General features: G+C 73.6%; 49 protein-coding genes and 1 tRNA gene. 37 read left to right on the top strand and 13 right to left on the bottom strand.

What is annotated here, in order from left to right:
* The first annotated feature begins 250 nt into the window (after nt 1–250).
* The 3 genes from mqnE (at nt 251) to ACFXPX_RS23020 (ending at nt 3,877) form a co-directional block, all read left to right on the top strand.
* A complete protein-coding gene (gene mqnE, locus ACFXPX_RS23030; RefSeq protein WP_375881866.1) occupies nt 251–1,414 on the top strand; it encodes an aminofutalosine synthase MqnE in 1,164 nt (387 codons plus the stop codon).
* 115 nt (nt 1,415–1,529) lie between these two features.
* Nucleotides 1,530–2,810, top strand: a complete 1,281-nt coding sequence (locus ACFXPX_RS23025; RefSeq protein ID WP_375881867.1) for a L,D-transpeptidase family protein — start codon at nt 1,530–1,532, stop codon at nt 2,808–2,810.
* Nucleotides 2,811–2,932: 122 nt separating this feature from the next.
* Nucleotides 2,933–3,877, top strand: a complete 945-nt coding sequence (locus ACFXPX_RS23020) for a beta-ketoacyl-ACP synthase III (protein WP_380522867.1) — start codon at nt 2,933–2,935, stop codon at nt 3,875–3,877.
* Nucleotides 3,878–4,183: 306 nt separating this feature from the next.
* Here the strand turns inward: ACFXPX_RS23020 and ACFXPX_RS23015 are convergent, their stop codons facing one another.
* Nucleotides 4,184–4,831: a TetR family transcriptional regulator gene (locus ACFXPX_RS23015; protein ID WP_188307623.1), complete on the bottom strand. Its 648-nt coding sequence runs from the start codon at nt 4,829–4,831 to the stop codon at nt 4,184–4,186.
* A gap of 424 nt (nt 4,832–5,255) precedes the next feature.
* Here ACFXPX_RS23015 and ACFXPX_RS23010 point away from each other — a divergent pair, with 424 nt between their 5' ends.
* Nucleotides 5,256–7,655 (top strand): PQQ-binding-like beta-propeller repeat protein, encoded by a 2,400-nt coding sequence (locus tag ACFXPX_RS23010; RefSeq protein WP_375881873.1) that lies wholly within the window; start codon nt 5,256–5,258, stop codon nt 7,653–7,655.
* Between the two features lie 42 nt (nt 7,656–7,697).
* Here ACFXPX_RS23010 and galE read toward each other — a convergent pair whose 3' ends face one another.
* A complete protein-coding gene (galE, locus tag ACFXPX_RS23005) occupies nt 7,698–8,684 on the bottom strand; it encodes a UDP-glucose 4-epimerase GalE (RefSeq protein ID WP_380642984.1) in 987 nt (328 codons plus the stop codon).
* Between the two features lie 219 nt (nt 8,685–8,903).
* Here galE and ACFXPX_RS23000 point away from each other — a divergent pair, with 219 nt between their 5' ends.
* Nucleotides 8,904–10,001: a S1C family serine protease gene (locus tag ACFXPX_RS23000; RefSeq protein ID WP_380642986.1), complete on the top strand. Its 1,098-nt coding sequence runs from the start codon at nt 8,904–8,906 to the stop codon at nt 9,999–10,001.
* Between the two features lie 153 nt (nt 10,002–10,154).
* Here ACFXPX_RS23000 and ACFXPX_RS22995 read toward each other — a convergent pair whose 3' ends face one another.
* Nucleotides 10,155–11,324, bottom strand: a complete 1,170-nt coding sequence (locus tag ACFXPX_RS22995; RefSeq protein WP_380399093.1) for a sensor histidine kinase — start codon at nt 11,322–11,324, stop codon at nt 10,155–10,157.
* Nucleotides 11,325–11,660: 336 nt separating this feature from the next.
* Here ACFXPX_RS22995 and ACFXPX_RS22990 point away from each other — a divergent pair, with 336 nt between their 5' ends.
* The 11 genes from ACFXPX_RS22990 to htpX all read left to right on the top strand — a co-directional run bounded on the left by ACFXPX_RS22990 (nt 11,661) and on the right by htpX (nt 22,740).
* Nucleotides 11,661–12,077, top strand: coding sequence for an NADH-quinone oxidoreductase subunit A (locus ACFXPX_RS22990; protein WP_375881878.1), 417 nt, complete (start codon nt 11,661–11,663; stop codon nt 12,075–12,077).
* Nucleotides 12,068–12,703, top strand: coding sequence for an NADH-quinone oxidoreductase subunit B (locus tag ACFXPX_RS22985; RefSeq protein ID WP_380533039.1), 636 nt, complete (start codon nt 12,068–12,070; stop codon nt 12,701–12,703). Before ACFXPX_RS22990 ends, ACFXPX_RS22985 begins: the two co-directional genes overlap by 10 nt.
* Nucleotides 12,700–13,866, top strand: a complete 1,167-nt coding sequence (locus tag ACFXPX_RS22980; protein WP_380642982.1) for an NADH-quinone oxidoreductase subunit C — start codon at nt 12,700–12,702, stop codon at nt 13,864–13,866. The genes ACFXPX_RS22985 and ACFXPX_RS22980 overlap by 4 nt, the downstream gene beginning before the upstream one ends.
* Complete coding sequence (gene nuoH, locus ACFXPX_RS22975; protein ID WP_375881885.1) at nt 13,863–14,822, top strand: NADH-quinone oxidoreductase subunit NuoH; 960 nt, start codon at nt 13,863–13,865, stop codon at nt 14,820–14,822. The genes ACFXPX_RS22980 and nuoH overlap by 4 nt, the downstream gene beginning before the upstream one ends.
* Nucleotides 14,819–15,415: a NuoI/complex I 23 kDa subunit family protein gene (locus tag ACFXPX_RS22970; RefSeq protein ID WP_380531896.1), complete on the top strand. Its 597-nt coding sequence runs from the start codon at nt 14,819–14,821 to the stop codon at nt 15,413–15,415. Before nuoH ends, ACFXPX_RS22970 begins: the two co-directional genes overlap by 4 nt.
* Entirely contained in the window at nt 15,412–16,116 is a 705-nt protein-coding gene (locus ACFXPX_RS22965; RefSeq protein WP_380531893.1) for an NADH-quinone oxidoreductase subunit J, read from the top strand. The genes ACFXPX_RS22970 and ACFXPX_RS22965 overlap by 4 nt, the downstream gene beginning before the upstream one ends.
* On the top strand, nt 16,116–16,493 hold the full coding sequence (gene nuoK / locus ACFXPX_RS22960) for an NADH-quinone oxidoreductase subunit NuoK (RefSeq protein ID WP_380531890.1): 378 nt from the start codon (nt 16,116–16,118) through the stop codon (nt 16,491–16,493). The genes ACFXPX_RS22965 and nuoK overlap by 1 nt, the downstream gene beginning before the upstream one ends.
* Nucleotides 16,490–18,532 carry an NADH-quinone oxidoreductase subunit L gene (locus ACFXPX_RS22955; protein ID WP_380531888.1) on the top strand — a complete coding sequence of 681 codons (2,043 nt, stop codon included), beginning with the start codon at nt 16,490–16,492 and terminating at the stop codon, nt 18,530–18,532. Before nuoK ends, ACFXPX_RS22955 begins: the two co-directional genes overlap by 4 nt.
* 65 nt (nt 18,533–18,597) lie before the next feature.
* Nucleotides 18,598–20,154 (top strand): NuoM family protein, encoded by a 1,557-nt coding sequence (locus ACFXPX_RS22950; protein ID WP_380531885.1) that lies wholly within the window; start codon nt 18,598–18,600, stop codon nt 20,152–20,154.
* Between the two features lie 56 nt (nt 20,155–20,210).
* On the top strand, nt 20,211–21,758 hold the full coding sequence (locus tag ACFXPX_RS22945; RefSeq protein WP_380642980.1) for an NADH-quinone oxidoreductase subunit N: 1,548 nt from the start codon (nt 20,211–20,213) through the stop codon (nt 21,756–21,758).
* A gap of 118 nt (nt 21,759–21,876) precedes the next feature.
* Nucleotides 21,877–22,740 carry a zinc metalloprotease HtpX gene (htpX, locus tag ACFXPX_RS22940; protein ID WP_375881899.1) on the top strand — a complete coding sequence of 288 codons (864 nt, stop codon included), beginning with the start codon at nt 21,877–21,879 and terminating at the stop codon, nt 22,738–22,740.
* 57 nt (nt 22,741–22,797) lie between these two features.
* Here the strand turns inward: htpX and ACFXPX_RS22935 are convergent, their stop codons facing one another.
* The gene (locus tag ACFXPX_RS22935) at nt 22,798–24,252 is read right to left on the bottom strand and encodes a PLP-dependent aminotransferase family protein (protein ID WP_380642978.1); all 1,455 of its coding nucleotides are present in this window, start codon (nt 24,250–24,252) and stop codon (nt 22,798–22,800) included.
* On the opposite strand from ACFXPX_RS22935, the gene ACFXPX_RS22930 reads away from it, so the two are divergent.
* The 3 genes from ACFXPX_RS22930 (at nt 24,251) to ACFXPX_RS22920 (ending at nt 26,714) form a co-directional block, all read left to right on the top strand.
* Nucleotides 24,251–25,168 (top strand): DMT family transporter, encoded by a 918-nt coding sequence (locus ACFXPX_RS22930; protein ID WP_380586161.1) that lies wholly within the window; start codon nt 24,251–24,253, stop codon nt 25,166–25,168. The two genes, ACFXPX_RS22935 and ACFXPX_RS22930, sit on opposite strands and share 2 nt — an antisense overlap.
* A gap of 160 nt (nt 25,169–25,328) precedes the next feature.
* Nucleotides 25,329–25,754, top strand: a complete 426-nt coding sequence (locus ACFXPX_RS22925; protein ID WP_375881905.1) for a BlaI/MecI/CopY family transcriptional regulator — start codon at nt 25,329–25,331, stop codon at nt 25,752–25,754.
* A gap of 3 nt (nt 25,755–25,757) precedes the next feature.
* Entirely contained in the window at nt 25,758–26,714 is a 957-nt protein-coding gene (locus tag ACFXPX_RS22920) for a M48 family metalloprotease (protein WP_375881907.1), read from the top strand.
* 42 nt (nt 26,715–26,756) lie between these two features.
* Here ACFXPX_RS22920 and ACFXPX_RS22915 read toward each other — a convergent pair whose 3' ends face one another.
* On the bottom strand, nt 26,757–27,755 hold the full coding sequence (locus ACFXPX_RS22915) for an NADP-dependent oxidoreductase (RefSeq protein WP_380642976.1): 999 nt from the start codon (nt 27,753–27,755) through the stop codon (nt 26,757–26,759).
* A 133-nt stretch (nt 27,756–27,888) separates the two neighbouring features.
* On the opposite strand from ACFXPX_RS22915, the gene ACFXPX_RS22910 reads away from it, so the two are divergent.
* Entirely contained in the window at nt 27,889–28,791 is a 903-nt protein-coding gene (locus tag ACFXPX_RS22910; RefSeq protein ID WP_375881912.1) for a LysR family transcriptional regulator, read from the top strand.
* 44 nt (nt 28,792–28,835) lie between these two features.
* Here ACFXPX_RS22910 and mug read toward each other — a convergent pair whose 3' ends face one another.
* The 7 genes from mug to ACFXPX_RS22875 all read right to left on the bottom strand — a co-directional run bounded on the left by mug (nt 28,836) and on the right by ACFXPX_RS22875 (nt 36,658).
* Nucleotides 28,836–29,378: a G/U mismatch-specific DNA glycosylase gene (gene mug, locus ACFXPX_RS22905; protein ID WP_380642974.1), complete on the bottom strand. Its 543-nt coding sequence runs from the start codon at nt 29,376–29,378 to the stop codon at nt 28,836–28,838.
* 17 nt (nt 29,379–29,395) lie between these two features.
* Nucleotides 29,396–30,409, bottom strand: coding sequence for a phosphatase PAP2 family protein (locus tag ACFXPX_RS22900; protein WP_375881916.1), 1,014 nt, complete (start codon nt 30,407–30,409; stop codon nt 29,396–29,398).
* Nucleotides 30,410–30,557: 148 nt separating this feature from the next.
* Entirely contained in the window at nt 30,558–31,637 is a 1,080-nt protein-coding gene (locus ACFXPX_RS22895) for an aminopeptidase P family protein (protein ID WP_375882347.1), read from the bottom strand.
* Between the two features lie 141 nt (nt 31,638–31,778).
* Complete coding sequence (locus ACFXPX_RS22890) at nt 31,779–33,125, bottom strand: dipeptidase (protein ID WP_380529200.1); 1,347 nt, start codon at nt 33,123–33,125, stop codon at nt 31,779–31,781.
* A 9-nt stretch (nt 33,126–33,134) separates the two neighbouring features.
* The gene (locus ACFXPX_RS22885) at nt 33,135–33,572 is read right to left on the bottom strand and encodes a hypothetical protein (RefSeq protein ID WP_375881922.1); all 438 of its coding nucleotides are present in this window, start codon (nt 33,570–33,572) and stop codon (nt 33,135–33,137) included.
* The gene (locus tag ACFXPX_RS22880; protein WP_380586155.1) at nt 33,569–35,140 is read right to left on the bottom strand and encodes an APC family permease; all 1,572 of its coding nucleotides are present in this window, start codon (nt 35,138–35,140) and stop codon (nt 33,569–33,571) included. The genes ACFXPX_RS22885 and ACFXPX_RS22880 overlap by 4 nt, the downstream gene beginning before the upstream one ends.
* Before the next feature lie 156 nt (nt 35,141–35,296).
* Entirely contained in the window at nt 35,297–36,658 is a 1,362-nt protein-coding gene (locus ACFXPX_RS22875) for an MFS transporter (protein WP_380586152.1), read from the bottom strand.
* Between the two features lie 140 nt (nt 36,659–36,798).
* On the opposite strand from ACFXPX_RS22875, the gene ACFXPX_RS22870 reads away from it, so the two are divergent.
* The 11 genes from ACFXPX_RS22870 (at nt 36,799) to ACFXPX_RS22820 (ending at nt 48,459) form a co-directional block, all read left to right on the top strand.
* Nucleotides 36,799–37,458 (top strand): ArsR/SmtB family transcription factor, encoded by a 660-nt coding sequence (locus ACFXPX_RS22870; RefSeq protein ID WP_375881929.1) that lies wholly within the window; start codon nt 36,799–36,801, stop codon nt 37,456–37,458.
* Nucleotides 37,459–37,500: 42 nt separating this feature from the next.
* A complete protein-coding gene (locus ACFXPX_RS22865; protein WP_380642972.1) occupies nt 37,501–38,004 on the top strand; it encodes a hypothetical protein in 504 nt (167 codons plus the stop codon).
* Between the two features lie 115 nt (nt 38,005–38,119).
* Nucleotides 38,120–38,836 (top strand): hypothetical protein, encoded by a 717-nt coding sequence (locus tag ACFXPX_RS22860; protein WP_380642970.1) that lies wholly within the window; start codon nt 38,120–38,122, stop codon nt 38,834–38,836.
* 263 nt (nt 38,837–39,099) lie between these two features.
* Nucleotides 39,100–40,374, top strand: a complete 1,275-nt coding sequence (locus tag ACFXPX_RS22855; protein WP_375881938.1) for an MFS transporter — start codon at nt 39,100–39,102, stop codon at nt 40,372–40,374.
* The gene (locus ACFXPX_RS22850) at nt 40,371–41,642 is read left to right on the top strand and encodes an ATP-grasp domain-containing protein (protein ID WP_380642968.1); all 1,272 of its coding nucleotides are present in this window, start codon (nt 40,371–40,373) and stop codon (nt 41,640–41,642) included. Before ACFXPX_RS22855 ends, ACFXPX_RS22850 begins: the two co-directional genes overlap by 4 nt.
* Entirely contained in the window at nt 41,639–42,859 is a 1,221-nt protein-coding gene (locus ACFXPX_RS22845; protein WP_375881942.1) for a lysine N(6)-hydroxylase/L-ornithine N(5)-oxygenase family protein, read from the top strand. Before ACFXPX_RS22850 ends, ACFXPX_RS22845 begins: the two co-directional genes overlap by 4 nt.
* Nucleotides 42,860–42,870: 11 nt before the next feature.
* Nucleotides 42,871–43,257 carry a cupin domain-containing protein gene (locus tag ACFXPX_RS22840; protein WP_380529216.1) on the top strand — a complete coding sequence of 129 codons (387 nt, stop codon included), beginning with the start codon at nt 42,871–42,873 and terminating at the stop codon, nt 43,255–43,257.
* The gene (locus tag ACFXPX_RS22835; RefSeq protein WP_380642966.1) at nt 43,254–44,423 is read left to right on the top strand and encodes an FAD-dependent oxidoreductase; all 1,170 of its coding nucleotides are present in this window, start codon (nt 43,254–43,256) and stop codon (nt 44,421–44,423) included. Before ACFXPX_RS22840 ends, ACFXPX_RS22835 begins: the two co-directional genes overlap by 4 nt.
* Before the next feature lie 26 nt (nt 44,424–44,449).
* A complete protein-coding gene (locus tag ACFXPX_RS22830; protein ID WP_375881948.1) occupies nt 44,450–46,063 on the top strand; it encodes a class I tRNA ligase family protein in 1,614 nt (537 codons plus the stop codon).
* A gap of 27 nt (nt 46,064–46,090) precedes the next feature.
* Nucleotides 46,091–47,308, top strand: coding sequence for an acetyl-CoA carboxylase biotin carboxylase subunit family protein (locus ACFXPX_RS22825; protein WP_380642964.1), 1,218 nt, complete (start codon nt 46,091–46,093; stop codon nt 47,306–47,308).
* Between the two features lie 89 nt (nt 47,309–47,397).
* Nucleotides 47,398–48,459 (top strand): threonine aldolase family protein, encoded by a 1,062-nt coding sequence (locus ACFXPX_RS22820; protein ID WP_380398980.1) that lies wholly within the window; start codon nt 47,398–47,400, stop codon nt 48,457–48,459.
* Nucleotides 48,460–48,573: 114 nt separating this feature from the next.
* Here ACFXPX_RS22820 and ACFXPX_RS22815 read toward each other — a convergent pair whose 3' ends face one another.
* Nucleotides 48,574–49,062 (bottom strand): YajQ family cyclic di-GMP-binding protein, encoded by a 489-nt coding sequence (locus ACFXPX_RS22815; RefSeq protein WP_375881954.1) that lies wholly within the window; start codon nt 49,060–49,062, stop codon nt 48,574–48,576.
* A gap of 218 nt (nt 49,063–49,280) precedes the next feature.
* On the opposite strand from ACFXPX_RS22815, the gene ACFXPX_RS22810 reads away from it, so the two are divergent.
* The 6 genes from ACFXPX_RS22810 (at nt 49,281) to kdpC (ending at nt 56,484) form a co-directional block, all read left to right on the top strand.
* A tRNA-Tyr gene (locus ACFXPX_RS22810) sits at nt 49,281–49,361 on the top strand.
* A gap of 384 nt (nt 49,362–49,745) precedes the next feature.
* Nucleotides 49,746–51,575 (top strand): APC family permease, encoded by a 1,830-nt coding sequence (locus tag ACFXPX_RS22805; RefSeq protein WP_380521317.1) that lies wholly within the window; start codon nt 49,746–49,748, stop codon nt 51,573–51,575.
* Between the two features lie 388 nt (nt 51,576–51,963).
* Entirely contained in the window at nt 51,964–52,053 is a 90-nt protein-coding gene (gene kdpF, locus ACFXPX_RS22800) for a K(+)-transporting ATPase subunit F (protein WP_045693083.1), read from the top strand.
* Between the two features lies 1 nt (nt 52,054).
* Nucleotides 52,055–53,716 (top strand): potassium-transporting ATPase subunit KdpA, encoded by a 1,662-nt coding sequence (gene kdpA / locus ACFXPX_RS22795; protein WP_375881959.1) that lies wholly within the window; start codon nt 52,055–52,057, stop codon nt 53,714–53,716.
* Nucleotides 53,716–55,833, top strand: a complete 2,118-nt coding sequence (gene kdpB / locus ACFXPX_RS22790) for a potassium-transporting ATPase subunit KdpB (RefSeq protein WP_380642962.1) — start codon at nt 53,716–53,718, stop codon at nt 55,831–55,833. The genes kdpA and kdpB overlap by 1 nt, the downstream gene beginning before the upstream one ends.
* A 21-nt stretch (nt 55,834–55,854) precedes the next feature.
* Nucleotides 55,855–56,484: a K(+)-transporting ATPase subunit C gene (kdpC, locus tag ACFXPX_RS22785; protein WP_375881963.1), complete on the top strand. Its 630-nt coding sequence runs from the start codon at nt 55,855–55,857 to the stop codon at nt 56,482–56,484.
* Nucleotides 56,485–56,604: the final 120 nt, after the last annotated feature.

Genomic DNA, 56,604 nt, shown 5'->3' with positions numbered 1-56,604 from the left:
TAGGCCTGTCTCCCGGGTTTTGTCGGATCAGGTCGCGGCGTTGGGGTGCGTGCATCGCAAGGCGGAGGAGGGAGCCACTGCGGAGCATTGGCGACCGACGACAACGCGGCGAGGTGCGTGCCCCGGCGTCGCCCCGCAGGCGGGAGTTTGAAGACGGGCCCTAGGGGCACGCCCTCGCCCGGCCTCCGTCGGCATAGGCGTAACCTCGTCTCCGGCAAGGAATCGAATGTCTGAGGAGGCGGGTCACCGCATGGACGCAGGGCTCAAGCGCGAGCTGGAGGCGAAGGTCTACGCGGGTGAGCGGCTGACCCGCGAGGACGGGATCGCGCTCTACGGGAGCGACGACCTGGCCTGGCTGGGCGGGCTGGCCCACCACGTGCGCACGCGGAAGAACGGCGACGTCGTCCACTTCAACGTCAACCGCCACCTCAACATGACGAACGTCTGCAGCGCCTCCTGCGCGTACTGCTCGTTCCAGCGCAAGCCGGGCGAGAAGGACGCCTACACGATGCGCATCGAGGAGGCCGTCCGTCTCGCCAAGGCGATGGAGAGCGACTCCCTCACCGAGCTGCACATCGTCAACGGCCTGCACCCCACCCTGCCGTGGCGCTACTACCCGCGCTCGCTGCGGGAGCTCAAGGCGGCGCTGCCGAACGTCTCGTTGAAGGCCTTCACCGCCACCGAGATCCACTGGTTCGAGAAGATCAGCGGCCTGCCCGCCGACGAGATCCTGGACGAGCTGATCGACGCCGGTCTGGAGTCGCTGACCGGCGGCGGCGCGGAGATCTTCGACTGGGAGGTCCGCCAGCACATCGTCGACCACGACACCCACTGGGAGGACTGGTCGCGGATCCACCGCCTGGCGCACGCCAAGGGCCTCAAGACCCCGGCCACCATGCTGTACGGCCACATCGAGGAGCCCCGCCACCGGGTCGACCACGTGCTGCGGCTGCGTGAGCTCCAGGACGAGACCGGCGGCTTCCAGGTCTTCATCCCGCTGCGCTACCAGCACGACTTCCACGACTCCAAGGACGGCGTCGTGCGCAACAAGCTGATGGCCCGTACCGAGATGGCCACCGGTGCCGAGGCGTTGAAGACCTTCGCGGTCTCCCGGCTGCTCTTCGACAACGTCCCGCACGTCAAGGTCTTCTGGGTGATGCACGGCGTCACCACCGCCCAGCTGGCGCTCAGCCACGGCGCGGACGACATGGACGGCTCGGTGGTCGAGTACAAGATCACCCACGACGCGGACAACTTCGGCACCCCGAACAAGCTCGGCCGCGAGGACCTGCTCGGCCTGATCCGGGACGCCGGCTTCCGCCCGGTGGAGCGCAACACCCGCTACGAGATCATCCGCGAGTACGACGGCCCCGACCTGACGCGTCGCGAGACCCCGCAGGCGATGCGCCTCTGACCTGCGCTTTCCCCGCCGCCCGGACCGCACCCGCGCTCCGGGCGGCGGCGTCTTCACGGCTCCCGCACGCGCCCCGGGTTTACCAACGGGTAGGGCGTTTGGCAGGATCGACGGCATGTCCGGTTCCCATCGCGCCACCGAGTACCCGCCGTACGAGCCGATGCCGGAGCCGGGGTACGGGGTGCCGCAGCAGTCGCACGAGGCGCCGTACCAGGCGTACGAGCCGTACCCGCAGGCCGTCCCGCAGCCCGCCGCGCAGGAGTACTACGGCGAGTACCGGCAGCCGGCCGACGGGTACTCCGGGGCGTACGAGCAGCCGTTCCAGCCCTTCCAGCCGTACGTCGTCGAGCCGGAGCCCGCCTACCAGGGGACCGCTCACCAGGAGCCGTCGGTCTACCAGGAGCCCGCCTACCAGGAGCCGGTGTACGGGCAGCCGGAGTACGAGCAGCCCGAACCGGTCGAGCCCCTCGCGCCCCTCGCCTCCGTCACGCCCATCGCCGCCGCGGCCCCCGCGCCCGGTGGCCGGGCCGCCTCCCGGGGCCGGCGGCGCAAGGCGAAGCAGAAACGACACGGCAAGGCCGTGATGGCCGGCACCGCGTTGCTGGTCGCGGCCGCCGCCGGCTGGTACACCGTCGGCCAGGACGGCGCCAAGTCCGTCGCCGCGGCCGCCGACGGCCCCGGGCCGGAGGGCGTCAGCAAGCCCGACCACCCCGTCACGCCCGCCCCCGCGGCCGTCCAGGCCGCCGCCGACCGGCAGAGCGCCCCCGCGGCCGCCGGCCGCAGCGAGACCCGCCCGGACGGCTCCCTGACCGCGATACCCGGCCTCGGGGCCGCCTTCACCGCGAAGATCCCCGCCGCGACCACCCAGGTCGTGGTCGCCACCGGCCAGGGCAAGGACACCGACAGGAACAGCGTCACGCTGTGGACCCGCACCCCCGAGGGCCGCTGGCTGGCCGGTGAGACCTGGCAGGGCCACAACGGCAAGAACGGCTGGACCACCGACCACAACGAGGGCGACCTGCGCAGCCCGATCGGCGTCTTCGACCTCACCGACGCCGGTGGCCGCAACGCCAACCCCGGCAGCAAGCTCCCGTACGACAAGGACGCCAGCTTCGTGGTCTCCGGGACGGGCTTCTTCGGCGACCAGCTGGCCGGCTCCTTCGACTACGTGGTCGCGATCAACTACAACCGGGTCGCCGGCAGCTCCCCGCTCGACATGCGCCGCCCGATGGGCAGCAAGAAGGGCGGCGGGATCTGGCTGCACGTCGACCACGACGGCCCGACCCACGGCTGCGTGTCGATACCCGAGGACAAGATGGCCCAGCTGATCCGCACCCTGGACCCGGCCGCCCATCCGGTGATCGTGATGGGCGACGCCACCTCGCTGGCCGCCTGACCTCGGCGGACGCCCGGGCCCAGGCGCCCCAAGGGCCTTGTGGAGCCCCTACAGATCACAGCTGCGGATCCTGTAGCCGGTCGTGCCCGGCTGACCAGCGGGTAACCCGGTTCCATGGCAGCATGAGCGGTTCGCGCATTGTGGCACTCGGGCACTACCAGCCTCCCAAGGTGCTCTCCAACGACGACCTGGCGGCATTCGTCGACACCGACGACGAGTGGATCCGCACCCGGGTGGGGATCCGCACCCGGCACATCGCCGAGGGCGAGACCCTGGTCGACCTCGCCACCGAGGCCGCGCAGAAGGCGCTGGCCAACAGCGGCCGGACGGCGGCGGAGATCGACCTGGTGGTGGTCGCCACCTGCACCGCGATCGAACGCAGCCCCAACACCGCCGCCGCGGTGGCTGCCCGGCTGGGCGTCCGCGCGCCCGCCGCCTACGACATCAACACGGTCTGCTCCGGCTTCTCCTACGCGCTGGCCACCGCCGACCACGCGATCCGGGCCGGTGCGGCGCGGCGCGCGCTGGTGATCGGCGCCGAACGGATGTCCGACACCCTCGACTGGACCGACCGCTCCACCTGCGTGATCTTCGGCGACGGCGCCGGCGCCGCGGTGGTCGAGGCCCAGGAGGAGGACGCCGAGCCGGGCATCGGACCGGTGGTCTGGGGCTCCGAGCCGGAACGGGGCGACGCCGTGGTGATCACCGGCTGGGACCCGGTGATCAGCCAGCAGGGCCAGTCGGTGTTCCGCTGGGCCACCACCCAGCTCGCCCCGCTGGCCCGGCAGGCCTGCGAGCGGGCCGGGATCGACCCGTCGGAGCTCAAGGGCTTCGTCCCGCACCAGGCCAACCTGCGGATCATCGACGCGATCGCCGCCAAGCTGGGCCTCGGCGACGCGGTGGTGGCCCGGGACGTGGTCGAATCCGGCAACACCTCGGCGGCCTCGATCCCGCTCGCCTTCTCCAAGCTGGTCGAGCGCGGCGAGCTCTCCCCGGGCGACCCGGTCCTGCTCTTCGGCTTCGGCGGCGGCCTGGCCTACGCCGGCCAAGTGGTCCGCTGCCCGTAGCTCGCCCGGCCTGCCCGCCCCGAGCCGAAGGGGCGCGCTGGTGCCGAAAGGGAGAAGCGAGGGAGCGACGAAGGAGCGAGGGAGCGCCGACCGTCGGCACCGGGTCAGAGCGCCCCGGAGGCGAGTGGGCGAGTAGCAGCATGCCGGTGGGCGGGCACCCTGTGTGAGGGGTGCCCGCCCACCGGCATGTCTGGCGCGCGTGCGGTACGTCGGCGGACCTCCCCCGAGGACACGGCCGCCGTCCGTCGTACCCCGGACAGGAGGCCGGGGCTGCGCGCGGAGCGGATGGTGGGTCGGAGGAGGGTCCTACTTGGGCGCCTTCTTGCCGGTGACGCCCAGGTACACCAGGGGAGCGAGGTTGGGCTTGAGGTCCTTGACCTTGACGCCCCAGGAGGTGAAGGCCTTCTGGTGCTCGGCCGCCGAGGCGAGCAGCGAGACCAGGGCCCCGGCGACGGCGTTCGGGTCGAGTGACTTGTCGGCCTGACCCTTCGCCTGGAGTTCCTTGACGGCCTCCGCGAGCGGCTTGGCGACCGAGTTGAGGACGGTCATGCGGATCTTGAAGAACCGCTTGTCCCCTTCTGCGGCACCGAGCGTGACCACTCGGAGAATGGCGTCGTTCTTGCGCCAGAAGGCGAGGAATCCGTCGACCAGTTCTTCCGAAGTGGTCGGTCCGGACTTCCCTGCCCAGGACTTTCCGGCCACCAGCTCTTTGAGGGTGTCGGAGTCCTTGGCCATTTCCTCGGCGATTTCGAGGACTGCGCCCTCGACATCCGGGAAGTACTGGTAGAAGGTCGCGGGGGAGGTACCCGCCATACGGGCGACGTCGATGACCTTGACGTCCCGATAGGGCGACGTGCTGAGCATCTCGCGGAGGCAGTCGAGCAGCTTCTGCCGCGTCTCCTGTCCGCGTCGCCCGGCGACGCGACCGTCGACGGTGCGAACTTGTCCTGTCATGCCGTCAGCTTACCGTGGCACGATCTTGGCGCGATTCGGTGATGCGACTATTACTCCGCACGGGGGTCGCTATAGCGGCCTGAACCACTTCGGACGGATATTCACCGGGGTCCGAAGGCGCTCTTGAAGCCCCCCCGTGTGCTTTTGACCCCATAGCGTGACGGCGAGTCCGCTGAGGGGTGGTCGGGTGACAGAGCGTGACCGGTGAGGGGGGTCGGGACGTGGACGGTCCGGGCTCCGTGGCGCAAGCCGGGGCCGGATCGGGCGTCAGGATCCGGCCGTTCCGTCACCGCTGACCAGCGGACTGTCCGTCCGGGGCGGTGGCCGTCTCCCGGTGGGGGAGGTTGGAGTTGCGCGGGGCGGCATTGGAGAATCGGGTCCGGCACCACGCGGCGGGTGCGGACGACGGGGAGGTGGCTGCGGAGTGGACCAGCTGACGGCGCACGATCCGAGGAGGATCGGGCCCTTCGAGGTGCTGGGGCGGCTCGGCGCGGGTGGGATGGGGCTGGTCTACCTGGCGCGCTCCGCCTCCGGGCGCCGGGTGGCCATCAAGACCGTCCGGGGGGAGCTGGCCGAGGACGAGCTGTTCCGGGTCCGCTTCGCCCGGGAGATCGCGGCGGCCAAGACGGTCGGCGGTTTCTACACCGCGGCCGTGGTGGACGCCGACGCGGACGCCCGGGTGCCCTGGCTGGCCACCGCGTACATCCCGGCGCCCTCCCTGGAGGACCTGGTCGAGGAGTGCGGCCCGCTGCCGGTCGACGCCACCCGCTGGCTGGTCGCGGGCATCGCCGAGGCGCTGCAGTCCATCCACGCGGCCGGACTGATCCACCGCGACCTCAAGCCCTCCAACGTGCTGGTGGTCGAGGACGGCCCGAAGGTGATCGACTTCGGCATCGCGGCCGGGGTCTCCAGCACCCGGCTGACCATGACCAACGTCGCGGTCGGCACCCCCGCCTACATGTCCCCGGAGCAGGCCCGGGACAGCCGGACCGTCCGGGGCGCCAGCGACGTCTTCTCGCTCGGCTCGCTGATGGTCTTCTGCGCCACCGGGCACCCCCCGTTCCGCGGCTCCAACCCGGTCGAGACGGTGTTCCAGCTGCTGCGGGAGGAGCCGGACCTCACCGGGATGGCGCCCGAGCTGATGGACCTGGTCCGGGCCTGCATGCAGCAGGCGCCCGAGCGCCGGCCCACCCCCGCGCAGATCCAGGCCGAGCTGGCCCCGCACCTGTTCTCCCGGGACGACGCCGCCGGGGAGGTCGGCGACTGGCTGCCGCCCCACGCGCTGGAGCTGATCGAGCGCAAGCGCGGCCGCCGCCCGAGCGCCCAGCCCCGCTCGTACCCCGGCCCGGCCGAGCCGCCGCGGCCGCCGCACACCCAGGGCCCGCCGCAGCAGCCGCACGTGCCGCCGCCGCACCCCGGCCCGGACGACCCGCGCACCTACCCCGGGGCCGGGCACGCCCCGCCGACCGGGCCGGTGCACGCCGGGCCGCGCCCCGGGGGCCAGGACGACGGGATCCCGACCGCGAAGATCCCCTCCAAGAACAAGCACCGCGCGCCCACCGGCGGCATGGCCGTCGAGGTGCAGCTGTCCGGCGCCTCGGTGCGGATAGGCCCGGGGCCGCGGGCCGAGCACGAGCAGCCCGGTCCGAGCACCGCCCCGGCCACCACCGACTGGGTCCGCCGGGCGGCGCCGACCCCGCCGCCCGTTCCGACCCCGCCGCCCGCGGCGGCGGCCCGCTGGCGCCCCTGGCGGTTCCGGATGTCCAACGACGTCTGGGGCACCCCGGTGGTCGCCGACGGCACGCTCTTCGTCTCCAGCTTCGAGGTGCACGCGCTGGACATCGGCTCCGGCGAGCGCCGCTACAAGACCCGGGACGTCGCCTGGGCGCTCGCGGTGGACGCCGGCCGGGTGCACGCCGCGGACGGCCCGCACCTGTACACCGTGGACGTCGCGGACGGTACCGAGCGCTGGCGCACCTCGCTGGACGGCTGGGTCTACTCGCTCTCCGCCGCCGACGGCGTGCTCTGCTGCGGGGTGCGCGGCGGCGGCGTCCAGCTGCGCGCGGCCGCCACCGGCGCCGAGCTGTGGCGCGCCGACGACGCCCAGCAGGACTACGAGAACCCGCAGTCCGGCCCGGTCCTGGTGGGCGGCGCCGCCTACTACTTCGGCGCCGGACGGCTGCGCTGCGTGGATCCGCGCGGGGCCGGCCTGCGCTGGTCCTTCCAGGTCGGCGAGGACGTGCCCGCGCACCCGGTCGAGCGCGGCGGCGTGCTGTACGTGACGGCGGGCACCCGGGTGTACGCGCTGGACGCGGCCAGCGGAGCCGAGCGCTGGCGCTTCGACGCCCCGGTGGTGCTGTTCACCCCGCCGGCGCTGGACGGCGACGCGGTCTACGTGGCCGACTACCTGGGCACCGTCTACGCGCTGGACGCGGCCACCGGCCTGGACCGCTGGCGCGGGGTCACCGGCAGCCGCCAGGGCGCCGAGCCGGTGGTGGTCGGGGACGGCATGGTGCTGGTCGGCAGCGGCGAGGTGCTGTACGCCTTCGAGGCGGCGACCGGCCGGGAGCGCTGGCGCTACACCACGCGCGGTGAGATCGTCGGCTCCCCGGCGGTGGCCGACGGCCTGGTGCACCTGGGCAGCCGGGACCACTCGCTGCACACCCTGGACCTGGCGACCGGTCAGCTGCGCTGGGAGCTCGGCACCAAGGGCGAGCTCACCGGCTCCCCGGTGGCGGTCGGCGGGCGGGTCTTCGTCGGCTCCAAGGACCGCTGCGTCTACGCGCTGGACGCCTACTACGGCACGGCGGTGCCCGCCCGCTGAGCGGGGCGGACACCGCCGTCCGGTGGTCCGGTCACCGACCGGTCAGGCCTTGCGGGCCCCGGGGTGGCGGCTGCACCAGCCCTCCCACGCGGAGGAGACCATGGCCTCGACGTCGTGGCCGGCGCTCCAGCCCAGCTCGCGGTGGATCAGGTCGGCGGCGGCCACCACCCGGGCCGGGTCGCCGGGGCGGCGCGGGGTCACGTCGGCGGTGGTGTCGTAGCCGGTCACCTTGCCGATGACCTCGATCATCTCCTTGACGCTGACGCCCTCGCCGCGGCCGATGTTCAGCACCAGCGCGGTCTCGCCGGCCGGGTCGGCGGCCAGCCGCTTGGCGGCCGCGACGTGCGCCGAGGCGATGTCGGAGACGTGGATGAAGTCGCGGACGCAGCTGCCGTCCGGGGTCGCGTAGTCGTCGCCGAAGACCCGCGGGGCCTCGCCGGCGGTCAGCCGCTCGAAGACCATCGGGATCAGGTTGAACACCCCGGTGTCGGAGAGCTCGGGCGAGGCGGCGCCGGCCACGTTGAAGTAGCGCAGGGCCACGGTGGACATCCCGTGGGCCTTGCCCGCGGCGGCGACCAGCCACTCGCCGGCCAGCTTGGTCTCGCCGTACGGGCTCATCGGGGCGCACGGGGTCGACTCGGTGACCAGGTCGACGTCCGGCATGCCGTAGACGGCGGCGGAGGAGGAGAACAGGAAGCGCTTGACGCCGCCCTCGGCCGCGGCCTCCAGGACCGTCTGCAGGCCGATCATGTTCTCCCGGTAGTACAGGAACGGCTGCTCGACCGACTCGCCGACCTGCTTCTTGGCGGCGAAGTGCAGGATGCCCTCGATGCCGTGCTCGCGGATCGCGGCGTCCAGGACGGCGCGGTCCAGGGTGGAGCCCTCGATCAGCGGGACGCCGGCCGGCACCCGGGAGGCGTCGCCGGTGCTCAGGTCGTCCAGGACGGCGACGCGCTCACCGGCGTCGAGCAGCTGGCGGACGACGTGTCCGCCGATGTATCCGGCACCGCCGGTGATCAACCAAGTCATGCGGCAATCCTAGGCGTTCGGTTTCGGTCGCCGGTGTTCGGGCGAGTCGGGACGGCAAAACGGACAAATCGGTGAAATGCTGACAAAGATTTCCGTGCTCTCATGCCCGCGCCCGCGCGGTGACGAATCGGAGGCAGCCAGGTGAGCCGAAAGAAGGAACACAACCGACCGCTGCCGGCCGGCCCCCGGCCGACCGGTCCCAAGGCGGCGCACCGGCGGCTGCTCGCGTCCGGCGGGGTCGCGGCGGTCACGGCGCTCGCCCTGGCGCTGGCCGGGTGCAGCAGCTCGTCCTCCTCCTCGGCCTCTTCCTCCTCGGCCTCGGCCTCCTCCCCCGGCGCGAGCAAGCAGGCCTCCGTCGCGCCCGCCGCCCAGCCGGGCGGCGCCAACCAGCTGCAGGACGCGTACCAGAAGGTGATCGCCGACGTGCTGCCCTCGGTGGTCCAGATCACCACCGGCGACAGCCTCGGCTCCGGGATCGTCTACGACGACAAGGGCGACATCGTCACCAACGCCCACGTGGTCGGCTCGGCGACCACCTTCACCGTGACGCTGGCCAACTCCACCAAGTCGCTGGACGCCACCCTGGTCGCCAGCTACCCGGACTCCGACCTCGCGGTGATCAAGCTCAGCAGCCCGCCCGGCGGCCTCAAGCCGGCCGCCTTCGGCGATTCGAGCAAGGTCCAGCTCGGCCAGATCACCCTGGCCATGGGCAGCCCGCTCGGGCTCTCCAGCAGCGTCACCCAGGGGATCGTCTCGGCCACCGGGCGGACCGTCTCCGAGCCCCGCGGCGGCGGCTCGCCGGGCGCCACCATCGGCAACATGGTGCAGACCTCGGCCGCGATCAACCCGGGCAACAGCGGCGGCGCGCTGGTCAACCTGGACAGCCAGGTGATCGGCATCAACACCCTCGCCGCGACCGAGCCGCAGACCAACGGCGCGGCGGCCCCCGGCATCGGCTTCGCCATCCCGGCGTCCACCATCACCAACATCACCGACCAGCTGATCAAGCAGGGCAAGGTCACCAACTCCGGGCGGGCCGCGCTCGGCGTCACCGCCCGGACCAGCTTCAACCAGCAGTTCCAGCCGGCCGGCGCGGTCATCGTGGCGGTCAGCCAGGGCGGCCCGGCCGCCTCGGCGGGGCTCCAGGCCGGCGACGTCATCACCAAGCTCGGCGACACCCCGGTCGACTCGCTGAACGCGCTCACCACCGCGCTCGCCTCGCTCACCCCGGGCAACAAGGTCACCGTCGGCTACACCAGGGACGGCAACGCCGCGACCGCCGACGTCACCCTCGGCACGCTGGAGAGCAGCTCCTAGCGCACCCGCCCCCCGACCCCGGTACGCCGGCCGGCCCGTCCACCGCGCAAGGGTTCCGCGGGGCGGCCGCCGCACCGGACCGGCGCCGGGACCCGTCCACTGCCTCGACGGGTCCCGGCGCCCCTTCGCGTTCCCGGGCGTCCGGGGCGCCTCCTAGCGGCGGGCGGTGCGGGTGCGCCAGGGCAGCTCGACGGTGACGGTGGTCGGGCCGCCCTCCGGGCTCTCCACCAGGAACACCCCGTCCACCGCCCGGATCCGCTCGGCCAGCCCGGCCAGGCCGCTGCCCGGGTAGGGGGCCGCCCCGCCCCGGCCGTCGTCCTGGACCAGCACCATCAGCTGGTCGTCCGAGCGCCAGACGTCGACCGAGGCGCTGGTGGCGCCGGCGTGCTTGGAGACGTTGGTCAGCAGCTCGCTGACGGTGAAGTACGCGATGCCCTCGACCGCCGAGTCCGGGCGCTCGGGCTCGCCGTCCGGCCCGGCCAGGTCGACGTTCACCTTCACCCCGCCCGGGACGGTGCAGCGGGCCGACACCGCGGACAGCGCCGCGTCCAGGCCGCGGTCGGTGAGCACCGCCGGGTGGATGCCGCGGGCCAGGTCGCGCAGCTCCTGGAGGGCCAGCTTCACCTCACCGTGCGCGTTGTCGACCATCCGGGCGGCGACCGCCATGTCCTCCTGGGTCTCCACCTCCCGCAGCCGCTCCTTGGCCATGCCGAGGTCCATCGCCAGCGCGACCAGCCGGGCCTGGGCGCCGTCGTGCAGGTCCCGCTCGATCCGGCGCAGGTCTGCGGCGGCGGTCTCGACCACGGTGCCGCGGTCGTCCTCCAGCTCGCGCACCCGCTCGGCCAGCGCGCCGGGGAAGAGCAGCGACTCGATCAGGATCCGGTCGACCGCGGCCATCGCGCGCACGATGAAGGGCAGCACCGGCCACAGCGTGATCACCGAGACCAGGGTCAGGGTGAAGCTCAGGATGCCCCAGGGCAGCATCAGCACGTTGTAGAGCGCCGAGCGCCAGTTCAGCAGGTCGGTGAGGTGGGCGATGGTGTAGCCGACCAGGCCCGGGCGGCGCTGCTTCACCGGCTGCGGATCGTCGATCGCGGAGCCGTACGCCGAGCGGGCCCGGCTGCGGCCCAGGGCGCCCAGGGCGCGGGACCCGGCCAGGCCGGCGGCCAGCACCGGCAGGCCGATCACCGTCACCGACAGGCCCAGGCCGGCCGACAGCGCGGTCACCGAGAGCACGAAGCCGGCGATGCCCAGCGGGAAGTTGAGCATCAGGTGTCCGACCTGGCGCCACATCCGCGCGCCGTACAGCGGCGGGCGCTCCATCCGAGCGTCCTGCTCCTTGATGGCGTCCACGGCGCGGTTCAGCGACTTCATCGGATCATCCGTCCCCTCGTTCGAGCTGGCGGCCCCCAGCATCCCGAACGGGGGAGGGGATGTGCCATGGGGGTGATACATCTTCCGGGGCGGGGGTTATCCCCACCCCGGAGGGCCTCCGGGCGTTCACCGGGTTGTCCACGGGACGTCTTGCGGAGCGGGCAGGTTTCGGGGGGAGTGGAGCCCTCCCCTTAGACTCACGCATTGGCCATGGTTAAGACCGTGTGAGGAAAAGTCGTAGAACTGTCTTGAGGGCGGGTTCGCGGCCGAGGTGGAGGCGAAGGCATGGAGGGGCAGCAGGTGGCTGCCGTCGCGGCCGACCCGTCGGTCGGCGGCGGCTACTTCGACGCGTACGCCGCGATGGGCCTGCTGGCCGTCATCGGGGTGCTCTTCGTGACCGTGGCGTTCACCGCCAACCGGCTGCTCCGGCCGGTGGTGTACTCGCCCGAGAAGCTCCTCGCCTACGAGTGCGGGGTGGACCCGGTGGGCGAGGACTGGGCGCACACCCAGATCCGCTACTACGTGTACGCCTTCCTCTACGTGATCTTCGCGGTCGACGCGATCTACCTGTTCCCGTGGGCGACCGTCTTCGCCACCGCCGGGTACGGCGCCGGAACGCTGATCGAGATGTTCCTCTTCATCGGCTTCCTCGCGGTCGGACTGCTCTACGCCTGGAAGAAGGGCGTTCTGGAATGGACGTGACGCACACCCACTCGCACGGTGGCCAGGGCGGTCCCGTCCCGCTCGGACTGCCCGACCCGGCCGCCCCCGGCGCCGTCGGGCGCCGCAGCATCGGCCCGCTGGCCCGGCTCGCGCCGGACCCGGTCAAGGTCGTGCTCAACTGGGGCCGCCGCTACAGCCTCTGGTGCTTCAACTTCGGCCTGGCCTGCTGCGCGATCGAGTTCATCGCCGCGTCCATGGCCAAGCACGACTTCATCCGGATGGGTGTGATCCCGTTCGCGCCCGGCCCCCGGCAGGCGGACCTGATGATCGTCTCCGGGACGGTCACCGACAAGATGGCGCCCGCCGTCAAGCGGCTCTACGAGCAGATGCCCGAGCCGAAGTACGTCATCTCCTTCGGGGCCTGCTCCAACTCCGGCGGCCCGTACTGGGACTCCTACTCCGTCACCAAGGGCGTGGACCAGATCATCCCGGTCGACGTCTACGTGCCCGGCTGCCCGCCGCGGCCGGAGGCGCTGCTCCAGGGCATCCTCAAGCTCCAGGAGAAGATCGCCGCCGAGTCCCTGCCCGGCCGCTACACCGCGCCCGCGGCGGCACTGCGCCGGCCGCTGGTGGCGGGGCCCCCGAACGATGGAGGAGTGTCGTGAGCGAGCGCGGCGAGCGACCTGTCGAGACGCTCACGGCGGAGCAGTACGCGGCGTCGGTCGGGGAGTGGGCGACCGGCGCCGAGGCGTACGGCCTGATCACCGTCGACGTGCCGGCCGAGCGCTGGATCGAGGCGCTCACCACCGCCCGCGACGTGCTGGGCCTGGGCTTCTTCGACTGGCTGAGCGCCGTCGACGAGCTCGCCGAGGGCTTCTCCGTGGTCGCCCACCTGGCCGCCGTCGAGGCGCCGGGCGTGCGGCACCTCGCGCTGCGCACCCGGGTGCCGCGGGACGGCGCCGCACTGCCGAGCGCCGTCGCGGTGTACGCCGGGGCCGCCTGGCACGAGCGCGAGACCCACGAGATGTTCGGCATCGACTTCCCCGGGCACCCCCACCTGGCCACCCTGCTGCTGCCGGACGGCTTCGAGGGGCACCCGCTGCGCAAGGAGTTCGTGCTCGCGGCGCGGGTCGCCAAGGACTGGCCGGGCGCCAAGGAGCCGGGCGAGTCGGACCACGGCGCGGGACCGGCCCGGCGCAAGATGCAGCCGGCCGGCGTGCCGGACCCGAACGAGTGGGGGCCGCTCAAGGGCACCCTGCCGCCGGTGGCCGAGCGGCCCGCGCGCGGTGCGCGGGCGGCCGGCGCGGCGGCGCGTACGCCTCGGGCGGGCGCGGCTGCGGCTGCGGCTGGGGCTGCGGCCGGCGCGGGCGCACCTGCCGCCGAGGGCGCTCCGGCGGTGCGGGCGGACCGGCCGCGGCGGACCAGGTCGGTCTCCGAGGGCTCGGCGAGCCAGGCGGGCGGCGAGGAGGCGGCGGCTCCGGAGGCCTCGGCTGCTCCCGGCGTGCCCGCTGCCGAGGGCGCTCCACCGGTGCGGACCGACCGGCCGCGGCGGACCCGGTCGGTGTCCGCCGGCTCGGTCAGCCAGGCGGCCGAGACCGCCGCCGAACCGACGGCCGAATCGACGGCCGAATCGACGGCCGAACCGACGGCCGAACCGACGGCCGAGCCCCAGGCCCCGGCCCGGCCCCGGTCCTCCGACGCGCCCTGGCACCACCCGGTGCCCGCCCACGAGGAGAAGCCGTCGGGCGGGCCCGGCGAGCAGGAGCCCGGCGGGGCGAAGGACGAGAACTCGGCCGGAGCGGCCGACCAGGACGGAGACGGCGCGTGAACCTGCTCGACACGGTGCTCCGCTGCGTCGCCACCCTGGTCGTCTTCCTGGTCTTCCCGCTGCTCATCGGCCAGACCGAGCACAAGGTGATGGCGCACATGCAGGGCCGGCTCGGCCCGATGTACGCGGGCGGCTTCCACGGCTGGGCCCAGCTCGTCGCGGACGGGGTGAAGTTCGCCCAGAAGGAGGACATCGTCCCGGCCGACGCGGACCGCCGGGTCTTCCAGCTGGCGCCCGCCGTCTCGCTGCTGCCGTACCTCTTCGTGCTGCTGGCGATCCCGGTCGGCCCGAACGGCTTCGTCGGGCAGGCGATCGACGCCGGGCTGTTCTTCGTGCTGGCCGTGATGGGCGTCGGCGTGATCGGCAAGCTGATGGCCGGCTGGGCCTCGGCGAACAAGTTCTCGCTGCTCGGCGGCCTGCGCACGGCCGCCCAGCTGATGTCCTACGAGCTGCCGATGGTGCTCGCGGCGGCCTCGGTGGCGATGGCCGCCGGCACCCTGTCGCTGCCCGGGATCCTGGACGCCTGGCAGTGGTACTGGCTGCCCTGGCAGATCATCGGCGCCTTCGTGTTCTTCACGGCCGGTCTGGCCGAGCTCCAGCGGCCGCCGTTCGACATGCCGGTCGCCGACTCGGAGATCATCTTCGGCGCGTACACCGAGTACACCGGGCTGCGCTTCGCGCTGTTCCTGCTGTCCGAGTACGTGGGCATCCTGGTGGTGTCGGCGCTGACGGCGGTGCTGTTCCTCGGCGGGTGGCACGGGCCGATGGCGGACCAGCTCGGCTGGCTCTGGATGCTCCTCAAGACCTTCGCGCTGGCCTTCGTGGTCATCTGGCTGCGGGTCACCTACCCGCGTCTGCGCGAGGACCAGCTGATGCGCTTCGCCTGGATCGTGCTGATCCCGCTCGCGCTCGTCCAGCTGGCCCTCACCGGCATCATCAAGGTGGCGATCGCATGAGTTTCCCCGGTGCCGGCCTCGCCAAGGGCCTGGCCGTGACGCTGCGGACGATGACGAGGAAGACCGTCACCGCGCAGTACCCCGAGGTCCAGCCGGTGCTACCGCCGCGTTCGCGCGGCGTCATCGCGCTGCTGGAGGAGAACTGCACGGTGTGCATGCTCTGCGCGCGCGAGTGCCCGGACTGGTGCATCTACATCGACTCCCACAAGGAGACGCTGCCGGCCGCCGAGCCGAACGCCCGGGCCCGCACCCGCAACGTGCTGGACCGCTTCGCCATCGACTTCTCGCTCTGCATGTACTGCGGGATCTGCATCGAGGTGTGCCCCTTCGACGCGCTGTTCTGGTCGCCGGAGTTCGAGTACGCGGAGACCGACATCCACGAGCTGACCCACGAGCGGGAGAAGCTCCGCGAGTGGATGTGGACCGTCCCGGCGCCGCCGGCGCTGGACCCGGCGGCCGAGGAGCCCAAGGAGATCGCCACCGCGCGCAAGGCGGCGGACAAGCTGGCCGCCGCGGCCGTCGCGGCGATCGAGGCCGCCGCCGAGGCTGCTGACGCTGCCGAGGCCACCGAGGAGAAGGGTGACGACGCGTGAACGCCGCTGCCACGTTCCTCGCGGCGACCGGTTCCCTGGAGCCGGCCGCCCGTTCGTTCCTGTCCCCGACCGGGCAGGAGGTCGTCTTCCTGCTGGTCGGCATCGCGGTGCTCGGCTCGGCGGTGGTCTCGGTGACCACCAAGCAGCTGGTGCACGCCGCGCTCTGGCTGGTGGTCGCGCTCGGCGGGCTGGCGGTGGAGTTCCTGCTGCTCACGGCCGAGTTCATCGCCTGGGTGCAGGTGCTGATCTACCTGGGCTCGGTGGTCGTCCTGGTGCTGTTCGGGCTGATGCTCACCAGGGCGCCGATCGGGCGCTCGCCGGACGCGGACTCCGAGAACCGCTGGGTCGCCCTGGTGGTGGCGCTGGCCGCGGCCGGGACGCTGGTGACCCTGGTGGTCGACGCCTTCCGGACCTCCTGGATCGACCTCGGCGCGGGCGGCGGTTCGGCCGCCGTGACCGGCGCCAGTCTGTTCCGCAACTGGGTGCTGCCCTTCGAGGCGTTGTCCGTGCTGCTGCTGGCGGCGCTGGTCGGCGCGATCGTGCTGTCGCGCGGGTCCGGGCGCCGGGTGCCGGCGCCGCGGGCGGGCAAGCTGCGGGCCGGACGGCCGGTCGGCTCGAACGGGACCGTGGCCGCGACCACGCCCAAGCCCGAGCCCTCGGCACCCGCGTCGTCCTCGTCGTCCGCGTCGGAGGAGAGCTGATGCACCTCGCCTACCCCGTCGTCCTCGCCGCGCTGCTGTTCGGCGTCGGCGTGTACGGCGTGCTCGCCCGGCGCAACGCCGTCCTGGTGCTGATGTCCGTCGAGCTGATGCTCAACGCCGTCAACCTCGACCTGGTCGCCTTCGACGCCTGGCTGCGCGACTCGCTGCACGCCGGGCAGGCGCTCACCCTGTTCACCATCACCGTCGCCGCCGCCGAGATCGGGCTGGGGCTCGCCATCGTCCTGCTGCTGTTCCGGGCCCGGGGCACGGCGGACATCGACCGGGCCACCGCGCTCGGCGACCCGGCCGAGCCGCACACCCCGGCCGAGGACGAGCCGGTCGCAGCCGAGGCACTGAAGGGCCGGGCCACCGCATGAACCTCGCCCTGCCCGTCCTCGTCCCCGCGCTGCCCGCGCTCGGCGCCGCCGCGACCCTGGCCGTCGGCAAGAAGGCGCCGGGGCTGGCCCGGCCGCTGGCGATCGTCCCGGTCGCCGTCTCGGCCGTGCTCGCCCTGGTGGTCGCCCTCCAGCTCGGCACCGGCCGGACCCTGGACGCCGCCACCCGGCTCACCCCGACCGGCGGTCCGGACATCGCGCTCTCCGTCCACCTGGACGGCTTCACCTCGCTGATCTCGGTGCTGGTCGGCCTGGTCGCCACCTGCGTCCAGGTCTACTCGACCGCGTACCTCAAGGAGGACCGGCGCTACCCGTCCTACGCGGCGCTGGTCTCGCTGTTCACCGCGGCGATGTTCCTGGTGGTCTACTCGGGCGACCTCGTCGTGCTGCTGGTCGGCTGGGAGGTCATGGGCGTCTGCTCGTACTTCCTGATCGGCCACCACTGGGAGAGCGCCGACGCCCGGTCGGCCTCGCTCAAGGCCTTCCTGGTCACCAAGCTCGGTGACGTGCCGTTCCTGTTCGGGATCTTCCTGCTTGCCGCGGACGCCGGCAGCTTCCGGATCACCGACGTGCTGTCGGCCGCGACCGAGGGCCGGCTCGGCCACCCGACGCTGGTCGCGCTGCTGCTGCTCGCCGGTGTGGCCGGCAAGAGCGCCCAGTTCCCGCTGCACACCTGGCTCCCGGACGCGATGGCCGGTCCGACGCCGGTCTCCGCCCTGATCCACGCCGCCACCATGGTCGCGGCCGGCATCTACCTGGTGGCCCGGCTGCTGCCGGTGTTCCTCCAGTCGGGGGCGGCCCTGGTGGTGCTCGCGGTGATGGCCGCCGTGACGATGATCGGCTCGGCGCTCTGCGCGCTCGCCCAGGACGACCTCAAACGGGTCCTCGCCTACTCCACCGTCGGCCAGCTGGGCTACATGGCCGGCGCGCTGGCCAGCGGGGACCGCGAGGCCTCGGTGTTCCACCTGGTCAGCCACGGTGCGTTCAAGGCGCTGCTGTTCCTGGCCGCCGGCGTGGTGATCCACGCCGCGCACACCAACTCGATCTCCGCGATGTCCCGGATCCCGGGCCTGCGCAGGACCGTCCCGGACGCCCACTGGACGATGGGCATCGCGCTGTTCGCGCTGGCCGGGCTGCCGCCGTTCTCCGGCTTCTTCAGCAAGGAGGCGGTGCTCACCGCCGCCGAGCACGCCGCCAACGGCGAGGCGCTGACCAACGGCCTCGGCCCGGCCTCGGCGGTGCCGCAGGCGGCCGGCTGGATCGTGCTGATCTCGGCCGCGCTCACCGCGCTGCTCACCGGCGCCTACGCGGCCAGGCTGTTCCTGGTCACCTTCCACAGCCCGGCCGGCGCGGCCGCACCGGTTCGGGCGGCCCAGGCCGCCCCGGCCGCCCCCGAGGCCGACGCGCCGTACTCGCCCGAGCCGGACGAGGCCGACCCGGCCACCGCCGAGCCGCCCGCGATGCGCTGGCCGCTGTGGGTGCTGGCCGTCCCGACCATCGGCTTCGGCGTCGCCGGGCTGCGCTCGGACTGGCTGCCCGCGCTGCTGGACGGCGGCTCGCTGCGCCCCACCGGCGTCACCGCCGTCACCGGTACCGGGCTCGCCGTGGTCGGCGTGCTCGCCGCGTACGGCGCCTGGCGCTCGGCCACCGCACGGCTGACCACCGGCCGGCCGGCCCCGGCCGCCGCCGGGAGGGTGCCCGAGCAGGCCGGAGCCCCCGCCGCCGAGGTGGTCGTCGCCGACCCCGGGCGCACCCTGCTCGGCCCGCTGTTCGGCCCGGCCCGGCACGGCTTCGGCGTCGACCGGCTCTACCACCTGCTGTTCGTCCGGCCGGTGGTCGCGGCGGCCCGGCTGGTCCGCTTCCTCGACCGCGAGGTCGTCGAGGGCTACGTGCAGGGCAGCGGGATCGGCGCCAACCTGCTGGGCCGGGCCGTCCGGCTCGCGCAGACCGGCAACGCCCAGACCTACCTCAGCGCCCTGCTGGCCGGGGTCGTCCTGCTGGCCGTCCTGGTGGCGGTGTAGCCGGTGCTGTCGTTCCCCACCCCCGTCCCCTCCGTCCCGTCCGCCGCCGAAGCTGGGAGCCCCCGATGAACGCGGTCCTCATCGCCCTCCTGGTGCTGCCACTGCTCGGCGCCGCGCTCACCCTGGCGCCGGTGTTCGGCCCGGACCGGGCCGTCGCCGGCCGCCGGGCGCTGCGGCTGAACTCCGTCCTCACCGGCGCGGTGCTGCTGCTCTCCGTCCTCCTCGCGGCCGGCTTCGACCACGACGCGCCGGCCCGGATGCAGGCCACCACCGACCTGGACTGGATCCCGGCCCTGCACGTGCGCTTCCACCTCGGCGTGGACGGCGTCTCGCTGCCGCTGGTCGTGCTGACCGCGCTGCTCACCTTCCTCTGCGCGCTGTACTCGGAGAAGCGGCTGCCGGAGGGGGACGGCGTCCCCTCGCCGCAGGCCTTCGTCGGGCTGTTCCTGCTCCTGGAGGTCGGCATGCTCGCCACCTTCGCGGTGCTGGACCTGATCCTCTTCTTCCTGTCCTTCGAGATCGTGCTGATCCCGATGTACTTCCTGATCGCCCGCTGGGGCAGCGGCGCGAGGACCCCGGCGGCCAACCGGTTCATCCTCTACACGCTGCTCGGCTCGGCCGTGATGCTGCTCGGCTTCCTGCTGATCGGCAGCAAGGCCGGCACCTTCGACATGCAGGCGCTGGCCGCCGGGCACGGCAACGGCCTGAGCCACACCACCCAGGTGGTCGCCGCGCTGGCGATCATGGTCGGGCTGGCGGTCAAGGCCCCCGCCTGGCCGCTGCACAGCTGGCTCCCCGACGCCCACACCGCCGCCCCGACGGTCGGCTCGGTGCTGCTCGCCGGCGTGCTGCTCAAGATGGGCACCTACGGACTGGTCCGGGTGCTCCTCCCGGTCGTGCCGGACGGCACCGCGACGCTCGCCCCCTACCTGGGCGCCTTCGCCGCCGTCGGCATCGTCTACGGCTCGCTGGCCTGCCTCGCGCTGGCCCGCCCCGGCGCCAAGGGCGACCTCAAGCGCCTGATCGCGTACTCCTCCGTCGGCCACATGGGCTTCGTGCTGCTCGGCATCGCCTCCCTCACCCCGGTCGGCGTCAACGGCGCGCTGTTCGCCAACATCGCCCACGGACTGATCACCGGCCTGCTGTTCTTCCTGGTCGGGGCGGTCAAGGACCGCTACGGCACGGCGGACCTGGACACCCTCGCCGGGGCCACCGGCGCCGCCCTGTACGGCCGGGCACCCCGGATCGGCGCGCTGCTCGCCTTCGCCGCCGTCGCCAGCCTCGGCCTGCCCGGCCTGGCCGGCTTCTGGGGCGAGCTGCTCGCCATGTTCGGCGCCTTCGACCCGGCCGCCGGGCTGTCCCGCCCGGCCTTCGTCACCTACATGGTCCTGGCCGGCCTCGGCACCCTGCTCACCGCCGGCTACCTGCTGATCGTGGTCAAGCGCGTCTGCATGGGCGACCCCGAGCAGCCCGCGCCGGTGCCCGAGGTGCCCGACCTGCGGCCGTACGAGGCCGTCAGCTGGACACCGCTGGCCGCGCTCACCCTGGTGGCCGGACTCTGGCCCGCCCTCCTGCTCGGGCTCTCCGACCCGGCCGTCAAGCACCTCCTCGGGGGTGGCTGACCGTGCTCGCAGCCCACACCGCCGCACTCGGACCTCACTCCACGGGGCAGCACACTGTGACCTCCCTCGCCGTAGCCAACCCGGGCAGCCTGATCCAGTCCGTGGACTGGGTGGCGATCGCGCCCCCGCTGATCGCCGCCGTGGCCGCCCTCGCGGTGCTGGTCACCGACCTCTTCCTGCCCGAACGGCACAAGCGCTGGCTCGGCCGCCTGGCCGCGGCCGGACTCGCCCTCTCCCTGCTCGCCCTCCTCCCCCTCACCGGGGGATCACCCCGGGCCACCTTCTGCCTCCGGAACGTAGCAGGGGCCACTGACACCACCGGGTGCTCCTACGTCGCCGACCACTTCGCGCTGGTCTTCCAGCTGCTGGCGCTCGGCGGCGCGCTGATCGCGGCGCTGCTGTCGATGCACACCGTCGAGGACCAGAAGCTGCCCCGCGGCGAGTACTGGTTCCTGCTGCTCTCCAGCGCCACCGGCGCCGCCCTGCTGCCCGCCTCCCGCGACCTCGCGACCATGGTGATCGCCCTGGAGGTCGCCTCGCTGCCCGCCTTCGCCCTGGTCGCGCTGCGCCGGGACGGGCGGGGCGCGGAGGCCGCGTTCAAGTTCTTCGTCTCCTCCGTCACCGCGACCGCCGTGATGCTGCTCGGCATCGGCTTCGTATACGCGGCCAGTGGCAGCCTGCACCTCGGCGCCGTCGCCCAGGGGCTGGAGCACGCGCCCGCCCAGCTCAAGGCGCTGGCCGAGGCGGGGGCGGTGCTGACGCTGGTCGGCTTCGCCTTCAAGGTCGCCGCCGTCCCCTTCCACTTCTGGGTGCCCGACACCTACACCGGCGCCCCGCTGCCGGTGGCCGGCTACCTCTCGGTGGTCGGCAAGGCGGCCGGCCTCTCCGGGCTGGCGCTCGCCACCACCGTCGCGTTCCGCCCGTACGCCCACACCTGGGGCCTGGTGCTCGCGGTGCTGGCCGCCGTCACCATGACCGTCGGCAACGTCGGCGCGCTGCGGCAGCGCTTCGACACCCGGTACAGCGCGGTGCGGCTGCTGGCCTGGTCCTCGGTCGGTCAGGCCGGGTACCTGCTGGTGCCCCTCGCGGCGGCCGGCTACGCGCCCACCGGGGCCGATCCGCTGGGCGCGACCGCCGCGTACGCGCTGATCTACGGCGTGGTGAACCTCGGCGCCTTCGGGGTGGTCGCCGCCGTCGGCCGCCGGGCCGGGACGAGCGTGGACGACTTCCGCGGCCTGTTCGCCCGCAACCGCTGGACGGCGCTGGCGCTGGCCTTCTTCCTGCTCTGCCTGGCCGGGCTGCCGCCCGGTGTGATCGGCCTGTTCGGCAAGGTCGTGGTGTTCCGCGCGGCCGTGGACGCCGGGCTGGGGTGGCTGGCCGTGGTGATGGCCGTCAACGTGGTCGTCGCCCTGTACTACTACCTGCTGTGGACGGCCCGGCTGTTCGCCCCGGCCGACGCGTCCGCCGTCGCGGCCGAGGACGGTGCCGAGCGGCGGCTGCCGGTCGGCCTGACCGCCACGCTGGGGCTCACCGCCTCCGCGGCGGTGGTGCTCTCGGTCGCCCCGCAGTTGGTCCTCCAAGTGGCCGGCGGCTCGCTGTTCTGAGCCGCCGACCGGGTGTCGCGTCGGTCACAAGGGAACAAGGTCCCCGGGCCCGCCCGTTGAGCGGGCAAGAGGGACGAGGCAGAAAGGGCTTCCCCACCGCACCACTGGAGGGCCTGACGTGCACAGCCGGCACAACGGACTGAGGACCGCCGTCCTGCTCGGTGGCCTCTCGGCACTGATCCTGGTGATCGGCGGTTTCTTCGGCCGGACCGGCTTCGTGATCGCCCTGCTGGTCGCCCTCGGGACCAACGCCTACGCCTACTGGAACAGCGACAAGCTCGCGCTGCGGGCCATGCGGGCCCGGCCGGTCAGCGAGTTCGAGGCACCCGGGCTGTACCGGATCGTGCGCGAGCTCTCCACCTCGGCCCGGCAGCCGATGCCCCGGCTCTACATCTCCCCGACGCCGGCCCCGAACGCCTTCGCCACCGGCCGCAACCCGCGCAACGCGGCGGTCTGCTGCACCGAGGGCATCCTGCAGATCCTGGACGAGCGCGAACTGCGCGGGGTGCTCGGACACGAGCTCAGCCACGTCTACAACCGGGACATCCTGATCTCCTCGGTCGCCGGGGCGCTGGCCTCGGTGGTGATGTTCCTGGTGAACTTCGCCTGGCTGATCCCGTTCGGCCGCAGCGAGGACGACGACGGCCCCGGGCTGTTCGGGATGCTCGCCATCATGATCCTCGGGCCGATCGCCGCCGGGCTGATCCAGATGGCCGTCAGCCGCTCCCGCGAGTACCAGGCCGACGCCGACGGCGCCCGGATCACCGGCGACCCGCTCGCCCTCGCCAGTGCGCTGCGCAAGCTCGACGCCGGTACCCGCCAGCTGCCGCTCCCGCCGGAGCCCCAGCTGCAGACGGCGAGCCACATGATGATCGCCAGCCCGTTCCGGCCGGGCGAGGCCGGTGCGCGGCTGTTCTCCACCCACCCGCCGATGGCGGAGCGGATCGCGCGGCTGGAGCGGATGGCCGGGTACCGGGCGTAGCGGCCGCCGCGCGGGGCCGGGGCCGGGGCCGGGGCCGGGTCCGGGTCCGGGGCGCGGTCAGCCGGTCGACTCCTGGTAGGCCGTCCGCAGTCGGTGGATGCCCTCGGCGACCTGGGCGGGGCCGTCGGCGGCGGCGTAGCTCAGCCGCAGGTGCGGGGCCGGGGGTTCGGCGGCGTGGTACGGCCGGCCGGGGGTGACCTGGACGCCCCGGCGCCGGGCGGCGGCGACCAGGGCGGCGTCGTCGGTGCCGTCCGGCAGCCGCAGCCACAGGTGGTAGCCCCCGGGCCGGTGGGCGCCGAGCACACCGGGCAGTTCCCGGTGCAGGGCGGCCACGGCGGCGGTGCGGCGGTCGCGCAGTTCGGCTCCGAGGGTGCGCAGGTGACGGGCCCAGCCGGGGTCGGAGACCAGCTCCAGGGTCGCCTCCTGGAGCGGCCGGGGCACGAAGAAGCTGTCCACCACCTGGGTGGCCCGCAGCCGGGCGAGCGCCGGGCCGCGCGCGGTGAGGGCGCCGACCCGCAGGTTGGGGGAGGCGGCCTTGGTGAGGGAGCGCAGGTGCACCACCACCCCGTCCCGGTCGTCGGCGGCCAGCGGGCGCGGCAGCGCCGGGGCGTCCGCGTGGACCAGCAGCCGGGCGAAGTCGTCCTCGACCACGAACGCCCCGGCGGCCCGGGCGATCCGCAGCACCTCCGCCCGGCGCGCGGGCGAGAGCACCGCGCCGGTGGGGTTCTGGAACAGCGGCTGGCAGACGAACACCCGGGCCCGGGTGGCCTCGAAGGCGTCGGCCAGCAGATCGGTGCGGACGCCGTCGGCGTCGACCGGGACGGGCACCGGCCGCAGCCCGGCCGCGCGCACCACCGCGAGGATGCCCGAGTAGGTCGGCGACTCGACCAGCACCGGCGAGCCGGGCGCGGCCAGCGAGCGCATCGCCACGGTCAGGCCGCCCTGCCCGCCGGAGGTGATCAGGACGTCCCCGGCGCTGATCGGTCCGGCGTGGCCGCCGATGTCGCGGGCGAACCAGCCGCGCAGTTCGGTGAGGCCGTCGGTGGGCGGCCGGTCCCAGGCGCCCGGGCGGCGGCCGGCCCGGGCGAGGGCGGCGGCGAGCAGCCGCTCGGGCAGCAGCGAGGAGTGGGGATAGCCGCCGTTGAGGTCGATGACGCCGGGCGGCGGCACCTGGAGGGTGGCGAACACCGGTGCGGCCAGCAGGTCGCGCGGGCCGGAGTCGGCGCTGAGCGCGACCTCCTGCCAGGACAGGTCGCCGGGCCGGGCGGCCGGGGCCGCCGGGGAGTCGGGGGCCGCAGCGAAGGCCGCGGCCCGGAACACCCCGGCGCCGGGCCGGGAGACCACGAGCCCCTCGGCGACCAGCACCGCGATGGCGCGGGAGACCGTCACCGGGCTGACCTGGTGGCGCTCCATCAGGGCCCGGCTGGACGGCAGCTTTCGCCCTTCCGGGTAGCGCTCGACCTCCCGCCGGAGGCTTTCGGCGAGTTCGGCCACGCTGCTACGCTCGTTCATGACGGCACAAGATAGCGCTACCCAGCCCGCGGCGATAGCACCCGGGGCGGGCGCCCCCGGCACCGCCTCCGGAACGGCCCTCGCCGCCCTCGGGGTGGCCTCCTTCTCGCTCACCTTCCCAGCCACCGTGTGGTCCCTCGACGGCTTCGGCCCGTGGACCTCGACCGGACTGCGCGGCGCCCTGGCCGGGCTGCTCGCCGGGCTCTACCTGCTGGCCTCCGGCGCCCCGCTGCCGACGGCCCGGCAGTGGCCCGGCCTGCTGGTGGTCTCGGCCGGCTGCGTCATCGGCTTCCCGCTGCTCACCACGCTCGCCCTGCGGACCTCCTCGACCGCCCACTCGGCGGTGGTCATCGGCCTGCTGCCGCTGGCCACGGCGGTGGCCTCGGCGCTGCGCACCGGCCGCCGGCCGTCCCGGGCGTTCTGGGCGGCGGCGCTGGCCGGGGCGGCGGCCGTGCTCGGCTTCACCCTGCTGCAGAGCCACGGCCGGCCGACCGTCGCCGACCTCTACCTGTTCGCCGGGGTGCTGGTCTGCGCGGCCGGGTACGCGGAGGGCGGGCGGCTCTCCCGGGACCTCCCGGGCGCCCGGGTGATCGCCTGGGCGGTGGTGGCCGCGGCGCCGGTGATGGTGCTGACCGCCGCCTACGGGCTGTCCGCCGAGCCCGTCCGGCTCGGCGCGAAGGCGCTGGTCGGACTGGCGTACATCGCGGCGGTCTCCCAGCTCGGCGGGTTCGTGTGCTGGTACCGGGGGATGGCGGCGATCGGGGTGCCGCGGGCCAGCCAGCTGCAGCTCGCCCAGCCGCTGCTGACGCTGGTCTGGTCGGTGCTGCTGCTCGGGGAGGAGCTGCCGGTGGCCGCGCCGGTGACGGCCGTGGTGGTGCTGGGCTGCATCGCGGTCACCCAGCGGGCCCGGGCGTAGGGCCTGTCCCCGGGGCCCCTGCCGGGTCCTCGCCCCGGGCCGTTCGGTGGTGCGGGCCCGAACCCTCGCGTTGGGCCGTCCGGAGGAGGCGTCGGCTCGTTAGGATGGCCCCGCGCCCCGCGTCGGTCCGGGGAGCGGCATCCGGAGGGAGTGGGCCGTCATGGCAGACGAGAGGCACGCCCCGGCGTCCGGGGACGCGCCGACCCGACGGCGTGGTCAGGGCGAGCTGGAGGCGCAGGTGCTGGCGGTGCTCCAGCGGGCGCCCGGCCCGGCCACCGCGGGGTGGGTCCAGGAACGCATCGACGGCGACCTGGCGTACACCACGGTGATGACCATCCTGTCCCGGCTGCACGCCAAGAACGCCGTCTCCCGGAGCCGCTCCGGCCGCTCCTACCTGTGGCAGGCCTCCGCCGACGCCGCCGGGCTGGCCGCGCTGCGGATGCGCCGGATGCTCGACGGCGAGGCGGACCGGGACGCCGTCCTCGCCAGCTTCGTCACCGCGCTGCTGCCGCACGACGAGGAACTGCTGCGGGCGCTGTTGGACGCCGCGTCCGCGGAGCCCGCAGCGGCCGACCGTGAGAGCTGACCCGTGGGCTTCTTCGTCTTCCTCCCGCTGATCCTGCCGCTGACCGCGGTGCCGATCGCCCGGCTGACCGAGCAGCACCTGCACCCGCGCGGTGCCGCCCGGCTGATGACCGTGATCAGCGCCGTGATGGCGGTGTGCAGCGTGCTCTGCCTCGGGCTGATCGGCGTGGTGGGCACCGCGCAGATCCCCGGCAACCCGCTGCCGGACAGCTGGTCCGACCCGGAGGTGCGGCACGCGCTGCCGTACCACGAGACGGTCGGCACCGCCGCGATGTGGCTGCTGGTGCTGGTCGGCTTCGCCTGTTCCCGGACGGTCGTGCGGCACCTGCGGGTCCGCTCCCGGGCCCGGCGGGCGCTGGCCGGACTGCCGGAGGCGCCGGCCGAGGCCGGTGACCTCGCGGTGCTGCCGGACCGCAGCCCGTACGCCTACGCGCTGCCCGGCTCGCCCGGGCGGGTGGTGGTCTCCACCGGGATGCTGGCCGGGCTGGCCGAGGACGAGCGGGAGGCGCTGCTCGCGCACGAGCGGGCGCACCTGCGCCACCGCCACCACCGCTACCTGCTGACCACCCAGCTCGCCGCCTGCGTCAACCCCTTCCTGCGGCCGTTGCAGGCGGCGGTGGCGTTCAGTGCCGAGCGCTGGGCGGACGAGGAGTCGGCCCAGGCGGTGGGCGACCGGCGGATCACGGCCCGGGCGGTGGCCCGGGCGGCCCTGGTCTCGCACGCCGCCCCGGTGCCCGGCTTCGCGGCCTTCGCCGCCCCGGCCCCGGCGCCCGGCCCGGTGCCGCGCCGGGTGGCCGCGCTGCTCGGCCCGGTGCCGACGGCCCGCAACTGGCCGCCGGCCAAGACCCCGGCGGGCCTGGCGGCGATGGTGGCCGCGGTCGGCACGGCGGCCTCGGCGCTGTGCGCGCTCAACGCGGCGGTGGCGCTGCTGGTGGTGCTGAAGGCCGTCACCCCCCTCTAGGGCCTGTCCGGCCCTAGCCGCCGCCCTGCCTGGGCCCCGGGGTCAGATCCGGACGATCATCTTGCCGGTGTTGGCGCCGCGCAGCACGCCCAGGAAGGCGTCCACCACGTGGTCGAAGCCGTCCACGACGGTCTCGTCCGGGACGAGGGCGCCGGAGCGCAGGTGCGGGACGGCGAAGTCGTACAGCTCGGGCCGGGCGTCCAGGTGGTTGCGGACCAGGAAGCCCTCCAGGCGCAGGCTCCTGCCGACCACGTCGTAGAGGTTGCGCGGCGCGGGCGGCGGGTCCAGCGGGTTGTTGTACTGGGCGACGGCGCCGCACCAGGCGATCCGGCCGTGGTCGCGCATCGCGCTGATCGCGCCCTCCAGGTGCGTGCCGCCGACGTTGTCCAGGTAGACGTGCAGTCCGTCCGGGGCGGCCTCGTGCAGCCGGTCGGCGATCGGGCCGTCGTGGTGGTCGAAGGCGGCGTCGAAGCCGAGGTGCTCGGTGAGGTGGGCGACCTTGGCGGCCGAACCGGCGCTGCCGATGATCCGGCCGGCGCCGAGCAGTCGGGCGATCCGGCCGGCGGCGGTGCCGACGCCGCCGGCCGCGGCCGAGACGAACAGGGTCTCGCCGGGCTGGAGCCGGGCGATCCTGGTCAGGCCGACCCAGGCGGACAGCCCGGTGCCGCCGAGGATCGAGAGGTGGGCAGTGAGCGGGACACCCGCGAAGTGGGGCAGCAGGCCGGCCCGGTCGCCGGTCACCACCGAGTGGGTGCGCCAGGCCTGCCGGTGGGAGACCAGGGCGCCGACCGGCAGCGCGTCGGCCCGGGACTCCACCACCCGGCCGAGGGTGCGGCCCTCCAGCGGGGCGTGCAGCTGCCAGCCGCCCTCGTCCATCTCCTCGCGCATGTACGGGTCGACGGACTGGTAGAGGTTCTCGACCAGGGCCTCGCCGGCGGCGAGCGCCGGGACGGTCACCTCGACGAAGGCGAAGTTCTCGGCGCTCGGCGCGCCCGAGGGGCGGGAGACCAGGTGGACGGCGCGGGCGGTGGGACGGGACATCGGCGGTGCTCCGTACGGGGAGGTCGGCGGGGACGTTGACCACCGTAGGAAGCGGGGGCGCGGCCGGGCAGGGGCCGGCGGCGATGGACCGGCGCCTTCCATGAGCGGATTCGATGGGAGGTAGGTTCGCCGCATGACCGAACTCGCCCCGCACGAGCTGCGCGTCCTGGTCGCCGTCGACGAGGAGCGGAGCTTCACGGCGGCCGCCGCGCGCCTGGAGACCACCCAGTCCGCCGTCTCGCACGCCGTGCGCGCCTGCGAGCGGAAGCTCGGCGCGGTGCTCTTCGACCGCGGGCGCCACGGCGCGCGCCCCACCGAGGCCGGCGCGCGGGCGGTCGGCTACGCCCGCCGGATCCTGCGGCTGCTGGCGGTGATGGGCCCCGAGGTGCGGGGCGCGGGTGCCGGCCCGGCGGGGCCGCTGACCGGCACGCTGCGGATCGCGGCCTTCCGCAGTGCCGCCGCCAACCTGCTGCCGCCCGTCCTGGCCCGGCTCGCCGCCGAGCACCCGGGGCTCACCCCGCGGGTGCGGATCGTCCGGGAGCTCGGCCGGGGCACCGCCGGGGAGGTCGCGGACGGGCGCGCCGACCTCGGGCTGGCCACCCTGGACGCGGGTGGTCCGCCGTCCGTGCCCGGGCTGGTCGCGGTGCGGCTGTACCGGGAGTCGTACGCCCTCGCCCACCCGCAGGGCCACCCGGAGCCCCGCCGGCTGCCGCTGGTGGACTGGGCGGAGAACTGCGGCTCGTACACCAGGGACTGGTGGCGGCGGCAGGACTGGCTGCCGCCCGCGACCGTCGACGCGGAGGACGACACGGTGGCGCTCTCGCTGGTCGCCCAGGGCCTCGGCATGGCGGTGATGCCCCGGACGGCCCTGCTCGGCGCGCCGCCCGGGCTGGCCGTCACCGACCTTGGCCCGCGGCCGCCCAGCCGCTTCGTCGGGTACGTCACCACCCCCGAGCTGGCCGGGACGGCGGCCGTCCGGGCGCTGATCCGCGAACTGCGCGAGCTGCCGCTGCCCGCCGGGCTGACGGCGGCCTGACCGGTCGGCCCGGTCGGCCCGGTCGGCTCGGGCGACCGGCCCGATCAGTCGTCGAGGCTCTCCCGGAGGACGCGGAACTCGGCCGCCAGCGCGTCCAGGGTGTAGTGGGCGTTGAGGCCGCTGGGGTTGGGCAGCACCCACACCTCGGTGTCGCCGATGCCCTCCGGCTGGCGCCCGATCGCGGCCCGGCGCTGCCCGAAGGCCGTCCGGTAGGCGCCGATGCCGAGCACCGCGAGGACGCGCGGCCGCAGCCGCAGCACCCGCTCGCGCAGCGCCGCGCCGCCCGCGCGCAGTTCCTCGGCGGTGAGCTCGTCCGCCTTGGCGGTGGTGCGCGGGGCGACGTTGGTGATGCCGAGGCCGAGGGCGGGCAGTTCGTCCTGCTCGTCCGGGCGGTACTGGCGCCCGGTGAAGCCGGAGCGGTGCAGGGCGGGCCAGAAGCGGTTGCCCGGCCGGGCGAAGTGGTGCCCGGTGGCCCCGGACCACAGGCCAGGGTTGATGCCGCAGAACAGCACCCGCAGCCCGGGCCCGGTGACATCCGGGATGGTGGTGTCCTGGGCGGCCCGCAGCTGCTCGGGGGTCGGCTTCATCGGTGTCGGGGTTCCCCTCACGGATTGGGAGTGCACCCGGCCGATTCTGCCCTGGCCGCCGTCCGCGCGGTGCGGCGGTCGCGCAGCCACCGCAGGCCGAACACCACCACGGCGGCGTACGTCCAGCCGGCCAGGATGTCGATGATGAAGTGCTCGGCGCCGTAGACCAGGGTGAACGCCATGGCGAGCGGATAGGCGACCAGCAGGGCGCGCAGCCAGGGCCGGGCGGTGGGCCAGAACAGGAACAGCAGCATCGCCGGGTAGGCGGAGTGCAGCGAGGGCATCGCGGCGACGTCGTTGGCGAACTGGCTGCCGTTCTCCAGCAGCGAGTCGGCCTGCGGCAGGCCCGTGTTCGAGATGGTCTCCCAGACCACCCGGTGCAGTTCGGGCATGTTGCCCTGCTGGCCGACCAGCCACGGCGGGTCGGCGGGGTAGAGCAGGTAGGTGGCGAAGCCGGCGAAGGTCAGCGTGAAGTAGCAGGCGAGGAGCTGACGGAAGCGCTGGTGGGAGCGCCGCCACAGGACGGCGAGCAGGACGAACACGACGAGGAAGTGCGAGAGGTAGACGGTCGTCGCCGCGTAGTCGTACCAGTGCGGCGAGCCGGGGGTGTAGAGCGCGTGCTGGAGCCGTACGGTCCAGGTCTCCCCGAAGCCGAGCACCTCGTCGAAGCGCAGCTGGGGCAGCCAGTGCGGGGCCCAGGGGGTGTGGGCGCCGTAGCCGCGCAGCAGCGAGTAGGCCCAGACCACGGCCATCACCGGGACCCAGTCGCGCAGCACCAGCAGGAAGCCGCGGGGGCCGTGTCCGCTGTGGACGGCGGCGGTGAGCAGGGCGCCGATCAGCCAGAGGAAGACCACGTCGTTGGCGAAGGCCATGCCCTGGGTGGCCAGGAACCAGACGAAGGCGGTGAGGTAGGCCGGCCAGGCCAGCAGTCGCAGTCTGGCCAGGCCTCCCCGGCGGTTGCGTTCGGTCACGGGACGCAGACGTCCGGCCCGCACCGGGGTCGGCGGGGCCGGGCTCAGCAGCTTCGTCATGTTCAGCGAAACTAGCAACGCAAGCTTGGAGGACTCTGGGCGAACGATGACCGGCTCGTAAGAAAATCGCACGGTTGGGTCAAATCTTGGCGGACGAAGGTCCCGTGACGGGGACGAACGGTCCGGCGGAGCGGCCTCGCCGCCCCGGTCAGGCGACGGCACCGAGCTCATGCGGGGTGTTGTTGAAGCGTCGTCCGCCGTTGGCCGTCACCGTGACGATGTCCTCGATCCGCACCCCGAACCGGCCGGGCAGGTAGACGCCGGGCTCGATCGAGAAGCACATGCCGGGCACCAGCGGCCGCTCCTCGCCCTCGACCAGGTACGGCGGTTCGTGGGTGGTGATCCCGATGCCGTGGCCGGTGCGGTGGATGAAGTGCTCGCCGTACCCGCCGTCGGTGATCACCCGTCGGGCGATCCGGTCGATCTCCTGGCAGCTCACTCCGGGCCGGACCGCCTCGAAGGCGGTCTGCTGGGCGAGCCGGACCAGGTCGTGCACCTGCCGCACCTCGTCCGGGACGTCCGGGCCGACGTGCACGGTGCGGGTGGTGTCGGAGCCGTAGCCGTCCTTGAGGCCGCCGAAGTCCAGCACCACGGTGTCCCCGGTGCGGATGATCCGGTCCCCGGCCTCGTGGTGCGGGTTGGCGCCGTTGGGGCCGGAGCCGACCACCGTGAAGTCGACCTGGCTGTGGCCGTACTGGATCAGCAGCGCGCCGAGGTCGGCGGCGACGTCGGTCTCCCGGCGGCCGGCGAAGCCGACCTCCAGGATGCCCCGGTAGGCGGCGTCCGCCGCGCCGCCGGCCGCGGCCAGGCGCTCCAGCTCCTCGGTGTCCTTGACCGCGCGCAGCATCGGCAGCGCCTCGGTGAGCGAGGTGAAACCGCTGCCGGGCAGGGCGGACTGGAGGCCGAGCAGGTGCATCGCCCAGGCGTTGTCGGAGATCCCGTAGCGCCCGGCCGGTTCGAACAGCGGGCGGGCGGTGGCGTACGGGTCCTCGCCGTCGGACCAGTCGAGCAGCTCGACGGCCGGGGCGCCGAGCGCCTTCTCGGCGTCCGGGCGCTCCAGCCTGGGGACGATCAGCGCGGGGCGGCGGCCGGGGGCGAGGACGAGGGCGGTGAGCCGCTCCGTGACGGCGGTGGGCCGGTAGCCGCACAGGTAGCTCAGGTCGGGGCCGGGGGCGACCACCAGGCCGGCCAGCCCGGCGGCCGTCGCCTCGGCGGTGGCCCGGGCCATCCGGGCGGCGTGGTCCTCGGTGGTGAACGGACGGGGCACGGTTGCTCCTCCTCGGGGTCCTTCGGCGTCGGGTCGTCCGTTGGCGGGTCGTTCGACGTCGGCTCCTTCGATGGTGGCCGACTTCCCGCAACTGCGCCATGGTCAGCGGCTGTTGGCGAAGTGCCGGAGGAACAGCGCCTCGACGTGGGCCATCCGCCGGATCTCCTCCGGGTCGACGCTCTCGTTCGGCGCGTGGATCAGGCAGCGCGGCTCCTCGACGCCCATCAGTACGAGCTCCGCCGCCGGGAAGGTGGTGGCCAGGACGTTGCAGAGCGGGATCGAGCCGCCCTGGCCGAGGAAGGACAGCGGCTTGCCGTAGACCTCCTGCGCGGCCTTGTCGAGCGCGGCGTACGCGGGCCCGCCGGTGTCGGCCCGGAACGGCGCGCCGGCGCTCTCCCGTTCCGCCGTGACCCGGACGCCCCAGGGTGCGGCCGCCTCCAGGTGGGCGACCAGCGCGTCCTGGGCGGCGCGGGCGTCGGTGCCGGGCGGCACCCGCAGGCTCACCCGGGCCCGGGCGGTGGCCGGGACGGCGGCCGCGGAGCCGACCACGGGCGGGCAGTCGATGCCGAGGACGGTGACGGCGGGGCGGGCCCAGAGCCGGTCGGCGACGGTGCCGGAGCCGGTCAGCCGGACGCCGTCCAGCACCCCGGCGTCGGTCCGGAAGGCGCCCTCGTCGTAGCCGACGCCGCTCCAGCTGCCGGTGCAGTCCAGGCCCTCGATCCGGGTGCCGCCGTCGGCGTCGCGCAGCGAGTCCAGCATCCGGACCAGCGCGGCCAGGGCGTCCGGGGCGGGGCCGCCGAACATGCCGGAGTGGACGTCGCCGGTGAGCGCCTCGACGCCGACCACCACGGTGACCACCCCGCGCAGCGAGGTGGTGGCGGTGGGCACGCCGACGGCGGCGTTGCCGGTGTCGCAGATCAGCAGGGCGTCCGCGTGCAACTCCCCGGCGTGCGGGGGCACGTACTGCTCCAGGCCGCCGGTGCCCTGCTCCTCGGAGCCCTCGACCACCAGCTTGAGGCCGACCGGGACGTCCTCGCCGAGCGCCCGCAGCGCGGTGAGGTGCATGACGATGTTGCCCTTGCAGTCGGCGGCGCCGCGCCCGTACCAGCGGCCGTCGCGCTCGGTGAGCCGGAACGGCGGGGAGGTCCAGGCGGCTTCGTCCAGCGGGGGCTGGACGTCGTAGTGGCTGTACAGCAGCACGGTCGGGGCGCCGGGCGGGGGCGGGCGGTGGCCGACCACGGCGTGGCTGCCGTCCGGGGTCTCCTCCAGGTGGACGTCGCGCAGGCCGGCCCCGGTGAAGGCGTCGGCGACCCACTCGGCGGCCTCCCGGCACTTCTCCGGCGGGTACTGCCGGGGGTCGGCGACGGACGGGATGGCCACCAGCTCGGCCAGGTCGGCCCACGCGCGGGGCATCAACCCGTCGATCCGCCGGGCGAGTTCGTCGGTCATCTGGGGCTCCTACTTGCGCACGGTGTCGCGCAGGTCGAGGTCGTCGATCTTGTCCTGGATGGCGGCGAGCCGGTCCGGGCAGTAGACCGAGAGCACGATCGCCTCGGCCTTGACCACCTCGCGGTCGGAGAGCACCGGGCGCTGGCCCGGCCCGCCCGCGCCGTTGGACATCCCGTACGTCCACTGCGCCTGGTTGAGCGCGTTCGCCGGGTCGGCGCAGACCGCGCCGCCGTCCTCGCCGAGGGTGTGGGTGATCTGGTCCCGGGTGGGCACCGGGTAGCCGGCCGAACCCAGCCGCGTGGCGAGCTCCCCGGCCTTCTCGTTCGCCAGGTTCGTGGCGTGCAGCTGGGTGAACGACAGCAGGCCGGTGACCAGCATCGCGACCAGCAGCACGATCGAGCCGAGGTAGATCCAGCGGTGGCGGGAGGCCATCAGGCCGGTGGTCATGACGTCGTACCCCCTTCGGTCCGGCGCAGCTCCTGCGCCTCCTGGGCGGCCAGCTCGGCCGCCGCCTCGGGCGAGCGCCAACTCGGCCTGCGCAGCCGCAGGAAGAGGAGGGGGATGACCAGCCCGAGGAGCAGCAGGCCGCCGCCGACGATCCCGATGTACGACCAGACGCTGCCGCTGCCGAACTGCGAGGACGGCACGAAGCCGATGCCCATCGCGGCGGCCGACGCGAGCAGGCCGATCACGCAGATCGGCACCAGGGCCGGGGCCCGGTAGCCGCGCGGGTGGTCCGGCTGGGTGCGGCGCAGCCGGATCGCGGCGCTGAACATCAGCAGGTAGACGATCAGGTACACCTGGGTGGTGATCACCGAGAAGATCCAGTAGGCGCTGGAGACGTTCGGGATCAGTGCGTAGAGCAGGGCGATGGCGGTGGTGACCACGCCCTGGGAGACCAGCAGGTTCTGCTGGACGCCCTCGCGGTTGAGCTTCTGCAGGAACGGCGGCAGGTAGCCCTCCTGACGGGAGATCAGCAGCAGGCCCTTGGAGGGCCCGGCCAGCCAGGTCAGCATGCCGCCGAGCGAGGCGGCGATCAGGGCCACCGCGATGACCGGGGTGAGCCAGCCGATGTCGAAGTACTGGAAGAAGGCGTCGAAGGCCTGCATCACCCCGGCGGTGAGGCTCAGTTCGCTGGACGGCACCACCCAGCTGATCGCCAGCGCCGGCAGGATGAAGATCGCCAGCACCATCGCGGAGGCGGTGAACATCGACCGCGGGAACTCCCTGGCCGGGTCGCGCAGCGAGGAGACGTGCACCGCGTTCATCTCCATGCCGGAGTAGCTGAGGAAGTTGTTGACGATCAGCACCAGGCTGGCCAGCCCGGTCCACTGCGGGAACAGGTGCGAGGCGTCCATCGGGGCGGCGGAGGAGTTGCCCTCGCCGAGGAAGACGAAGCCGAGCACCACCAGCAGGGTGCCGGGGATCAGGGTGCCGATCACCAGGCCCATCGAGGAGAGTCCGGCGACCGCCTTCGTCCCGCGCGAGGAGACCCAGACGCCGGTCCAGTACAGCACCATGATCACGACCGCGGTGTACGGGCCGTTGCTGGCCAGCCGGGGGTTCACCACGTAGGCGATGGTCGAGGCCACGTAGGCCAGCAGCGACGGGTAGTAGAAGATCGTCATCGCGAACTGGCACCAGACGGCCAGGAAGCCCAGCGGCTTCGACAGGCCCTCCGAGACCCAGCGGTAGACGCCGCCCTCCCAGCCGGAGGCCAGCTCGGCGGAGACCAGCGCGGTCGGCAGCAGGAACACCACCGCGGGGACGAGGTAGAGGAAGACGCAGGCCAGCCCGTACACCGCCATGGTCGGGGCGGAGCGCAGGCTGGCGACCGAGCTGGTGGTCATCAGGGCGAGGGTGATCCAGGACATCCGCGGCGCGGCGGCCAGTCGGCCGGCCACCGAGCCGCCGCGCTCCCGGGTGGCGGGGCCGGCCTCACCCCCGGGGCCGGTCGTACCCCCGGGGCCGGCCTCGCCGCCGGGGCCGGGCGGGGGCGCGTCCGTGGCACTCATCGGTCCTCCTCCGGTACGGCCCCGGTCGGCTGCGCGGGGAGCGGGGCGCCGGGGAGGGAGCCCCGGCGGCGGGCCGTACCCGGCCAGTTCACCCGGTTGCCGCGCCCGCCGCATGCGGCGGGCGGCCGTGCGGGTGACCGGCGTTCAGCCCTGGGCTCACACCGGCGCGGCGGCGGGCCAGGTGGCGCGGCGCAGGGTGCGGCTCGCGGTGGCGGGCAGCAGGGCGGCGGCGAGCAGGGCGGCGATCGCGGCGAGCGTGACGGCGGGGGAGAAGCGGTCCAGCAGCAGGCCGGCGGCGAAGGAGCCGGCCGGCATCCCGGCGGTGAGCAGGGTCATGGTCGCGGCGATCACCCGGCCGCGGAGCCGGTCCGGCACCTGACGGAAGACCAGCAGGTCGAGCATCACCCGCAGGGCCGGTACGCCCGCGCCGACCAGGAACAGCGCGGCGAACACGGTGACCGCCCCGCCGGGCAGCAGCGGTGCCAGCGGGACGGGCACGGCGGTCCAGGCCACCACGAGCAGCAGCACCCCGGGGCCGGCCAGCCGGTGCAGCCGGGAGACCAGGGTCGCCCCGGCCAGCGCGCCGACCGCCTCGCCGGCCAGCGCCAGGCCGATCCCGCTGCTGCTGGTGCCGTGTTCGCGCAGCAGCACCATGACGGGCAGCAGCAGGGCCGCCCCGGTCAGGTTGATCACCAGTAGGACGGCCAGTGCGGGGCGCAGCAGCGGGGAGGCGGCGAGGAGGCGGAAGCCGGCCAGCGCGCCGCCCTCGTCCTCCTGCTCCTCCTGCGCGTCCTGCTCGTCCTGCGCGTCCTGGCCCGCGCGGCCCGGCTGCCCGGCCGCGGCCGCCGGTCCGGCCGGGAAGCGCACCAGCAGTGCGGTGATCAGCGCGACCAGCGAGGCGAACGCGGCGCCGAGGAAGGGCACCGAGCGGCCGAGTCCGAACAGGAACCCGGCCAGCGGCGGGCCGGCCAGCGCGGCGCCGCTCATCCGGGCCTCGTCCTGGGCGAGCGCCTGCGACAGCTGCTCCGGCGCGACCACCGAGCGCAGGGCCAGCAGCCGGACCGGGCCGCTGTAGGCGATGGTCGCGCCCACCAGTGCGGCGACCACCAGCAGGTGGGCCAGGGCCAGCCGGTCGAGTGCCAGGGCCACCGGGACGCTGGCCAGGGCCAGCAGCCGGACGGCGTCGGAGGCGACCAGGACCCGGCGGCGGTCCCACCGGTCGGCGACCGAGCCGCCGTGCACGCCGAGCAGCAGGGTGGCGGTCATCTGGACGGCGCCGAAGGCCCCGGCGGCGGTGGACGAGCCGGTGAGGGCGAGCACCAGCAGGGGGAAGGCGGTCTCGCCGATCATCAGGCCGAGGGTCGCGCAGGAGGTGCCGGCCCACAGGGCCTGGAACCGCAGGTTGCGCCGCAGCGGGACGGGCGGCGGCGGGTCCGCCGGTCCGGGTGCCGCTGCCTGCTCGGCCGTCCCCAGCCCGACCGCCGTCCGCTCGGCCGTCGCCGTGGTGTGCTCCGTCATGGACCGACCCCCATCGTTCGCGTTCTCCGACACCGTTCACGCTCACGTGAATGATGGCGTGAGCGTGAGTGATTGCGCAAGGGTGAGCGCTCACCGAGCGGTGATTGCGGGCGGAGCGGCCGATCTGCGAGGGTGGGCCCGTGGCCGAGCACGAACAGGAACCCGCCGACGGGGACGAGCAGCAGCAGCCCACCACCTGGGTCAAGGAGCGCCAGGTGGGCGACGTCGCGGTGCTCAAGGCACTGGCCGACCCGCTGCGCCTCGCCATCCTCGGCGCGTTGAAGACCGCCGAGGACCGTCCGCTGACCGCCAAGGAGCTCGCCGCCGAGCTCGGCGAGCCGCAGACCAAGCTCTACCGGCACATCAAGCAGTTGGAGAAGGCCGGGCTGGTCCTGGTGGCGGGCACCCGGCTGGTCTCCGGCATCGTGGAGAGCCGCTACCGGGTCGCCCAGGACTCCATCCGGCTCGCCCCGGAGATGTTCACCGCCGACTCCCCGGCCCGCTCCGAGGCGTACGACGCCATGCTGGCCGCGATCGACCGGGTCCGCGGCGAGTTCCGCGCCCATGTGGCCGACGGGCGGCTGGATTTCAGCCGCCCGCAGGACGGTTCGGGCCCGTCGGCCGGACTGTTCGCGCACTTCACCCTCCGGCTCGACCCGGACCGGCTGGCCCGGCTCCGCGCCCAACTGGCCGACATCTTCGACGGCTTGTCCGAAGAAGGTCCGAGTACGGCCGACGACGCCGTGGACGTGACCCTCTTCACCCTGCTCTACGGTCTCCGCGCGGGCACGGAACGATAAATTCCGGGCCGACTGTCGGTGCGGTGGGACAGCATGTCGGGCATGTCGTATGAACTCCAAGCGCTGATCGGCATGTTGGAGCTGCTGACGGTGGCGGCGGCGGAGGTGCCGGCGGCCCGGGTGGTGCCGCTGGCCCAGGGGCTGGCGCTCATCCCGGTCACCCCCGCCGTGCTGTCCGCGCTCCAGGGCGACGCCGCGGTGTCCAGGTCCGTCGGCGGGGCGGGATCCGGTGGGGCGGGATTCGGCGGGTACTCCGACGGGTTCGAACTCCGGCTCGCCGCCTGGTCCAAGGCCGGTCCGATCGTCCGCGTCGAGGCCGAGTACTTCGGTGGCGGCGGGACCCAGCGCGCCGTCGGCTGGTTCGACGGCCGGGTCGTCCTGGGCCCGCTCGCCAGTGGCGAGTTCGAGCCCGCGCCGGCCGAGGGCACCCCGATCTCGCGCGCCCTGCGGTGGCTCGGCGGGTCCGTCGCACCGGGGCGGGCGGACGAGTTCGACTCGGTCGGGCTGGGGGCGCACCGCAGCACCGCAGGATGGGCACAGGGCTGAGCCGTCGTCCGGCGCGCCGCCGTTCGGCGTACCTGCGGTGGCCGGGCCCGGGCGGCGACCGCACGGTGTGAGTCAGGCGATCTCGCCTGACTCGCACTGAGAGGAAGCAGTACCCATGCGTTCCACCCGGATGGCCGCCACCCTGACCGCAGCCCTCGCGCTGACCATGGTCGCCACGGCGTCCGCCACCGCCGCCGGCCAGGCAGCCTCGGCCCCCCGCACCACCGTTTCCGCCCCCGTCGTCCCGACGGCCCCGACCGCGCCGGACGCCCCCACCGCGCCGGACACTCCCACGGTGCCGACGGCGCCCACCGCGCCGGACGCCCCGACCGCGCCGACGGCGCCCACCGCACCGGACACCCCGACCGCGCCGGACGCCCCGACCGTGCCGACGGTGCCTACCGTTCCGGACGCCCCGACCGTGCCGACGGTGCCCACCCTGCCGGACACCCCCTCCGTGCCCGGAGCCCCGGCGGTCCCCGCCCTGCCCGCCCTGCCGGCCCTGCCCGCCGTCCCGGCCGCGCCGGACCCGAGCGCGGCCCTCGGGGCGCTCGGCGACGTCGTCAAGCTGGTCACCGGACTGCTCTCGACGGTGACCTCGGCCGTCCCCGACGTCGGAGGTGTCGTCCAGCAGCTCCTCGCCGCCTTGCAGGGCCTGCTCGGCCAACTCCCGAGCGTGCCGGCGCTGCCCACCGTCCCGGGCACCGCCGCGAGCCCGTCCCGGCAGCTCCCCGGTTCCGCACCCGCGGGCCTCCAGAAGCAGCTCGACGCGCTGCGCGCCCAGGCGCAGGCGCTGACCGCTGCCGCCCGTTCCCACCCCGCCACCGACTGACCGTCATCGGTCGGCCGTGACCGGCCGACCCCTGTCGGCCGCCGCGCGAGGCCCCGCTCCCCGGTCCGGGAGCGGGGCCTTGTCGTCGTCCCGACGTCTGCCAACAGATCTTCCTGTCGAAGCGTCAGATGAGAACAGATCTTCATGTCGACGCAGAAAATGGATCTAGCTTTTCCGTTTTCGACGGGCTACGGTCGTGCTCATGCCGGGCTTCGAACAGCCCGGCCGGGGTGGCGATTTCCGAGGTTCACGGGGGAACTTCCATGGCGTCCGGCCGTACGGTGGGTTACTTCGCGCTGCGCTCGATCGGCTGGCTGGTGGACAACCTCCTGGTCTTCGGGATCCCCCTGCTCTGCTACCGGGTGACCGGCGGGCTCACCTGGTCGGGTGTGGCCGTGGTGCTGACCTGGACGCCCCGGCTGCTCTCGCTGGCCGGTGCGGGCTACCTGGTGGACCGGCTGTCGATCCGCCAGATCTTTCTGGTCAGCGACGCGGGACGGCTCGCCCTGGCGGCCGTCTGCTGCCTGCTGATCCTGCTCCGGCCGAGCACCGCGGTGCCCGTGGTGCTGGTCTTCGGCATGCTGTCCGGCGCGTTCTTCGAGCAGACCTTCGTGGCCGGCGAGAAGGCCGGGCGGCTGCTCACCCCGCCGGAGCGGGCGGCCCGCACCCAGTCGGTGCTGACCGGCCTGGAACAGGCCGCCATCATCGCCGGGCCCGCGCTCGGCGGACTGCTGCTGCTCTTCCCGCCGGTGGTGTTCGTCGCCACCGCGGGAGCCGGCTACGCGGCCAGCCTGCTGCTCGCCCTCGCCCTGCCCGCCGGCAGGGCCGACCCGGACGCGGCGCCGTCCCCGCTGGCCGGCCTGCGCCGGACCGTACGGGATCCGGTGCTGCGCAGCGTGGTGCTGCTGACCATGGGGCTGAACTACCTGCTCAGCCTGCTGATCGGCAGTGCCCCGGCCCTGGTCGCCACCCGGTACGGCGTCTCGGAGAGCGCGCTCGGCTTCGTCTACTCGGCGGCCGGCGTCGCCTCGATCGCGGTGGTCGGCATCGCCCCCTGGCTGATCGGCCGGCTCGGACTGTGGCGCTACGGCATCGGCCTGGCCGTCGCCTCCGCGCTGGTCTGCCTGGGGCTGTCCGTGGCCCCGGACCTGGCGCTGTTCGGCGTCGCCCTCGGGGTGTTCCTGGCCCTGGACTCGCTGTTCAGCGTCTACCTGCGCACCACCAGGGCCGAGCGGGTGCCGACCGGGGAGTACGGCAGCGCGGTCGCCGCCTTCGGCCTGCTGCTGGTGGCGCCGATGCCGGTCGCCGGGGCGACCCTCGCCCTGGCCGGCTCCTCGGTCGACCCGGCCACCCTGCTGCGGGTGGCCGCGGTCGGGGCGCTGGTCCTGGCCCTCGCGCTGCTGCCCGGGCTGGCCCGGGCCGGCCGCCCGGCCCCCGCCGACCCCCACCACCCTCACGACCCCCACCCTCACGACCCCCACCACCACGACGCCGGAACGGCGACCGTGGCCCACGAACGGGAAGACATAGCACGATGACCAAGCATTCGGACCGGCGCATCCTCGTGATCGAAGCCCTCTCGGGGGGTGTGCTGCTGGTCGAGGCCGCCCTGGACCTGGGGATCGGCGTCGTGGTCGCCAGCGCGGACACCGAGGACCGGGTGATGCCCGCGCACCTGCGCGACCGCATCGACGCACTGGTGACCGTCGAGACCAACGACCTGCCCGCCCTGCTCGCCGCGGTCCGCGAACTGCACGAGCGCCTCCCGCTGTCCGCGGTCTTCCCCGGCTGCGACGTCTACGTCCCCAACGCCGCGCACCTCGCCGCCGAACTGGGCCTGACCGGCCTGGACGTGCGGACGGTGGAGCAGGTCCGGGACAAGACCCGGATGCGCGAGGCGGTCGAGGCCGCCGGGCTGCGCAGCCCGCGCTTCCTGGAGGTGAGCTCCGACCAGCACCTCGCGAAGGCCGCCGAGCTCACCGGCTTCCCCTGCGTGGTCAAGCCGGTGGACCAGTCCGGCAGCCTCCACGTGTCGGTGGTCCACGACCTGGACCAGCTGACCGACGCGTACCGCCGGCTCAGCACCGACGACTTCGTCGACCTCGGCCGCCCGATGATCGAGCGGGCCCTGGTCGAGGAGTACCTGGACGGGCCGGAGTACAGCGTCGAGGGCTACGTCCTCGACGGCACCACCACCGTCGTCGCGGTGACCGAGAAGCTCCTCGCGCCGGAGCCGTACTTCGCCGAGATCGGCCACCAGCTGCCCGCCGCCCTGTCGGCCGAGGCCTCGGCCGCGATCGAGGAGTACGTCCAGAGCGTCGTCCGGGCGGTCAACCTGAGCGTCGGGCCGTTCCACTGCGAACTGCGGCTCACCGCCCAGGGCCCGGCCCTGGTCGAGATCGGCGCCCGGATGGGCGGCGACCGGATCGCCGAACTGGCCCAGCTCGCCACCGGCGTCAGCCTGCCCAGGGTGTGGCTGGCCGGGCTGCTCGGCCTCGACCCGCAGGAGACCGGCGCCTTCGGCGAGCCGGTCGCGGCGGTCGCCGGCATCCACTTCTTCACCGCCCCCGGGGAGACCCGCTTCGACCGGGCCACCGGCCTGGACACCGCGGCCGCCCTGCCGGGCGTGCGCGAGGTCCGGCTCGACCTCGCCCCGGGCGACCCGATCCACCCGCACCTGGACGACTTCCGCTGCCGGCTCGGCCAGGCGGTCTTCACCGCCGACTCCCCGGCCGCCGCCACCGCGCTGCGCGGCGCGGTCGACGCCGCCGTCCGGATCAACCCCCAAGCGGAGGACGAACGGTGAGCGAGCTCCTCGACTACCTGGCGGTCGGCGCCGGCCCGGCCAACCTCAGCCTGGCCGCCCAGGCCGAAGCCCACCCGGGCACCACCGGACTGCACCTGGACCGCCGCGAACGGCCCGCCTGGCACCCGGGGCTGCTGCTCCCCGACGCCACCCTGCAGAACTCGCCGTTCAAGGACCTGGTCACCCCGGTCGACCCGACCAGCCGGTTCTCCTTCCTGGCCTTCCTCGCCGCCAAGGGCCGGTTCTACCAGTTCCTGACCGCCCGCTTCCCGGCCGTCCACCGCGCGGAGTTCAACCAGTACCTCGGCTGGGTGGCCGACCAGCTCGGCGACACCGTCCGCTACGACCACGACGTGACGGAGGTCCGCTTCCACGGCGACCACTTCGAGACCGAGACCTCCCGGGGCACCTTCCGCTCCCGGCACCTCGTCCTCGGCGCGGGCCCGCAGCCGTACCTCCCGCCGGTGCTGGAGGGCGCCACCGGGCCGGCCGTGTTCCACTCCAGCGAGTTCGTCCAGCACGCCGAGGCACTGGCCGGCCGCCGGGTCGCCGTGGTCGGCGGCGGGCAGAGCGGCGCCGAGATCGTCCGCCACCTGCTGGTCGGCCAGGCCCGCCCGGAGCGGGTCACCTGGGTCAGCCGGCGGCCCGGCTTCCTGCCGCTGGACGAGTCGGCCTTCACCAACGACCTGTACCTGCCGGAGGCCGCCCAGGACTTCTTCGGACGGCCCAAGGAGCAGCGGGCCGCCCTGCTGGCCGAGCAGAAGTACGCCAGCGACGGCGTCAACGAGGGCCTGCTGGCCGAGCTGTACCGGATCGTCTACCTGACCAGCCACGTCGAGGGGCGCCCGGAGCTGATCCGGCTGCTGCCCGGGCACGAGGTCGCCGGGCTCGCCGAGCGGGCCGACGGGCTGCGCCTGGAGCTCAAGTCCGACGGGGCCGAGACCGCGGTGGACTGCGACGCGGTCGTGCTGGCGACCGGCTACGTCCAGCAACTGCCGCAGTGCCTGGGCGCCTTGACCGGGCGACTGCGGCTGGAGGACGGCCTCCCGGTCGTCCGGGAGGACTACTCGGTGGAGTGGGACGGGCCGGACGGCCACCGGATCTACCTGCAGAACGGCGCCCGGCACGCGTTCGGCATCACCGATCCCAACCTCGGCCTGCTCGCCTGGCGCAGCCGGGCGATCCTCGACAGCATCCGTACGAACGGGGGTTCCTGACGATGCATCAGTTGAACGAGACGGCCGGCCCGGACGCCGTGGCCGAGGGGCGGTCCGTCGAGGTCCGCTACCTCGCGCCCGACGTCGACGAGACCGGCACCTCCAGCCTGGAGGCCGACCTGGACGCGGCCGAGGTCCTCGCGGCCGTCGGCCGGTTGCCCGTCAACCTGGCGGTGTTCACCGTGCCCCCGCACTCGGCCACCATGGCCGACTGCCACGCCTCGCAGGAACTGTGGCTGGTCCAGCGCGGCCACGGGGTGATCACCTGCGGCGGCCGCGAGCACCCGGCCCGCCCGGGCGGGCTGTACGCGCTCCCGGGCGGTGAGGAGCACCGGCTGCACACCGCCGACGAGGAGATGACGGTGCTCTCGATCTGGTGGCGGGAGGCCGGCGCGTGAGCGGGCACGGGACGTACGACCTCGCGGTGATCGGCACCGGCATCGTCGGCGCCACCGCCGTCGGCCTGGCCGCGCTGCGCCATCCGGACGCCTCGGTGGTCGCGGTCTGCGCGGGCGCCGTGCACGACGGCTCGACCGTGCGCTCGCTCGCGGTGGACATCCCGGCCGGGCGGACCGGGGAGCAGCGGGCCCTGGCCCGGCGCAGCCTCGAACTCCGGGCCGAACTGGCCGCGCTCGCACCGGCGTTGAACGCCGAGGTGCGGCGCGCGTACTGGGTGGTGCCGGCCGGTGGTGCGGCCGGGGTCGACGGCCAGCTGGTCGGCGACGCGCTGGCGCCCTGCCGGTCCGAGCAGGAGGCGCAGCTGCGGGCCGTGTTCGGCGGACCGGTCGGCGGGGCGGGCACCGAGCTGCGGCGCTCCGCCGAGGCGACGTTCTCCGAACCCGCCGAGGCCGTCGAGCAGTTGCTCCGGCCCCTCACCGCCGGGGGCCCCGCCGACGGATCGCCCGTCGCCGGATCCCTCACTGCCCGACCCCTCACTGCCGGACCCCTCACTGCCGGATCCCGGGTCGACGGCCCGCGGCGGGACCTGGTCGAGGGCTTCGCGGTGCGCGCCGTCGAGCCCTGTGCGGACGGCTACCGGCTGATCGCCGAGGACGGCGGCGAGCTGACCGCCCGCCGGGTGCTGGCCGCCCCCGGCGCCGCCGCCCTGGCCGGCCCGTTCGCCGCGACGGCGAAGCGGCTCGGCGCCCGGACCAAGAAGGTGGTCGCCTACCGGCTGCGCGGCGGAGAGCCCGGCGGGCACCGCCCGCTGCTGGTGCTGGACGAGCCGGACGCCTTCCTGCTGCCCGTCGGCGAGGGCCGGGACTGGTACTACAGCATCACCAGCACCGACTGGGACTGCCCGCCCGAGCGCACCCGGCTGGCGCCGAACCCCGCCGACCGGGCCCTGGCCGAGGCCGTCCTCGCCGAGCAACTCCCTTGCTTCCGGCCCGAGTTCATCGGCTGCCGGACCGGTGCCGACCTCTACCTCCCGGACTTCGCCCCGCTGATCACCCCGCTGGACGGCCTCGACGGCGTCGTCCTGGCGACCGGTGGCGCGGGCTCCGGCTTCCGGCTCGCCCCGGCCATGGCCGAGGGCGCACTCGCCCTGCTGGGCCTCGACTGACCTCCCGACAGCCCGTGAGGACCACGATGCGCACCAACGCCACCCCCCGCCACTACCTGCTCGTCCCCCCGGAGCCCACGCCCAACGGGCACCTGCACCTGGGCCACATCGCCGGCCCCTTCCTGCGGGTGGACGCGCTCGCCCGCTTCCTGCGGATGCGCGGCGACCGTCCGGCGATCATGACCGGCACCGACGCCTACGAGCCCTGGGTCGCCATGAAGGCCCGGGTCGACGGCGTCGACCCGGGCGAGGTCGTCGCCCACTACCACGAGGTCATGCAGGCCGACCTCGCCGCGCTGCGGATCGGCATGGACGAGTTCGTCAACCCCGCCGAGGAGCCCTGGCACGGCCTGTTCCAGCGCGAGATCGACGGGAGCGTCGCCCGGCTGGACGCCCGCGGCGCGGTGAGCACGCTGATCGAGAAGGTCCCGTACGAGCCGACCGCCGGCCGCTTCGTGGTCGGCCCGCTGCTGCTCGGCCGCTGCCCGGACTGCGGCACCGAGGTGGCCAGCTACTTCTGCGAGGGCTGCGGCGCGCACTTCCGTCCGGAGGAGGTGGTCGAGCCGCGCCCGCGGCTGGCCACGGACGCCGACTGGCAGTGGCGGCAGATCGCCACCCGCTTCCTGCGCACCGCCGGACTGGCCGAACTGGAGCCCGAGTTCGACCGCCTGGACCTCGCCGAGCGGTACCGCTCGACCGTCCGGGCGCTGCTCGGCCGGGGCGGCGCCACCATCCGGCTGAGCGTCCCCGAGACCTGGGGGATGACGCTGGCCGGCGGCGAGGACGGCGTCCCGTCCAGCCTGTTCTCGTACACCGGCGGCTTCATGTTCGCCCGGCTGCTCGGCGAGATCCACCGGCAGCGGATCGGGGCCGAGGTCAACTCCTTCTCGCCCGACTCCGACGTGGTCACCGTGACCAGCCTCGGCTGCGACAACGTGGTGTCCGCGCTGGTCTGCATCAACGCCGTCGCCCTGGTGCACGGGGACACCCGGCCGTACGACCGGGTGCTGATCAACGAGTTCTACCAGCTGGCCGGGGAGAAGTTCTCCACCAGCCGCCGGCACGCGATCACCGCCTCGGGCGTCGCGAAGGTCCGCGGGCTGACCCCGGACGCCGTCCGCTACCACCTCGCCCTGGTCAACCCGGAGACCTCGCAGACCAGCTTCGAGCCCAAGGAGTTCCTGGACGCCGTCAACCACCGGCTGGCCGGCGTCCTGGAGGACCGGATCGCCGCCGCCTGGGAGCGGCTGCCGGCCGAGCCGGCGGCGCTCCCCGCGCCGGTGCTGGCCGCGCTCGACGCGCACCTGGACCGGCTGGAGCGGGCCCTGGACGGCCCGACCGTGCGGATGGCCGAGGCCGGCGCGGTGCTGGACTCCTGGATCGACCGGATCGACGCCCTCCCCGACGCCGACCGCACCCCCGACCAGGGCTACTGGTGGCTCAAGGGGCTGGCCCTGCTGGGCTTCCCGATCATGCCGGACTTCGCCGCCGACCTCTGGCGGCGGCTCGGCGGCACCGGCGACCCGGGCTTCGCCGCCTTCCCGGAGCGCCCGGCCCCGGCCACCGTCGCGCACCGGCGGTGGTTCACCCCGGTCACCGCGGCCGACTTCGCCGCCTGCCTGCCGGAAACCCTGAGCTGATCCCCACCACCCCTTCGGAGCCCCCGCGTGCCTGAACACCCGCACTACCTGGTCGTCAACCGCTACGACGACGAGGACGCCGAGTACCGGCGGTACTGCGCCGGCCACCCCTGCGACCTCTCGGTCGTCACCACGCCCGACGGCGTGGCCGCGCTCGGCCCGATCGAGCCCGGGCGCGTGGTCACCGTGCCCGACCTGGAGTTCGCCACCGTCCTGGCGGCCGCACGGGAACTGCGGGAGCGGCACGGCGCCTTCGACGGCGTGGTCGGCCTGTCGGAGTACGACGTGCTGACGGCCGCCCGGGTGCGCGAGGCGGTCGGCGCCCCCGGCCCCTCGGCCGACCTGGTGCGGGCGTTCAAGGACAAGGTGGTGATGAAGGAGCGGGTGGCCGCGGCCGGACTGGCGGTGCCGCGGTTCGCCGCGCTGGCGGGCGGCGCGTCCGCCGCCGAGCTGGAGCGCGCGGTCGGCTTCCCGATGGTCCTCAAGCCGCGGGCCCGGGCCGGTTCGGCCGGCGTCCGGATCGTCCACGACTCCGCCGCCCTGACGGCGGCGCTCGCGGAGACCGACGCCGAGGAGTACGAGTGCGAGGAGTACGTCTCCTCGGAGATCTACCACGTCGCCGGGGTGCTCGCGGCGGGCCGCGAGCACTTCGTCAGCGTCTCCGGCTACGTCAACACCCCGCTGGAGTTCACCGAGGGCCGCCCGCTCGGCTCGGTGTTCCTGGACCCGGGCGCGCTGCGGGACGAGCTCGCCGCCTTCGCGCTCGCCTGCGTCCGGGCGCTCGGCCTGGAGACCGGCTGCTTCCACCTGGAGGTGATCCGCCGGCCGAGCGGCGAACCGGTCTTCCTGGAGGTCGGCATGCGCCCGGGCGGCGCCGAGGTGCCCTTCGTCCACCGGGAGGTGCACGGCATCGACCTGATGGCGGAGACCTTCCGCACGGTGCTCGGCCTCCCGCTGGAGTCGGCCGGCCGCGGCTTCGAGCACGCCAGCGCCGGCTGGGTCGTCATGCCCGAGCCCGCGGTCCGGCCCGCCCGGGTGCTGGACCGCACCCCGATGACGGGCGTGGTGCCGCAGGTGTACGCCGAGGTGCTGCCCGAGCCCGGCGCCGTGTACGACGGCACCGGCGGCTACTTCCACGTCCCCGGCCGCTTCCGGCTGACCGGACCGGACGAGCGGAGCGTACGGGCCGCGGCCCGCCGGATCATGGCCGAGTACCGGCTCGACGTCGAACCGGTCCGACCGTGACCGCCCTGACCCCCGTGACCGCCCTGACCCCCGTGAGCCCCGTGGCCCCCGTGACCCCCGACCCCGTGCCAGTGGAGGAACAGCACCCGATGACCCCGCAGCGACGACACGACCCCGAGCTCCGCGCCTTCGCCAGCGACAACTACGCCGGCGTCCACCCCGAGGTGCTGGCGGCGATCGCCGTCGCCAACGGCGGCCACCAGGTCAGCTACGGCGAGGACGTCTACACCGAGCACCTCCAGGAGGTGTTCCGCGGCCACTTCGGCCCGTCCGCCGAGGTGTTCCCGGTGTTCAACGGCACCGGCGCCAACGTGGTCGCGCTGCAGGCCATGATGGACCGCCGGGACGCCCTGGTCTGCGCCGAGAGCGCGCACGTCAACGTGGACGAGGGCGGTGCGCCGGAGGTGATGGCCGGCCTCAAGCTGCACACCGTCCCGGCCTGGGACGGCAAGCTCACCCCCGAGCTGATCGACCGCCAGGCCTACGGCTTCGACAACGAGCACCGGGCCCGCCCCGCCGTCGTCTCGATCGCCCAGTCCACCGAGGTCGGCACCTGCTACACGCCCGAGGAGATCCGGGCGATCTGCGACCACGCGCACGGCCTGGGCATGAAGGTCTACCTCGACGGCGCCCGACTGGCCAACGCCGCCGCCACCCTGGGCGTCCCGATGCGGGCCTTCACCACCGACGCCGGCGTGGACGCCTTCTCGCTCGGCGGCACCAAGAACGGCCTGCTGCTCGGCGAGGCGATCGTGGTGCTGAACCGGGAGGCCGTCCAGGGCATGCGCTACCTGCGCAAGACCTCGATGCAGCTGGCCTCCAAGATGCGCTTCGTCTCCGTCCAGTTCGAGGCCCTCCTGGGCACCGACCTCTGGCTGCGCAGCGCCTCCCACGCCAACGCGATGACCCAGCGGCTGTTCACGGCCGTCCGGGACCTGCCCGGCATCCGGATCGACCGCCCGGTGCAGGCCAACCAGATCTTCGCCGTGCTGCCGCCGGCCGCCACCGAGGCCCTGCAGAAGCGCTTCCGCTTCTACACCTGGGACGTGCAGAGCGGCGAGGTCCGCTGGATGACCTCCTTCGACACCACCGAGGCCGACGTCGACGCCTTCGCCGCCGCGATCGCCGAGGAACTCGCCGCGGCGCTCTGACCGGCCTGCCGCGCCGACGCGAACGGCCCCGCCCCCGAAATCCGGGAGCGGGGCCGTGCCGTCCTGCCGTCCAGCCGTCCGCCCGCGCGCGGGGTGCGGGCCGGCCGGGGTCGACTAGCGGTAGTTCACGTACTGGACCGCGAAGTCCAGGTCCTTGCCCTTGAGCAGGGCCTGGACGGCCTGGAGGTCGTCGCGGCTCTTGGAGCTGACGCGCAGCTCGTCGCCCTGGACCTGGGCCTTGACGCCCTTCGGGCCCTCGTCCCGGATGATCTTCGCGACCTTCTTGGCATCCTCCGTGGTGATGCCTTCCTTGATGTCCGCGAAGATCTTGTACTCCTTGCCGGACAGCTGCGGCTCACCGGCGTCCAGCGCCTTCAACGACAGGCCGCGCTTGACGAACTTCGTCTGCAGCACGTCCAGGATGGCGCGCACGCGCTCCTCGCCGTTGGCCTTCATCTCGATCTTCTCGCCGGAGCGGCTGATCTCGCCGCCCACGCCCTTGAAGTCGAAGCGGGTGGCGATCTCACGGGAGGTCTGGTTGATCGCGTTGTCGACCTCCTGCCACTCGACCTTCGAGACGATGTCGAAACTGGAGTCGGCCATGGGTGTTGGTCTCCTTGATGCTCTGGCTTCACTGGCACGGCCCGCCCCACCGGGCGCCCGCCGCCCAAGCCTATCCAGCGTCACCCCGGCCCCGCCCGTGACCGCCGCGCGGCGGTCCTCGATCGTCGGGTGATCTACCGAGTGGCGTAGCACCCCCCCGGATCAGGTATGGTTTACCACGTCGAACGGGGCCGAGAAGCCCCGCGAGACACCATCCTGGCTGGTTGCCCGAGCGGCCAAAGGGAGCAGACTGTAAATCTGTCGCGCAAGCTACGCAGGTTCGAACCCTGCACCAGCCACAGGATAGAGAAACGGCCCCCGATCTGCGGAAACGCGGATCGGGGGCCTTTTTCGTGCGGTCCGGGCGGGATCGAACGGCGGGGGCGTCCGGGTGGGGTCGTCGGGGACTTGTTGCACATAGCTTGCAATTACGTTTTGTGGGCAGCAGAGTGGGGGGTCGGGGGTGGGAGTCCTTCGACCGAGCTGATCGTCTTCCCAACCGGCGCCCGCCGGGACCACGGCTCACCCCACCCCCGCCAAGCCCCCCTTCCGCCGTACGGCGGTGGCGTCAAGGCCGCGTCAAGGGCGCTGGTGACGGCGTCAGGAACGCGTAGGGGACGGGCGCGCCCCGGGCGCGCGAACCGCAGGATTCGGAGCAACTACCGACTGCGGAGGTCCGTCCGATGTCCAGCGCCATCTCCACCCCGGCCGTCACGGCCGACGAACCGCCGGACACCGGGGCGGGCGACGAGCGGCACCGGCTCAGCGCGCTCGGCGGCCTGGCGGCGCTGTCGCTGGACGCGATGGCCTCGGTGGCCTACGGCCCGGAGTCGATCGTGCTGGTGCTGGCCGCGGCCGGCGCGTACGGGCTGGGCTTCACGGTGCCGGTCACGGTGGCGATCGCCGTCCTGCTCGCGGTGCTGGTCGCCTCCTACCGGCAGGTGATCGCGGCCTTCCCGGACGGCGGCGGCTCGTACGCCGTCGCCAAGGCCCACCTGGGGCGCCGGACGGCGCTGACCGCGGCCGCCTCGCTGGTCATCGACTACATCCTGAACGTCGCGGTCTCGGTGACCGCCGGAGTGGCGGCGCTGACCTCCGCGATCCCCGGCCTGTACGACGACCGGGTCTGGCTCTGCCTGGGCGTGCTCGCCCTGGTGACCGCCGTCAACCTGCGCGGCATCGCCGAGTCGGCGCGCTGGTTCTTGGTGCCGACCGCCGTCTTCGTGCTCTCCATCCTGGCGATCATCGTGGTCGGCCTGTTCCGGGACGCCCCGGCCAGCACGGCGGCCGCCGCCGGCCACGCCTCGGTGCTCGCCGAGAACGCCACCGCGGTCGGCGCGCTGCTGCTGCTCAAGGCCTTCGCGGCCGGCTGTTCGGCGTTGACCGGCGTCGAGGCGGTGGCCAACGCCGTCCCCTCCTTCCGGACCCCGCGGGTGAAGCGGGCCCAGCACACCGAGGTCGCGCTCGGCGCCCTGCTCGGCGTGATGCTGATCGGCCTGGCCGTGCTGATCGGCCGCTTCCACCTCCAGCCGGTCGACGGCGTCACCGTGCTCGCCCAGCTCGCGGACGCCTCGCTCGGCCACGGCGCCGGCTTCTTCGTCGTCCAGTTCGCCACCGTGGTGCTGCTCGGCCTCGCCGCCAACACCTCCTTCGGCGGCCTGCCGGTGCTGATGGACCTGCTCGCCCGGGACAACCACCTCCCGCACGTCTTCGCGCTGCGCGCCGACCGCCAGGTGTACCGGTACGGCGTGCTGTTCCTGGCCGCGGTGTCGGCCGCGCTGCTGGTCGGCTCCGGCGGCGACGTCAACGACCTGGTGCCGCTGTTCTCGATCGGCGTGTTCGTCGGCTTCACCATCTGCCAGGTCGGCATGGTCCGGCACTGGTACCTGAACCGCCCGGCCGGCTGGCGGTGGAAGGCCGCGCTGAACGGCTTCGGCGCGGTGCTGACCGGTGTCGCGACCCTCGTGGTGACCGGTACCAAGTTCACCGAGGGCGCCTGGGGCATCGTGGTGGCCCTGCCCCTGCTGGTGGTGCTGTTCGAGGCGATCCACCGCAGCTACCGGCGGATCGGCGAGCGGCTGGAACTCGGCCGGGTGCCGGGCGCGGTGACCCGTCAGCGCAGCCTGGTGGTGGTCCCGGTGACGGCCATCACCCGGCTCACCCGGGACGGACTGTCGGCGGCGCTCTCGCTGGGCGACGAGGTGTTCGCGGTGACCGTGGTGCACGACCCGGCGGACGCCGAGGCGCTGCGCCGGGACTGGGAGCTGTGGCAGCCCGGCGTGCCCCTGCTGGAGATCGCGGAGGACCACCGGCGGCTCGGCCAGCCGATCGCCGACTTCGTCAACCAGCTGGGCGAGGAGCACGCGTACGACCGGCTCACCGTGCTGATCCCCGAGGTCGAGCCCGCCCACTGGTGGCAGCGCGCGCTGCAGAACCGGCGCGGCGCCGTGATCGACCGCGCCCTGCGCCGGCACACCGACGCGGTGGTCTGCCGCCTGCGGATGCGGATGTGACCGCGGGGGCGGTAGGGGACTGACGGGTGGACCCACGGGCCCCGGTACGGCTGCGGCCGTACCGGGGCCCGGTGCGTGCCGGGTCCCGGCAGGCTCACGACGGTCTCGGCCCGATCACGTCGGTCTCGGCCCGGTGAAGCGGACGTCAAGGTCGCGTCAACGCACTGCGTTCACCCGTATGGAGGGCGTCAGGGAGCCCTAACGCGCCTTAGACGGCTGATTTGCTTCCTCTGCCGGTCGTCCGCCGGTGCCGCACGGAAGCCATTCGGCCCGGTCGCGGCATCTCCCGAACCACGCTGGTGGAGCCCATGTCCGATCTCATCTACGTCGGTGTCACGGTCGCCGTGTTCGCCGTCATCGCCCTGATCGCGCGGGGGGTGGAGAAGCTGTGAGCGCGGAGAACATCGCAGGTCTGGTCGTGGCCGTCGCTCTCGTCGGCTACCTCGTCGTGGCGCTGATCTTCCCGGAGAAGTTCTGACATGGGATCCACTCTCGCGGGCTGGCTGCAGGCCCTCGCCCTCGTCGGCGCGCTGGCCCTGTGCTACCGCCCCCTCGGCGACTACATCGCCAAGGTCCTCACCACCTCCAAGCACCTCAGAGTCGAGCGCGGCATCTACAAGGTGATCGGCGTCGACGGTGACGCCGATCAGCGCTGGTCGGTGTACCTGCGCTCGGTGATCGCCTTCTCGGCCGTCTCGGTGCTCTTCCTCTACGGCCTGATCCGGCTCCAGGGCTACCTGCTGCTGAACCTGGGCGTTCCGCAGATGGAGGGCCACCAGGCCTGGAACACCGCCATCTCCTTCGTCGCCAACACCAACTGGCAGTCCTACGCCGGTGAGTCCGCGATGGGCCACCTGGCGCAGATGGCGGGCCTGGCGGTGCAGAACTTCGTCTCCGCGGCCGTCGGCATCGCCGTCGTCGCCGCGCTGATCCGGGGCTTCACCCGGAACCGGACCGACCGGGTCGGCAACTTCTGGGTGGACCTCACCCGGATCAACCTGCGCCTGCTGCTGCCGATCTCGATCGTCTTCGCCCTGGTCCTGGCCGCCACCGGCGTGATCCAGAACTTCCACGGCTTCACCGACGTGACCACCCTCAGCGGCGAGGTGCAGAAGATCCCGGGCGGCCCGGTGGCCTCCCAGGAGGTCATCAAGCTCCTCGGCACCAACGGCGGCGGCTTCTTCAACGCCAACTCGGCGCACCCGTTCGAGAACCCGACCGGCTTCTCCAACCTGGTCGAGATCTTCCTGATCCTGCTGATCCCGTTCGCCCTGCCGCGGACCTTCGGCCGGATGGTGGGGGACAACCGCCAGGGCTACGCGATCCTCGCCGTGATGGGCATCTTCTGGGTCGCCTCGACCGCCCTGCTGACCTGGTCCGAGGCTTCGCACCACGGCACCGCCCTGCAGGCCGCGGGCGCGGCGATGGAGGGCAAGGAGCAGCGCTTCGGCATCGCCGCCAGCACGATCTTCGCCGCCTCCACCACGCTGACCTCGACCGGTGCGGTGAACTCCTTCCACGACTCGTTCACCCCGTTCGGCGGCGGTCTGACGGTCTTCAACATGATGCTGGGCGAGATCGCGCCCGGCGGTGTGGGCTCCGGCCTGTACGGCATGCTGATCCTGGCGGTCGTCGCGGTGTTCGTCGCCGGCCTGATGGTCGGCCGCACCCCCGAGTACCTGGGCAAGAAGCTCGGCGGCCGGGAGATGAAGTTCGCCTCGCTGTACATCCTCACCACCCCGACCCTCGTGCTGGTCGGCACCGGTGTGGCGATGGCCCTGCCGGGCGAGCGGGCCGGAATGCTCAACTCCGGTGCCCACGGCTTCTCCGAGGTGCTGTACGCCTTCACCTCGGCCGCCAACAACAACGGCTCGGCCTTCGGCGGCATCACCGTCAACACCGACTGGTACGACACCGCGCTCGGCCTGGCGATGATCTTCGGCCGACTGCTGCCGATCGTCTTCGTCCTGGCGCTGGCGGGCTCGCTCGCCCAGCAGCAGCCGGTTCCGGCCACTCCGGGCACCCTGCCCACCCACAAGCCGCTGTTCGTGGGCCTGCTGTCGGGCGTGATCCTGATCGTCGTCGGCCTCACCTACTTCCCGGCCCTGGCCCTCGGGCCGCTCGCGGAAGGTCTCTCCTGATGTCCACCCCTACGCTCAACCCCGCACCGGCCGACGACAAGGCCGAGCCCGCCGCGCCGCACAGAGTGCAGAGCGGCCTCCTCGACCCGAAGCTGATCCTCGCGTCCCTGCCGGACGCGGTGAAGAAGCTCGACCCCCGGGTGATGGTCAAGAACCCGGTGATGTTCGTGGTCGAGGTGGGCTCGGTGGTCACCACCGTCTCCGCGATCGCCAGCCCGTCGGTGTTCGCCTGGGCGATCACCGTCTGGCTCTGGCTCACCACGATCTTCGCCAACCTGGCGGAGGCCGTCGCGGAGGGCCGCGGCAAGGCCCAGGCCGACACCCTGCGCAAGACCAAGACCGAGAGCGTCGCCCGCCGGCTCACCGACTGGCCCGCCACCCAGGCCGAGGAGGAGGTGCCCGGCACCGCGCTCCAGCTCGGTGACCACGTGGTGGTCGAGGCCGGGCAGGTCATCCCCGGCGACGGCGACGTGGTCGAGGGCGTCGCGTCCGTCGACGAGTCGGCGATCACCGGTGAGTCCGCGCCGGTCATCCGCGAGTCCGGCGGCGACCGCTCCGCGGTGACCGGCGGCACCAAGGTGCTGTCCGACCGGATCGTGGTGAAGATCGCCTCGGAGCCCGGCAAGTCCTTCATCGACCGGATGATCGCCCTGGTCGAGGGCGCCGCCCGGCAGAAGACGCCGAACGAGATCGCGCTCAACATCCTGCTGGCCTCGCTGACCATCGTCTTCCTGGTCGCGGTCGTCACCCTCCAGCCGATGGCCACCTTCGCGGGCGCCCCGCAGTCGATGATCGTCCTGGTCGCCCTGATCGTGGCGCTCATCCCGACCACCATCGGCGCGCTGCTCTCCGCGATCGGCATCGCGGGCATGGACCGCCTGGTCCAGCGCAACGTGCTGGCGATGTCCGGCCGCGCCGTCGAGGCCGCCGGCGACGTCAACACCCTGCTGCTCGACAAGACCGGCACCATCACCCTGGGCAACCGCCAGGCCGCCGAGTTCCTGCCCGCCCCGGGCGTGTCCACGGACGAACTGGCCGGCGCCGCCCAGCTCTCCTCGCTCGCGGACGAGACCCCCGAGGGCCGCTCGATCGTGGTCCTGGCCAAGACCGAGTACGGCCTGCGGGCCCGCGCCCAGGGCGAGTTGACGCACGCCACCTGGGTCCCGTTCACCGCCCAGACCCGGATGTCGGGCGTGGACCTGGACGAGGCCGACGGCGTCCACCAGGTCCGCAAGGGTGCGGCCGGCTCGGTCTCCAACTGGGTCACCGAGAACGGCGGTTCGGTCGGCGACGAGGTCGCCACCCTGGTCGACGGCATCTCCGCCGCCGGTGGCACCCCGCTGGTGGTGGCCGCCAAGGTCGGCAGCCGTCCCGCCCGCGTCCTGGGGGTCATCCACCTCAAGGACGTGGTCAAGGAGGGCATGCGGGAGCGGTTCGACGAGCTCCGCCGGATGGGCATCAAGACCATCATGATCACGGGCGACAACCCGCTGACCGCCAAGGCGATCGCGGAGGAGGCCGGCGTGGACGACTTCCTCGCCGAGGCCACGCCCGAGGACAAGATGGCCCTGATCAAGAAGGAGCAGGAGGGCGGCAAGCTGGTCGCGATGACCGGCGACGGCACCAACGACGCCCCCGCGCTCGCCCAGGCCGACGTCGGCGTCGCGATGAACACCGGGACCATGGCGGCCAAGGAGGCCGGCAACATGGTCGACCTGGACTCCAACCCGACCAAGCTGATCGAGATCGTGGAGATCGGCAAGCAGCTGCTGATCACCCGCGGTGCGCTGACCACCTTCTCGATCGCCAACGACGTGGCCAAGTACTTCGCGATCATCCCCGCGATGTTCGCCGGGGTCTACCCGGGCCTGAGCCACCTCAACATCATGGGCCTGCACAGCCCGCAGTCCGCGATCACCTCGGCGATCATCTTCAACGCCCTGGTCATCATCGGCCTGATCCCGCTCGCCCTGCGCGGCGTGAAGTACCGCCCGTCCGACGCCAGTTCGCTGCTGCGCCGCAACATCGGGGTCTACGGCTTCGGCGGTCTGGTGGTGCCGTTCGTCGGCATCAAGCTGATCGACCTGATCGTCCAGTTCATCCCCGGCCTCAGCTGACGCAGGGAAGGAGAAAACACCATGTCCAAGCCCCTGCCGACCACCATCCGTACGCACTGGACCGCGCTGCGCGCGCTGCTCGTGCTCACGGTGATCCTGGGAGTCGCCTACCCGCTGCTGGTCACCGGGATCAGCCAGGTCGCGTTCAGCGACAAGGCCAACGGCTCGATCGTGAAGTCCGACGGCAAGCAGGTCGGTTCCAGCCTCCTCGGCCAGAACTACAACCTGCCCAAGAAGAACCCGGACGACCCGAAGGAGGACCCGGTGCCGGACCCGAAGTGGTTCCAGCCCCGGCCCTCCGCCAACAACTACGCCGGTGACAACTCCGGTGCCAGCAACCTCGGTCCGAACAGCGACGACCTGCTCAAGGCCGTCAACGACCGCCGCGCCGCCGTCGCCGCGTTCGACGGCGTCGACCCGGCGAGCGTCCCGGCCGACGCGCTGACCGCCTCCGGCTCCGGCCTCGACCCGCACATCTCGGTGGTCTACGCCAAGGAGCAGGTGAACCGGGTCGCCAAGGAGCGCAAGCTGCCGGTGGAGACGGTCGCCGGGCTGGTCGACAAGTACACCGAGAGCCGCTCGCTCGGCTTCCTCGGCAACGAGGGCGTCAACGTCGTCCTGCTCAACCGGGCGATCAGCGAAGCGAAGTGACCGAGCGGACCCGACCGAGCGGACATGACCGCGCAGAAGTGACCGAGCAGAAGTGATCGGACAGTGACACCGCACGACATACCAGGATGACCGGGCCGACCCGGGCGCGGGAGGATGCTC

The organism is Kitasatospora sp. NPDC059146 (assembly GCF_042786665.1).
Taxonomy (GTDB): domain Bacteria; phylum Actinomycetota; class Actinomycetes; order Streptomycetales; family Streptomycetaceae; genus Kitasatospora.
The sequence above is the reverse complement of the archived record's forward strand: the minus strand, read 5'-3'. Positions and strand labels throughout refer to the sequence as shown.

Coding starts and splice junctions, on each gene's coding strand:
- ACFXPX_RS22990 (WP_375881878.1), top strand. CDS start 11,661: ATGGAGGGGCAGCAGGTGGCTGCCGTCGCGGCCGACCCGTCGGTCGGC.
- ACFXPX_RS22865 (WP_380642972.1), top strand. CDS start 37,501: ATGTCGTATGAACTCCAAGCGCTGATCGGCATGTTGGAGCTGCTGACG.
- ACFXPX_RS22925 (WP_375881905.1), top strand. CDS start 25,329: ATGGCAGACGAGAGGCACGCCCCGGCGTCCGGGGACGCGCCGACCCGA.
- ACFXPX_RS23025 (WP_375881867.1), top strand. CDS start 1,530: ATGTCCGGTTCCCATCGCGCCACCGAGTACCCGCCGTACGAGCCGATG.
- ACFXPX_RS22890 (WP_380529200.1), bottom strand. CDS start 33,125: ATGACCGACGAACTCGCCCGGCGGATCGACGGGTTGATGCCCCGCGCG.
- ACFXPX_RS22985 (WP_380533039.1), top strand. CDS start 12,068: ATGGACGTGACGCACACCCACTCGCACGGTGGCCAGGGCGGTCCCGTC.
- ACFXPX_RS22935 (WP_380642978.1), bottom strand. CDS start 24,252: ATGAACGAGCGTAGCAGCGTGGCCGAACTCGCCGAAAGCCTCCGGCGG.
- ACFXPX_RS22820 (WP_380398980.1), top strand. CDS start 47,398: ATGACCCCGCAGCGACGACACGACCCCGAGCTCCGCGCCTTCGCCAGC.
- ACFXPX_RS22995 (WP_380399093.1), bottom strand. CDS start 11,324: ATGGAGCGCCCGCCGCTGTACGGCGCGCGGATGTGGCGCCAGGTCGGA.
- nuoK (WP_380531890.1), top strand. CDS start 16,116: ATGCACCTCGCCTACCCCGTCGTCCTCGCCGCGCTGCTGTTCGGCGTC.
- mqnE (WP_375881866.1), top strand. CDS start 251: ATGGACGCAGGGCTCAAGCGCGAGCTGGAGGCGAAGGTCTACGCGGGT.
- ACFXPX_RS22805 (WP_380521317.1), top strand. CDS start 49,746: ATGTCCAGCGCCATCTCCACCCCGGCCGTCACGGCCGACGAACCGCCG.
- ACFXPX_RS22830 (WP_375881948.1), top strand. CDS start 44,450: ATGCGCACCAACGCCACCCCCCGCCACTACCTGCTCGTCCCCCCGGAG.
- kdpC (WP_375881963.1), top strand. CDS start 55,855: ATGTCCAAGCCCCTGCCGACCACCATCCGTACGCACTGGACCGCGCTG.
- ACFXPX_RS22850 (WP_380642968.1), top strand. CDS start 40,371: ATGACCAAGCATTCGGACCGGCGCATCCTCGTGATCGAAGCCCTCTCG.
- ACFXPX_RS22950 (WP_380531885.1), top strand. CDS start 18,598: ATGAACGCGGTCCTCATCGCCCTCCTGGTGCTGCCACTGCTCGGCGCC.
- ACFXPX_RS22855 (WP_375881938.1), top strand. CDS start 39,100: ATGGCGTCCGGCCGTACGGTGGGTTACTTCGCGCTGCGCTCGATCGGC.
- ACFXPX_RS22955 (WP_380531888.1), top strand. CDS start 16,490: ATGAACCTCGCCCTGCCCGTCCTCGTCCCCGCGCTGCCCGCGCTCGGC.
- ACFXPX_RS22860 (WP_380642970.1), top strand. CDS start 38,120: ATGCGTTCCACCCGGATGGCCGCCACCCTGACCGCAGCCCTCGCGCTG.
- galE (WP_380642984.1), bottom strand. CDS start 8,684: ATGACTTGGTTGATCACCGGCGGTGCCGGATACATCGGCGGACACGTC.
- ACFXPX_RS23020 (WP_380522867.1), top strand. CDS start 2,933: ATGAGCGGTTCGCGCATTGTGGCACTCGGGCACTACCAGCCTCCCAAG.
- ACFXPX_RS22895 (WP_375882347.1), bottom strand. CDS start 31,637: ATGGCCCGGGCCACCGCCGAGGCGACGGCCGCCGGGCTGGCCGGCCTG.
- ACFXPX_RS22970 (WP_380531896.1), top strand. CDS start 14,819: ATGAGTTTCCCCGGTGCCGGCCTCGCCAAGGGCCTGGCCGTGACGCTG.
- ACFXPX_RS22815 (WP_375881954.1), bottom strand. CDS start 49,062: ATGGCCGACTCCAGTTTCGACATCGTCTCGAAGGTCGAGTGGCAGGAG.
- kdpB (WP_380642962.1), top strand. CDS start 53,716: ATGTCCACCCCTACGCTCAACCCCGCACCGGCCGACGACAAGGCCGAG.
- ACFXPX_RS22880 (WP_380586155.1), bottom strand. CDS start 35,140: ATGAGTGCCACGGACGCGCCCCCGCCCGGCCCCGGCGGCGAGGCCGGC.
- ACFXPX_RS22875 (WP_380586152.1), bottom strand. CDS start 36,658: ATGACGGAGCACACCACGGCGACGGCCGAGCGGACGGCGGTCGGGCTG.
- ACFXPX_RS22915 (WP_380642976.1), bottom strand. CDS start 27,755: ATGTCCCGTCCCACCGCCCGCGCCGTCCACCTGGTCTCCCGCCCCTCG.
- ACFXPX_RS23015 (WP_188307623.1), bottom strand. CDS start 4,831: ATGACAGGACAAGTTCGCACCGTCGACGGTCGCGTCGCCGGGCGACGC.
- ACFXPX_RS22910 (WP_375881912.1), top strand. CDS start 27,889: ATGACCGAACTCGCCCCGCACGAGCTGCGCGTCCTGGTCGCCGTCGAC.
- ACFXPX_RS22930 (WP_380586161.1), top strand. CDS start 24,251: ATGACGGCACAAGATAGCGCTACCCAGCCCGCGGCGATAGCACCCGGG.
- ACFXPX_RS22900 (WP_375881916.1), bottom strand. CDS start 30,409: ATGACGAAGCTGCTGAGCCCGGCCCCGCCGACCCCGGTGCGGGCCGGA.
- ACFXPX_RS22885 (WP_375881922.1), bottom strand. CDS start 33,572: ATGACCACCGGCCTGATGGCCTCCCGCCACCGCTGGATCTACCTCGGC.
- kdpA (WP_375881959.1), top strand. CDS start 52,055: ATGGGATCCACTCTCGCGGGCTGGCTGCAGGCCCTCGCCCTCGTCGGC.
- mug (WP_380642974.1), bottom strand. CDS start 29,378: ATGAAGCCGACCCCCGAGCAGCTGCGGGCCGCCCAGGACACCACCATC.